Genomic DNA, 57,671 nt, shown 5'->3' with positions numbered 1-57,671 from the left:
GTGTTGCCTGTGGGGTCGAAGAGGCAGAGATCGATTTGGGAGGCGTGGCGGGAGTAGACGGAGAATGCCGTGCCGTTTTCCATGGTGATGGCGCCTTGAGGGGAAACGGTGGGAGTTGGCATGGGGTTTCCGTTCAATTGGTTTATGGGTAGGGCTTACCCCCCTCTGTCCTGCCGGACATCTCCCCCTCAAGCGGGGAGATTAGCTGGGCGCGCTGACGTCACTTCAATCTCGACGGTACAGGTGGCCGGACGGTTGCTGCGAGTCGATCTCCCCACCTGAGGGGGAGATGCCCGGCAGGGCAGAGGGGGGTAAGCCCCACCCGCTACCCTAACCGAAAACCGCAACCGTTACGTAATAACCGTCGGTGCGTCACGCCCCGTGTGCTTCTTGATCCCGGCAATTGCATCGGCTGCCGAAATCAGGTCGGCCAAGGCTTCCTGCGTCTCGATAGTGTGGCGCGATGCGTCTCCTTCGTAGCGCTCGACATAAAGGCGAAGCGTCGCGCCCGCCGTGCCGGTGCCGGACAGGCGGATGACGATACGGGAGCCGCCTTCGAAGAGGATGCGGATGCCCTGGTTCTTGCTGACGGACTGGTCGACTGGATCGTTATAAGCGAAGTCGTCGGCAGCTTTCACCTTCAGCGCGCCGTAGGTGGTGCCAGGCAGGGTGGCGAGTTTTTCGCGCAGGATCGAGACCAGCGTGTTGGCCGCATCGCTATCGACCTCTTCGTAGTCGTGGCGGGAATAATAGTTGCGGCCATATTCGGCCCAGTGCCTGGTGACGATATCCTTGACGCTTTCCTTGCGGGCAGCGACGATGTTCAGCCAGAACAGCACGGCCCAGAGACCGTCCTTTTCGCGGACGTGGTTGGAGCCGGTGCCGAAGCTTTCTTCGCCACACACCGTGACCTTGCCGGCGTCGAGAAGGTTGCCGAAGAACTTCCAACCCGTTGGTGTCTCATACATGCCGATGCCGAGCTTTTCGGCCACGCGGTCAGCGGCGGCACTTGTCGGCATGGAGCGTGCAATGCCGGAAATACCAGCGGCATAGCCGGGCGCTAGCGTGGCGTTTGCAGCGATGATGGCAAGGCTATCGGACGGCGTCACGAACATGCCCTTGCCGACCACCATGTTGCGGTCGCCATCGCCATCCGAGGCCGCGCCGAAATCCGGGCCATCGGCGCTCATCACATCGTCATACATGTCTTTGGCGTGGACCAGGTTCGGATCGGGATGGTGGCCGCCGAAATCGGGAAGTGGTACGGAATTGCGCACCGAACCCGAGGGGGCACCGAGGCGCTTTTCGATGATCTCGACAGCGTAGGGGCCGGTGACGGCGCTCATGCTGTCGACCACGACCCTGAAGCCACCGGCGATGAGGTTGCGGATAGCGGAAAAATCGAACAGCTCTTCCATCAGGGTTGCGTAATCGGCGACTGGATCGATGACCTCGACGGTCATGCCGTCAACATCGGAGGTGCCGATCGTGTCGAGGTCGATATCGGCCGCGTCGGAGATGCGATAGGTCTCGATGGCCTTGGTGCGGTCGAAAATGGCATCGGTGATCTTTTCAGGGGCCGGGCCGCCATTGCCGATATTGTACTTGATGCCGAAGTCTTCGTTGGGGCCGCCGGGATTGTGGCTGGCCGACAAAACGATGCCGCCGAACGCCTTGTACTTGCGGATGATGTTGGATGCCGCAGGTGTGGAAAGAATGCCGCCCTGACCGACCAGAACCTTGCCGAAACCGGCCGCCGCTGCCATCTTGACCGTCTTCTGGATGACGTCGCGATTGTAATACCGGCCATCGCCGCCGATCACCAGCGTCTGGCCCGCAAAGCCTTCCAGGCTGTCGAAGATCGACTGGATGAAGTTCTCGGCGTAATGTTCCTGCGCAAAAACGGGCACTTTCTTGCGAAGGCCCGATGTGCCGGGTTTCTGGTCCTGAAATGGTTTTGTCTGGACGGTGGTGATCGTCATCTATTGGCCTTTCGAAATAAGGTGGGCGTAAAGCTCGGCATACAGGCCTGCGCTTTTTTCCCAGGAAACGTCCGATTTCATGCCCTGCTTCTGCATTTGCGTCCACAATTTCGGTTCGCGATAAAAGCGCACGGTGCGGCGAATGGCGTGCCGCAAACCGTCGGCGGTGATGGAGGAGAACTGCACGCCGGTCGCCACCTTGGCAGCGATGGCGGCGTGGTTGGCATCGATGACGGTGTCGTTCAGTCCGCCATTGCGTGCCACGACCGGAATGCAGCCATAGCGCAGGGCGTAAAGCTGGGTCAGGCCGCAGGGCTCGAAACGCGAGGGGATAATGATGGCATCGCAGCCCGCCTGCATGAGGTGAGACAGCGGCTCGTTATAACCGATGGCGACGCCGACGCGGCCCGGATGACGCGAGGCGGCTGCCAAGAGTGCACCCTCCAGCGAGATTTCGCCCGCACCCAGAACGACCAGACGACCGCCCATGGCGACGATATCATCAACGACTTCGCTGACAAGATCGACACCCTTTTGCCAGGTCAGCCGCGAGATGACGCAAAACAGCGGCCCGCTGTCCTGATCGATGCGGAAATGGCTGGCGACGGCAAGCTTGTTCAACGCTCTCAGCTTGAGATTGGCGGAGGAATAATTGTGGTTGATCAGGTGGTCGCTTGCCGGGTCCCAGACGTCGGCATCGATGCCGTTGACGATGCCGTGCATGACATGGGCGCGACTGCGAATGACGCCTTCCAGCCCCATGCCGAATTCCGGCGTGAGGATTTCTTCGGCGTAAGACGGGCTGACAGTGGTAATGGCCGTTGCGGTCTGCACGCCACCCTTCAGGAAGCTGATGTCGTTGTAATATTCGATGCTTTCGGTGTTGAAGGCATGCGGGGGCAAGCCCAGTTGGCTGAAGATATTGGCGCCGAACTGTCCTTGGAACGCGATATTGTGGATGGTCAGAATGCTCGGAATTTCAGGCGTTTCGCCATAACGCATATAGACCGGCGCCATGGCGGACTGCCAGTCATGGGCATGCATCAGGTCCGGTTTCCAGCCCGGAAGCTTGCCAGCGGCAATTTCCGCTGCGGCCAGCGACAGCGCTGCAAAGCGCTTCCAGTTATCGGGGAAATCCTTGCCGGTGGAATCCAGGTAGGGACCGGCGGGGCGATCATAATAGGCGGGCGCATCGAGGATCAGAAGGTCGAGGCCTTCGTGATATGCTTCCAGAATGTCGGCATGTTCGCCCAGCAGTTCCATTTCGGCGATTTTCACCGCGTCGGTGGTCACCGCCTTGACCGCGGGGTAACCGGGAATGAGCGTGCGCGTGTTAACGCCGAACGTCTTGAGTGTTATGGGAAGCGCGCCAGCAACATCGGCGAGCCCCCCTGTCTTGATGAGTGGATAGACTTCGGACGCAACCGAAAGAACATTCATGAGGTCTATAAATCCAGCTTGTCGATCATCGATTGGGTTATCAGGCAGATGCCGCTTTCGGTGCGGCGGAAACGTTTGCCGTCCAGTTCCGGGTCTTCTCCCACGACCAGTCCTTCGGGAATGACCACACCATGGTCGATCACCACGTTGCTGAGTTGAGCGTGACGACCGATCTTCACACTCGGAAGAACGACGGCATTCTCAAGGCGCGAATAGGAATTGGCCCTGACACCGGTGAACAACAGGCTGCGATTGAGCGACGAGCCGGAAATGATGCAGTCACCTGCAACCACCGACGAGGTGGCCGAGCCGCGGCGCTTGTCATCGTCATGGACGAATTTGGCAGGCGGCAGAATTTCCGCATAGGTCCAGATCGGCCACGACTTGTCGTAGATATCGAGGTCGGGCACGATGTCTGTGAGGTCGATGTTGGCCTGCCAATAGGCGTCGATCGTGCCGACGTCACGCCAGTAGGGGCCATTTTCGAAATCGGAGCGGACGCAGGACGCTGCAAAGCGATGCGCAACCGCTTTGCCGTGACGCACGAGGTGGGGAATGATGTCCTTGCCGAAATCGCGGCTGGAATTGGGGTCGGCGGCATCGCGGCGCAGGCACTCCATCAGGAACTTGGTGTGGAAGACGTAGATACCCATGGAGGCAAGCGCCATATCCGGATTGCCGGGAATGCCCGGAGGATCGGCAGGCTTTTCGATGAAATCGATGATTTCATCCTTTTCGTTGACATGCATGACGCCGAAACCGACGGCTTCCATGCGCGGCACTTCGAGGCAGCCGATGGTGACGTCAGCACCGGAATCCACATGCTGTTGCAGCATGTATTCGTAGTCCATCTTGTAGATATGATCGCCCGCCAGGATGACCATGTATTCGGGTCCGTGGGACTCGATGATGTCGATGTTCTGGTAAACCGCGTCAGCGGTGCCCTCATACCATTGCGTTTCGGATACGCGCTGGGAGGCCGGCAGAATATCGAAGCTTTCGTTACGCTCCGGGCGGAAGAAGTCCCAGCCGCGCTGAAGGTGGCGGATGAGCGAGTGAGCCTTGTACTGTGTGGCGACGCCGATGCGGCGAATGCCCGAATTCAACGCATTTGAGAGCGCGAAATCGATAATGCGGGCCTTGCCACCGAAATAGACGGCTGGCTTGGCGCGTCGATCCGTCAATTCCTTCAAGCGGCTGCCACGGCCGCCCGCAAGCACATATGCCATCGCATCACGTGCCAGCGGCTGAACTCTCTTCTCACTCATAGCATTCCTCCCGAAAAATGTCGTCTGTTCCCATAATATCAAAGCGCCGATTGTGTGTTCAGCGCCCCTTTTTATTCAAGCTCCAGCATGATGACGGCGAGCGGCGGCAGTGTCAGTGTCGCGCCGACCTGGCCGCCTGCATCCACAGCCTGCACGCGTCCGCCATTGCCCTTGCCTGTGCCGCCATAGATTTCGGCATCGGTGTTGAGCACTTCGCGCCAGCGCCCGGCTGTCGGTAACGGCACGTAGAAATTCTCCCGGTAGACAGGCGTCAGGTTGGAAATGACCGCGACCGGCTTTTCACCCGGTGCGAGGCGCAGCCATGCCAGAACCGAATTTTCGTGGTCATCGGCAATCAGCCACTGGAAACCTTCCGGCTCGCAGTCACGTGCATGCAGTGCTCCTTTGGAGCGGTACATGAAATTCAGGTCGCGCACGAGGCGGCGCATGCCTTCATGCATATGATATTGCAGCAGGTTCCAGTCGAGCGAGGTCTTTTCGTTCCACTCGCTCCACTGCGCGAATTCCTGCCCCATGAACAAGAGCTTCTTGCCAGGGTAACCCCACATGAACGCATAGTAGGCGCGCAGATTGGCGAATTTCTGCCAGTCGTCGCCCGGCATCTTGGCAATCATCGAGCCCTTGCCGTGCACCACTTCATCGTGTGAAATCGGCAGCACGAAGTTTTCGCTGAAAGCGTAGAGCAGGCCAAAGCTGAGTTCCTGATGGTGGAACTTGCGGTGCACGGGCTCGCGCTGGAAATAGCTCAGCGTGTCGTGCATGAAGCCCATATTCCACTTGAAACCGAAGCCTAGTCCGCCTTCATGGACCGGCTGTGACACCTTTGGCCACGAGGTGGATTCTTCGGCGATCGTCATGACACCAGGGTGGTTGCCATAGATCAACGTGTTCATCTGCTGGAGAAAACGTACGGATTCCAGGTTTTCGCGCCCACCATATTCGTTGGGCACCCACTCGCCTTCCTTGCGGGAATAATCGAGGTAGAGCATGGAGGCGACGGCGTCGACGCGCAGGCCATCGAGATGGAATTTCTCGGCCCAATAGAGCGCGTTGTTGATGAGGTAGGACATGACCTCGACACGACCGAAATTGTAGATCGCGGTGTTCCAGTCGGGGTGGAAGCCCTGACGCGGATCGGCATGTTCGTAAAGGGCCGACCCGTCGAACCATTTCAGGCCGTGCTCATCAACCGGGAAGTGGGCGGGAACCCAATCCAGGAGAATGCCGATGCCGACCTTGTGGGCGCCGTTGACGAAACGGGCAAAGCCTTCCGGCTCGCCGAACCGGGCGGTCGGCGCATAAAGGCCTGTTGTCTGGTAGCCCCAGGACGGATCATAGGGATGTTCGGAAATCGGCATGAACTCGATATGGGTGAAGCCCATGTCGGCGCAGTAGGGAATGAGGCGTGCTGCCAGTTCATCCCATGTCAGAAACGCGCCGTTTTCGCCATATTGCCAGGATGAGGCGTGAACCTCGTAGATAGTGATGGGCTGGCGGCGCTGGTCGATGCTGGCCCAATGCTTGCGATGCGCGTCGTCATCCCATTCCTGCACGAGTTCGGGTGTGGTTATGGAGGCATTTTTCGGGCGCAATTCGGCGCGGCGGGCATAGGGGTCTGCTTTCAGGGGCAATAATTCGCCATGTGGGCCGATGATTTCGAACTTGTAGCTGCAACCGGCATAAACATCCGGGGCGAAGATTTCCCAGATGCCGGTGTCCTTGCGAAAGCGCATGACGTGGCGGCGGCCATCCCAATTGTTGAAATCACCCACCACCGACACGCGTCGGGCGTTGGGTGCCCAGACGGCAAAATGGAAGCCTTCCACGCCTTCGAGTTTTAGCGGATGTGCGCCCATCTTGTCGAAAAGGCGAAGATGCGAGCCCTCACGCACGAGATAATCGTCCATCGGCCCAAGTACGGGACCGAAGCTATAGGGGTCGGTCACCGCCCATTCCGCGTCGTCGCGCAACGCGCGGTAACGGATCGGCTGACGTTTAGACAGTGTGATGGGGCCTTCGAAGAAACCATCGGCATCGGTGCGGATCAAGTCGCCAGCAACGGTGCCATCGAGTGCCATGACCGTCACCTCTTCCGCGCCGGGAATGAAGCAGCGGGCCACAAAGCCGTCCGGCGTCTGGTGGACGCCTAAGACGGCAAAGGGGTTGGAATGCAAACCGCTCTTGATTGCCTCGATCTCAGCCTTAGCGATGGTGCCAGTCTTTTTCTCTTCGGCAGAATTGAGCGGTTTTTTCATCAGGCTCTCCAGATTTCGGACGCATATTGCCGGATCGTCCTGTCGGACGAGAACCAACCCATGCGCGCCGTATTGCGTACGGTTTTTTCGTACCAGCTTGCCGGTTCGCTCCAGATGGCATCGACGTCACGCTGTGCCTGTGCGTAAGCGTCGAAGTCTGCAGCGACCATGAACCAGTCATTGTTGTAGATGCCGTCCATCAGCCCGGCGAAGCGCGATGGGTCATCTGGCGAAAACACGCCTGATGCGATGGAGGACAGAGCTTGCGACAGCTCGGCGGAATTTTCGATGATGGCGCGCGGATTGTGCCCTTCGGAACGCGCCTCGGAGACTTCCTGCGCCGTCTTGCCGAAAATCATGATGTTTTCAGCGCCGACATGCTCCAGCATTTCGACGTTGGCACCGTCCAGCGTGCCGATGGTGAGCGCGCCATTCAGACCGAACTTCATGTTGCCGGTGCCTGACGCCTCCATGCCAGCCGTGGAAATCTGTTCGGACAGATCTGCCGCCGGAACCATGATTTCCGCAAGGGATACGTTGTAATTTGGAATGAAGACCACTTTCAGAAGACCGCGAACTGCAGGATCGTTGTTGATGACACGCGCGATATCATTGGCGAGCTTTATGATCAGCTTGGCGTTGTGATAACTCGGCGCTGCTTTGCCAGCAAAAAACTTAACGCGTGGCACCCAATCCAGTTCCGGGCGCGAGCGAATTTGATCGTAAAGGGCAACGGCCTCGATCAGGTTCAACAGCTGGCGTTTATATTCATGAATACGTTTGATCTGGATGTCGAACATGGCGGAGGGATCGACGCGGATGCCCATGCGCTGCGCCACCAGATTGGCAAGGCGAACCTTGTTCTGGCGTTTGATTTCGGCAAACTTTTCCCGGAAGCCCGCATCGTCTGCAAAGCGATCAAGCGCCACCAGCTTTTCTGCGTCATCGAGGAATTCATCGCCGATGGATTCACGAATGAGGCCTGTGAGGCCGGGGTTGCACTGCATCAGCCAGCGGCGAGGGGTGATGCCGTTGGTCTTGTTGTTGATGCGGTCCGGATAGAGCATGTGAAGGTCGGAAAACACCGTTTCCTTCATCAGTTCCGTGTGCAGCGCCGACACGCCATTGATGGAATGCGAGCCGATAAAGGCGAGGTTGCCCATGCGCACGCGGCGTTCGCCGCCTTCTTCGATGAGCGAGATGGAGCGGATCTGCTGGTCGACCAGCTTCTTTTCCTTGCGGGCAAAGACGAGTGTCTGCGCGTTGATCGCGTAGATGATCTGCATATGGCGCGGCAACAGACGCTCCAGCAATGGTACCGGCCAGCTTTCCAGAGCCTCGGGCAGAAGCGTGTGGTTGGTATAGGAGAACGTGCCGCGCGTGAGCGTCCACGCTTCATCGAATGTCAGGCCGTGGACATCGCACAGAAGGCGCATCATTTCGGCAATGGAAATGGCTGGATGCGTATCGTTGAGCTGGACGGACACCTTGTCCGGCAGGTTGGTGAAATCAGGATACTGCTGCAAATGGCGGCGCAGAATGTCTTGGAGCGAAGCGGACGAGAAGAAATATTCCTGTCGCAGGCGCAGTTCCTGGCCGGCAGGGTTGGCGTCGGCAGGGTAAAGCACGCGGGTCAGGGCTTCCGCCTTGTTGCTTTCGCGCAGCGCGCCGATGTGGTCGCCCGCGTTGAAGGCGTCGAGGAGGATCGGGTCGATGGGCTGGGCCGACCATAGACGCAGCGTGTTGACGCGGGTGCCGCGCCAGCCGACCACAGGTGTGTCGAAGGCAGTGGCAATCATGCGCTCGGATGGTTTCCAGACGAACCGCTCCGGGTCTTCGTAACCGCCAACGGTTTCGACCGAGCCACCAAAGCCGATTTCGTAGGAGCTTTCGCGACGCTCGAATTCCCAAGGATTGCCGTGGGCAAGCCACGTCTCTGGCAGTTCCACCTGCCAGCCATCGGCCATCTGCTGACGGAAAAGGCCGTGAACGTAGCGGATACCATAGCCGTATGCCGGGATATCGACGGTTGCCATGGATTCCATGAAGCAGGCGGCGAGGCGGCCAAGACCGCCATTGCCCAGCGCTGCATCCGGCTCCAGACCAGCGATGACATCGTAATCGACGCCGAGCGACGTCAGCGCCTCCTTGATCTCGCCCATCAGGCCGAGATTGGAGATGGCGTCGCGCATCAGACGGCCGATGAGGAATTCCAGAGACAGATAATAAACGCGTTTGGAATCGGTCGCATAAGCCTTGCGGGTGGATTCCATCCATTTGTCGATGACGCGGTCCCGAATGACCAGAATGGTGGCGGTGAGCCAGTCATGCGGCTTTGCGACCTTGACGTCCTTGCCGATGCGGTAGGTCAGTCGTTCGATGATTTCAGAGGCGAGAACGTCCGGCTCCGAGCTGCGCGGCGCGGGGCGAGGAAGATCGTTTGTTTCGAGTTTATTGATCATTGGTCGGTCAGCACCTTGGTGGGAGGATAGTGTCTGATTCTGTCGATCGGCGTGGCTGTCATCCCGGCAATTTATGCACCGATACGGGGTTGTGGCAACAGCCGTCTTGTCGAAAATATGAATGACTTTAGAGTGTTACGACAAGCGTGTGCTTGTTGTATGAAAATAATGAAAAAACCACGCAAACCGGTGTGGTCTGCATGGTCTGTAAAACGGCGGTTATGGATTTCAGTTTGTCAGACGGCTGACATCGCCAGATGCTTTCCGGGCGATATCGCCAAAGGCCTCGACGATTTCTTCCATATTCTCCGGCGCGTAATAGTTGTCGGCGCTGGTGGCGCAGGCCTGAAGAAGCGACTTGCCTCTGGCGGGCGCCATGAAGGCGACCGTGAAAATGTTGATATCGTCGGCTTTCGCTTTTGCGCATGTGCTGCGAACCGCAGCATCTACCGGCGCGTTCCAGTCGCTGCTCGATCCCGTCATTTCGCCGTCCGTCATCAGGACGATGTAGCGTTTGAAGGACAGATTGCCCTTCTTTTTATGCTCGTCGCGTTCTTTGGTATTGGTGCTTTTCAATGCGTCGAAAGCGGTGGTGAGCGCTGCATCCGCATTGGTTCCGCCCTGCGGGACGAGCGGGATGGCCTGCACATAGGTGTTGGCCTTCTTCGTTCCCCAGTCGAGGTCCTGCCCGGCAAAGCTCTTGTCGTTATAGGCGATTGCACCGGTGCGAACAAAGGTCGATTCAGGCGATCCGGAGGCCCTGTAAGTCGTGTCTGAGGTGTTGAGGGTCGTCACGAGATAGCTGACAGCGGTTTTCAGTGAGGTGCTTTTCGCCACGTAGCACGGGCTCGTTGCCTTCAGTGCTGAAGAGTTGTTGCTCCAGTTTTGGGCCGTGAAATTCTGGCACGAACTCTTGCTTTTATCGAGCGTATCGGTCTTGAAAGACATCGAGCCGGAACGGTCCAGCACCAGATACATCGACATGGGGGAGCCGTTGTTGAAGCTGCTCTCCGACGTGCTGGTGGCGCTGAGTGTCATGGAGTTCGCGCCGATCAGGCCGAGCAGCGGGTTGAGCGGCATCTGGTAGGTGACGGTTGTGGCGATGCGGAAACCGTTTCCCTTGGCGGTCTTAAATCGGGTTGCCACCGAGCCGATGTTCTCATCGAGCGCCTTCTGTTCGACTTGGCTTAGTTCCTGCGCGAAATCGGCGGCACCGATGAAACGTTTGACTTCCGCCTTGAGCTGCTCATCGCTCTCCGCACCCTCCGATTCCCGGAATTTGGTGGCGGCGGCCAGAGTTCCCGAATCGGCGACATTCTGCAAATCCGATTTGGTTTGCATGACCTTGGTCAACTCTAGCCCGGCGCCTGCAACCCCCATCAACAGCGGCAATGCCACCGCTGTCATCATGGCGAAGTTGCCCTGCCTGTCGCTCAGCAGCGCCCGCATCCGTGTTTTCATTCCGGCACCGTTGAACATCATGTCCGCCTGTTCGATCGTGAGATGAAATCACATCTACTGCGGGGCGATGGAGATTTTCCTAACGCAATCTGAACAAATTGAACGAGTGTTCAAAACGGGACGGATTTCTGTCGTGAAACGAGGCTGTGCGCCATCCCGATACGAGGCCGGTCACGTTGCGGGACAATCAGGCCTTGACGGGGATGACGTCCACGGCCTGTGTGGTCTGCTGGTTGCCGTAGCTTTTCAAGACACCGATGACAGGAGCGATATCGGCATAGTCGCGTCCGTAACCCACGACGATATGGTCGTTGCCCGCGACGATGTCGTTGGTGGGGTCCAGTTCGATATAGCCCGTCGCCTCACCGCACCAGACGCGTACCCAGGCATGCATGGCGTCGGCGCCCTCCAGCCGTTCCTTGCCCGCAGGCGGAATGGTGCGCAGAAAGCCGCTGACATAGCCTGCGGGAATGCCCAGGCTGCGCAGCGCCGAGATCATGATATGCGAGAAATCCTGGCAGACGCCCCGCTTCAGCTTGAAGGCTTCGGCTGGTGTCGTATCGACGGTGGTCGCCTCGCCATCATATTTGAAGTCCTTATAGATGCGTTTGCACAGCGCCAGCGCAATTTCACGGATCGTCATGCCGGGCTTTATCGTCTCGCGTGCGTAAGCCGCAATGGCGGCGTTTTCACCGATGCGGGGGCTGAGACCTGCGAGGTGGTGTGGCGATTGCGGATCGAGCGACCAGACGGTGGCGAGATCGCGCGGGAGTTTTGAAAGCTCGGGCGAAAAATCAGCCGTCAGTGAGGTGCTTTCCACCGAAACGCGGGCTTGCATGCGGATATCCAGCTTGTCATGCGACGCCCGCAGAAAGACCGAGGTCGCGGTTTGCTGGAAGAAATCGTTGAAAACCGTGCGCTCTTCGGGTGCGGGGGAGACGCTCAGCGATCCCGCGATCAGCCTCTGCCTGCCGGGAATTGACAGCGGCATCACGCGGATGATGTGGCGCGCGCCTGACGCCAGCGTATCGTAGATATAGCCCATGTGCAGCGTCAGATCGTAGAGCATGGGTTATCCGAGATATGTCTGGGCAAGAAGGTCCGAGAGATGTTCGAGATCCTGCTCCAACTGCACGAAGACGGCCGGCGACAGATTTTCCGGGGTCATGACCGCAAGGCCTGAGTGGACCCGCATCACCTCGCGGTAGAAAGGCGACATCTGACCGTTGACGAAGGCGTTAGGCAGTTGCTCCACCTCGGTGCGGATTTCGTTGAGCTGGAAGAGAATAGAGCGCGGGTTGAGCGGGTCGAGGCCGAGCAGGTCCATCACCGTCAGCGCGGCCGTATTCACATTGTAGCGGCGGCGATGGGTCATGACGCTGTCGCCGATTTCGAGCAGCATGTCGTAGGAACCATCCGGTGCATCTGGGCCGCTCATGTGGCCGAGCAGGCGTGTCAGATGCAGTCCGCGTTCCAGATATCGACCGATGGAGAGGAAGCGCCAGCCGGTGAAACGGTACATGTTTTCGTGCACCAGCCCGGCAAAGCCCGCCAGTTTGCGCAACAGAACCGTCATGGCATGGGTGGCGTCGTCGCCTGCTGCGACCTTGCTCTGGAAGCGGCGGGCAGTTTTGGCCAGATCGTTCAGCGCCAGCCATCCATCCGGGGAAAAGCGGTCTCTGATGTTGCTGGCGGAATAGATCGCGCTGTTGAGGTTGGCGATCAGGCTTGCCGGAACGGATTCCTCCACGTCGATATCGACGGTTTCGAGATAGGCGGTGACGTGGGCCAGAAGCGGCTGCTTGGGATCGGCGGATTCGGCAAAGCGGGCGTGCCAGGCACGCAAAATCCGAAGGGCACCTTCGGAGCGCTCGATATAACGACCCAGCCAGAACAGATTGTCTGCAGCACGGCTTGGCAGGCTGCCGGGCATGTTGCGGATGAAGTTTTCTTCTGCAGGCAAAAGCGTTGTGCGCTCCACCGGCTTGTCGGAGACGATCCAGACATCGGCGGCACTGCCGCCTGCCTGCATGGCGATGGCGGCCGTGTCATTGCTGCGACCGATGCGGGCAAAGCCACCGGGCATGACCTGCCAGCCGTCCTGCGTACGGGCTGCAAAAACGCGCAGACTCATGGGGCGCGGGACCAGCTTGCCGTCGACATAAGCGGGTGTCGTAGAGAGTGTGACGACTTCCTGTCCGACCAGCTTGTGGCCATCGCTTGCCAGCCAGTCGCCAATGGAATCCTTGGCGGTCTCCCGCAGCGACGAGCCGAGAACCGACTGGCCGTTATCATCGAAGAAGGGCAGGCGCGAGTAGGCTGGACCGATGACCATGCGCTCGATATTGCGCGCGACGTGTTCACGCTCCGCCGGCTGCCCGCACCACCATGTGGCGATGGACGGCATGGCCAGATCCTCGCCCAGGAGATGGCGGCAGATGGCGGGCAGGAAGGCGAGAAGCGCGCGGGTTTCCAGAATGCCGGTTCCCAGCGCGTTGACCATGCTCAGCGAACCAGCACGGAGCGCCTGGACCATTCCGGGGGTGCCGATATGGGAGTTCTGGTCCAGTTCCAGCGGGTCGGTATAGGACGCATCCAGCCGCCGCCACAAAACGCCGATCGGTTTGAGACCCGCCACGGTGCGGACCATGACGCGGTTGTTGACCACGGTCAGGTCTTCGCCTTCCAGCAGCATGAAGCCGAGATAGCGAGCGATATAGGCGTGTTCGAAATAGGTTTCGCTGGCAGGTCCGGGCGTCAGAACTGCGATGCGGTCATCCGGATGCTGGCGGTGCGATTGCAACGTATCGCGAAAGGCGCCGAAAAAGGAGGCGAGGCGGTGAACGTGGGATTCGGCGTAGATATCGGAGAAGGCGCGCGTGGTGGCAACGCGGTTTTCCAGCGCAAAACCTGCGCCGGATGGCGCCTGCGTGCGGTCCGCCAGCACCCACCAGTTGCCGTCTGGCCCACGTCCGATTTCGAACGAACAGAAATGCAGATAGTGGCCATCGGCCGGTTTGACGCCAGCCAGTGGGCGCAGATATTCGGGGTTGGAGGCAAGCAAGGACGGTGGGACATAGCCTTGCTGGACCAGACGGTTTTCGCCGTAGAAATCCGCAACGATCGTTTCCAGCAAATTGGCGCGCTGAACGAGCCCTCGGGAGACCGCCTCCCACTCCTGCTCGTCGATCAGAACGGGAATGTGGGAAATCGGCCAGTTGCGCTCTGTATTTCCCTGCGCGCTGTAATCGCGATAGAAGACGCCGGCATCTCGTAGATAGCGGTCGGTACGGGCGAAGCGCTCATGTAGCTCGCGCTCCTCCATGTGGCCGAGCGCACTGACGAAGTGCCGCCAGACCGGGCGAATATTGCCATGGATATCCAGCATCTCATCGGCAATTCCGGGCATGGAGCGATATCCCAGCATGGATGCCATGCCGGTTTTGCCGCTCGTCCGTTTCATCGCCGGTGCCTTTGCCAAGTCACACTCCCTGTGGGCGTCTCAAATCAAGCGTCAACGGAAACTCCGGCGAAGCCGCTTCCGGCAACAGAGGGTAATTTCCAGCCGTATGCCCCCACGGTTCGAAACGGGCCAGCCTGCGGGCTTCCGCTTCGTTTCCATTGATCGGGAACGTCTCATAGGTGCGACCGCCCGGATGGGCAACATGATAGATGCAGCCCCCGATCGATCGGTTCGACCATGTATCATATATATCGAAGGTTAGCGGTGTGTTGACCGGAAGCGCCGGATGCAGACCCTGCGATGGCTGCCACGCCTTGAAGCGTACACCCGCGACCGAAACACCGGATGTTTCCGTCTGTTTCATCGGTACGGCGCGACCGTTGCAGGCGACTGTGTAACGGGCCGGATTGGATGTTTCCAGCCGCACCTGCAAACGCTCGACCGAGCTGTCAACATAACGCACGGTGCCGCCAATGGCACCCTGTTCGCCCATCACATGCCATGGCTCCAGCGCCTGTCGCAGCTCCAGTTTCGAACCCTCATACTCCACTTCGCCAAAGAAGGGGAAGCGGAACTCCAGCTGGGCGGCGAACCATTCCGGTTTCACGTCGAAGCCGTTGTCCTTCAGGTCTGCGAGAACATCGAGGAAATCCGCCCAGATGTAATGCGGCAGCATGAAGCGGTCGGCCAGCGCCGTGCCCCAGCGCACGAAACGACCACCGGACGGGTTCTTCCAGAAGCGGGCGATGATGGCGCGCACCAGCAATTGCTGGGCGAGCGACATGCGGGCATTCGGCGGCATTTCGAAGCCACGGAATTCCACGAGGCCGAGGCGACCGGTCGGGCCATCCGGTGAAAACAGCTTGTCGATACAGATTTCCGAGCGATGGGTGTTGCCGGTGACATCGGTCAGCAGATTGCGGAACAGGCGGTCCACCAGCCATGGCAGGGGAGGCGCACCTTCGCCGGGCATCGGCACCTGCGCCATGGCGATTTCCAGCTCATACATGCTGTCATGACGGGCTTCATCAATGCGTGGTGCCTGACTTGTCGGGCCGATGAACAGGCCGGAAAACAGGTAGGAGAGCGACGGGTGCCGCTGCCAGTGCAGCACGAGGCTTTTCAACAGATCGGGACGGCGCAGGAACGGGCTGTCATTGGGGTTGGCCCCGCCCACCACCACATGGTTGCCACCGCCGGTGCCGGTGTGGCGACCGTCGATCATGAATTTATCCGCACCCAGTCGGGTCTGGCGGGCATCTTCATAAACGGCGGTGGTGATATCGACGCAATCTTTCCAGCTGGCAGCCGGGTGGATGTTGACCTCGATGACGCCGGGATCCGGCGCGACGCGGATGACGTTCATGCGCTCGTCATGCGGCGGGGTGTAGCCCTCGATATGGACAGGCAGGCCAAGATCGGTCGCGGCTTTTTCGGCAGCAGCCACGAGATCGAGATAGTCCTCGATGCGCTCAACAGGCGGCATGAAAACGCAGAGACGTCCATCGCGCGCTTCCACCGACAGGGCGGTGCGAACTTCGCCATTGATATCGCTGATCGATTGCTCGATGCGCTCCTGTGTCGCCCCTTCCGAGGCCTGAAAAGATGCTTCCGGCAGGACGCGTTCTGTCGGTGCCACGGCATCCGGCAAGGGACCGCGCGGAACCGATGGATCGGCCGGGTGGATATAGGGGAATTGCGATGGCGGAACGTGGGGCAGGGTGCCGAGCGGAATGCGGTATCCGACCGGGCTATCTCCCGGCACGAGGAAGATGCGGCCGCGCCTCGTCTTCCATTTCTCGCTCATCCAGCGCTTGTCGGAGGTGGCCTTCGCATTCCACGCCTGCACCGGCAGGATGTAACCCGTCGGTGTCGTCAGGCCACGCTCGAAGACTCGGGCGATGCGGTTACGCTCTTCCGGGTCTTTCAGCTTGGAGTTCGACGGATCGACATTGTCGGGCAGGTTGCCTTCCTTGATCAGCCATTCCGCCGGATCTTCATAGGCTGGCAGCACCAGTTCGGGGGCAATACCGATGTTGTTGGCGATGTTCGTCAGGAGTTTCTCGGCATCTTCCGACGTCACGCCGGTATCGGCACCCTCGCGCGCCACCAGATCGGGATTATGCCAGACCGATTGACCGTCCTTGCGCCAATAGAGCGAAAACGTCCAGCGGGGCAGGCTTTCGCCGGGGTACCACTTGCCCTGACCGTAATGCAGGAAGCCGTTGGGGGCGAAGCGTTCGCGCAATTTGCGGATCAGCACATCGGCCTTTTCACGTTTGGTCGGACCGACGGCATCGGTGTTCCATTCGCCGGATTCGAAATCGTCGATGGAGACGAAGGTCGGCTCGCCGCCCATGGTGAGGCGCACGTCCTGTTCGTTCAGAACTTTGTCCACCTGTTCGCCGAGCGCATTCAGGCGGTCCCAGCTTTCGTCCGAAAACGGCTTGGTGATACGCGGATGCTCGGCCACGCGTGTGACCTTCATGTCGAAGGCGAATTCGGTGTTGGCCTCACCGTAATAGCCGCCGGAAATGGGCGCGGCATTGCTGAAATGCGGTGTTGCGGCCAGCGGGACATGGCTTTCACCGGTCAGAAGGCCAGATGTCGGGTCAAGCCCCACCCAACCAGCACCCGGCAGATAAACCTCTGCCCAGGCATGCAGGTCGGTGAAGTCCACCTCTGTTCCCGAGGGACCATCCAGCGCCTTCAAGTCCGGCGTCAACTGAATGAGGTAGCCCGAGACGAAGCGGGCAGCAAAGCCGAGGTGGCGCAGAATCTGCACCAGCAGCCAGCTGGTGTCGCGGCATGAGCCCTTTGCAGTGCCCAGCGTTTCCTCTGGCGTCTGCACGCCGGTTTCCATGCGGATGACATAGCCGATTTCGCTTTGCAGGCGGGCGTTGAGGCCAACGACCATATCGACCGTCGGCTGTCCCTGCGTCCAGTCGAGCGTTTTCAGATAGTCGGTCAGAAGCGGACCTGAAGGTTCCGGCGTCTGGTAGATCGACAGGTCGGCTTGCAGCGTCTCGGGATATTCGAAAGGCCAGTAGGTGGCGCTTTCCTCCACGAAAAAGTCGAAGGGATTGTAGACCGTCATATCGGCGACGAGATCGACCTCAATGCGGAATTCGGTCACCGGGTCTGGAAAGACGTAGCGCGCCAGAAAATTGCCGTAAGGATCCTGTTGAAGATTGACGAAGTGGTTGGCGGGCGTGACTTTCAACGAATGGCTGATGACATGGGTGCGGGAATGCGGCGCAGGTTTCAATCTGATGATTTGCGGTCCAAGGCGAATTGGACTGTCATATTTGTAATGCGTCAGATGATAGATGCTTGCTTTGATTGACATTCTGGCCCTTGCCCGGTTTTTCCGGTTTACGCGCGGATCATGCCGCCCCTCTTTGATTGCTGCGACTTTGTGCAATGCACGCAAAGAAAGCAAGGAACATTTCCAGCCCGTTGCGCATTGCAGCGCCACGGTCTCCATCCGGGTTTCCCGTTGCACATGGACAAGCATGCACGCCATGCTATTGCTGTCACGATACGCACTTATGGTCGATGCCTGCAGGAGCCTCAGAATTCAAAATTTCACGGAAACGGCAAGGTACTGATGGCGCAAGGTAATCTGTCCACCGAGACGGTCGGCCATCCCACGTTCGATCTGACATTCAAAGCGCAACTGGGGATGATGGGCAGCGCGTTCTGGACATCCAAGGTGCGGGGCAGGCTCATTCTTCTGATGTGCGCGCTGCTGACCATCATCCTCGTCACGGCTTACGGTCAGGTCAAGCTGAACGAGTGGAACGCACCGTTCTACAACGCGCTCGAACGGCGCGACCTCAACGCATTCCTGCACCAGTTGGAAGTGTTCGCGATGATTGCGGGGACATTGCTCCTGCTCAACGTCTTCCAGACATGGCTGAACCAGATGACGGCGCTCAACATGCGCGAAGGCCTGGCCAAGGACATGGTCGACCAATGGTTCAGGCCCGGCCGTGCCGCACGGCTTGCGGGGTTCGGTGCCATCGCCATCAACCCCGATCAACGCCTGCACGACGATGTGCGCAACCTGGCCGAAAGCAGCACGGCGCTTGCCATCGGTCTCGTCAATGCGACGATCCTGCTGGTCAGCTTCATCGGCGTTCTCTGGGGCCTGTCGGCGGGTTTTGCCATCGAGATCAGTGGCAAGATGGTTGAAATACCAGGCTATATGGTCTGGGCGGCGCTCATCTATGCGGGCTCGGCCTCGCTGCTCAGCAACCTCGTCGGCCACCGTCTGGTACCGTTGAATTCGGAGCGCTATTCGAAAGAGGCGGAACTGCGCTTTTCGCTGATGCGGGCCAGTGAAAACGTCACCGCGATCACGCTGGCGCGCGGAGAGAAGAACGAGCGCCACCGCATCGGTGAAGACATCAACGCCGTGCTGGTTGTCATCAGGGGCCTTGCCATGGCGCTGACCCATCTGACATGGGTCTCGTCCGGTTATGGATGGCTTGCCATCGTTGCCCCCATTCTCATTGCCGCGCCCGTCTATTTTACGGGAAATCTGAGCTTCGGCGGATTGATGATGGCGGTGGGTGCGTTCAACCAGGTCAATGTGGCGTTGCGCTGGTACATCGATAATTTCGGTCCCATTGCCGCGTGGAAGGCCAACTTGCAGCGCGTCTCGGTGTTCCGCAATGCGCTGATCCAGATGGATAGTATCGAGCGGCACGGCAATACCATCGAGATCGAAACCACCACCTCGGGACCGATCCGCTGGACGTCCGTCGAAATCTGCCCGGAGGCGGGCGGGCAGGACCTGTCCCGTATTTTCCGGCTACGGGAAGCGCCCGTGGAGATCAATATCGGTGACCGGCTGATGGTCAACGGCGATCAGGGCGTCAACCGGCGTCTGTTCTTTGCAGCCGTTGCGGGGCTATGGCCGTGGGGCCAGGGCAAGATCACGATGCCACCGCGCGAGGAGATGCTGTTCATCGCCCAGCACGGCTATCTGCCGGCAACCCCTTTGCGCGAAATCCTGTGCTATCCCCGCAGCCCGCAGAAATTCCAGGAACAGGATTTTCTGGATGCAATGGAAAAGTGCGGCCTTGGCCACATCATCCCGCGCATGGACGAAAATATCCGCTGGGACAAGAAGCTCGATTCCGATGAGCAAGCCTGCGTCCGCGTGGCCAATGCGTTGGTGCTGAAGCCCCGCTGGCTGTTCATCGACGATCTCCTGGAAGGGCTTGAAACGGAAACGGTCGAAAGGCTGGCATCGGTGCTGGCGGGGATGACGGACACGGCTATCGTCTATATCGGCCGCTCGGAAACCATTTTGCAGGTGCTGTCGCCACGCGTGGTTCACCTCGATCTGGTAAAGGTTTGATGCTTACAGCTTTGCCAGCGGTGGGCTGAAATTCAGCGACGTCGTGTCGATGATGTGTACTGTCGGTGACGCGACGCGCATGATCCGCATCGGCGCGAGCGTCATCAACAAAACCAGCGCAACGACAGCCAGAACGACGACCCGGTCGTCGCGCTTTTGTCTGACGGTATTGCCACTCCAATCATATGCCATAGCGGTCCTCGCGTATATTAGTATGAAAGAATTCAACGCAAGAGTGCCGTATTATGGTTAATAGATTGTTACCAGTCGGGTTAATTCCATGCTGACAAGGCGTTGGGAGAATGTGGAGCGCAGACTTCGGGTCATCGATGACAATTACCGCGTGTAAATCTGTGCATCGGTGGAAGCTTGAAGCTGACGAGGCGTCGTGCGCCTACATGCCTGACAGAAGCGCCAGCGCCTGTTCGTGAACGGCTTTACTGCCGGCGGCAATGATGCGGCCCGCGGCTTCCGGTCTGCCGCCGTCCCAATTTGTGATGACGCCACCCGCCTGCTCGATGATGGGAATGAGCGCGCCGACATCATAGGGTTTCAAACCGGATTCGATGACGAGATCGACATGGCCGCCAGCCAGCAGGGCATAGGCGTAGCAATCAACACCGTAACGGAACAGGCGAACCTTCTCCTCGACGGTGCCATATCGTGCGGCTTCCTCAGGCGTGAAAATATGCGGGGAGGTGGTGAAAAGGATCGCGTCCGATAGCGTTTCGCACTTGCGGGTCTTGATCTGCGTGTCACCACCGGGGCCGAAATACCAGGCCTTCTGCCCATCGGCAAAATAACGCTCGCCGGTAAAGGGTTGATCCATGACACCCATGACGGCGCGACCGGAGGATTGAAAGCCGATCAGCGTTCCCCAGACGGGAAGGCCCGAAATGAAGGCGCGGGTGCCATCGATGGGGTCTATCACCCAGACATGCTCGCGGTCCGTTCCGACATTGCCGTGCTCTTCGCCCAGGATGCCATGGTCTGGAAAGTGTTGCGTGATCAACGCGCGAATGGCGGTTTCAGCGGCCTGATCGCCCTCTGTTACCGGATCGTAGCCACCATCCTGCTTGTTGGCGACGGCGGTGCCGGTGCGAAAGCGGGGCAGCGTTTCCGCCTTGGCGGCATCGGCAAGACGGAAGAAGAAATCGCGATTTGGCAGCATCAGAACCTCACTATTGCGAACGTCATCAGGTCATAGCGTGCTTCTAGCGGTCGCGTCTACTCATGTGCAACTGTTCAAAAAGCGAGCACGTTTTTTGTCAGCTGGTGCGAATTGTGAGCAATCTGTATTAATTTGAATAATATATGGGCAAAAATAAATATGATTGACAATTAAGCACTTTGGCCATAACTTTTGGTCACAGTCTTTGACTGTAAATACCCTCCTTGGGTGTTTCCTCCCTAGACTTGACCGCGCCAAGGCGCGGTTTTTTTTGTTCGCCTGTCAGTGCGAGCCAAGGGATCCGTGGTTGTCCGTGATTGGGGCCGCTATTCGGCGGCAAATGCCATGTCGATCGCATATTCCGTAACGAACATGGAAAGCTGGCGCATGAAGGCTTCGAGTGCCGCTTGCAGGGCTGCGAACTCCCGCGTTTTCAGCAGCGTCTTTTCATCCACGTAAAGTGCGCGGCTGACCTCTATTTGCAAGGCATGCAGTGAACGGACGGGGCGGCCGTAATGTTCGGTGATGAAGCCGCCAGCATAGGGCTTGTTGCAGACGGCGGTGAAGCCCAGTTCTTCGAGAAAGTGCAGGGCCGCGCGGGAAATTTCACCCGATGCGCTGGTGCCGAAGCGGTCGCCGATAATGACATCAGGACGGATGTTGGAACCCGCAAGTCTGATATTGCCCGGCATGGAGTGGCAATCGACCAGCACGGCCATGCCGAAATTGGCGTGGGTGCGCGACACCAGCTTGCGAAGACAGGCATGGTAGGGCTTGTAGATTCCCTCGATGCGGGCAAGGCCTTCGTCCACCGGCAGGCGGTGGGTGTAGATGTCCATGTTTTCGGCGACGATGCGCGGCACGGTGCCCAGCCCGCCGGCGACCCGCATAGAGCCGATATTGGCATAGGACGGCAGGGCGCCTTCGAACATGCGTGGATCGAGCTCGTAGGGCTCGCGGTTCACATCCAGATAGGCGCGCGGAAAGTTGGCCTTGAGCAGCGGTGCGCCCATATCGACGGCGCCGGAAAACAGCTCATCGACGTAATGATCTTCCGAACGGCGGATCTCGTAGGAATTCAGTCTTGATGATTCGAGGAAGGAGACCGGGTAGCAGCGCCCACTGTGGGGGGAGTTGAAAACGAACGGAATGCTGTGAACGGCTGGTTCGTGCACCTCGAAGAGTTCGTACTCGCCCGTAACCCAGTCCATTCCGCCCCGTTTACCATGTCATAATTCTGCCAGAAGCTTCATGTTGCCAGTTAAGGCAGAGCAAGTCCATACTGTGCAACAGTCGCCCGAGTCATGATTCTACCGTTCACGTGATATTTACTGAAGATGCGGTATGATCGGGATAAGGTATTCCAATTAATCCAGAAGCTACGGTCATTTAAATGGTACAGAAAATTCTTCTCGCAGAAGATGACAACGATATGCGCCGCTTTCTCGTGAAGGCGTTGGAGAAAGCCGGATACAAGGTTTCCTCGTTCGATAACGGCGCAAGCGCCTATGACCGGCTTCGTGAAGAGCCCTTCTCTCTTCTCCTGACCGATATCGTCATGCCGGAAATGGACGGCATCGAGCTCGCCCGCCGTGCCACCGAACTAGACCCTGACCTCAAGGTCATGTTCATCACCGGCTTTGCCGCGGTCGCACTCAACGCTGATTCGAAAGCTCCGAAGGATGCGAAGGTGCTTTCCAAGCCTTTCCACCTGCGCGATCTCGTCGACGAAGTGAACAAACTCCTTGTGGCGTAAGGCCTCGCATAAAGCTTTCACAAAACGGAAAAAAAGCAGTTGACGCTTCATCCGGTTTCGTGATTTATGCGCCGCAACGGATGGGCGTATAGCTCAGCGGGAGAGCACTACGTTGACATCGTAGGGGTCACAGGTTCAATCCCTGTTACGCCCACCATCCTAATTCAAAAGTATCAAGGCCTTGCGAGACATCGCGAGGCCTTTGCTTTTTGGGTCAAGCTTTTGTGCATCGACCAATACGTCAGTTTCCCATTGTTATCTTCCACCGATATTGGTTGTCTGATGCACGGCTTTTCATCATCGCGCCGATGATCTATGCATTTAATGCATAGCGGACGTGAGAGCTTGTGTCTTATCGCGGGGCGAGTTGAGAGCTATATTCCAATCATCGAAACGACGTTGGAACCGAAGCAAGGTTGCTGGCGTCAAGAAGCCTCACGAAAGGGGATTATCATGAACGTAGCACGCTCTTTCAACAACTGGCGCAAATACCGTCAGACCGTTACCGAACTTGGCCGTATGAGCTCGCGTGAGCTTCAGGACCTCGGCATCAACCGCTCCGACATCCACACGGTCGCTCGCGCGTCTGTCGGTCGCTAACACCGCCTTTATTTCAGATTTGATGATGTCAAACGCCTGCGCCTGTCGCGGGCGTTTTTGCGTCTGGCTTATCCCGATCTTTTCGAGGCCATCAGCCATAGCAGGTAAGGGCCGCCGATCAGGGAGGCAAAAAGGCCAACCGGGATTTGGTATGGATATATGACGACCCGCGACAGCCAGTCGGCCGCCATCAATATGCCTGCGCCGATGAGGATGGCGGCAATGAGCTGGTGGTTCGGTTTCTGAAAGCCAATGAGCCGGGAAAGGTGGGGCGCGATAAGGCCTGCCAGGCTCAAGGGTCCCACGAGGAACGACGCGATCGCTGTCATCAGCGCGGCAAACATCGCAAGCACCAGCCGGGCAGAGATTGTCTGCACACCGAGGCTGCGGGATACAGCGGTGCCGAGCGGCAGGATGGTGAGCCAGCGGGTCATGAACAGCACCGGCACCGTCAGCACCACCAGCGAGGCGATCGCCGTCCAGGCTTCGAACGCACCTGCGCGGCTTGTCGATCCGGATAGCCACGTCAGAAGGGTGAAGCTGCGCATATCGCCCTGCGCCAATACGATGCTGATGATGGCCATGGAAAAGGCGCTGATGGCGATACCTGCCAAAAGCAGGCGTTCTGCAGAAAGACCCGAGCGTCCGGCGACGGCGATCATGACGAGGAAAGCTGTAAGAGCGCCCACGGCCATGCCTGCCATCATCACCATGGGTGAGGGGAAGCTGAAGAGGAAAAGCGTGAGCGTCAGGCCAACGCCGCCGCCTGTTGAAACGCCCAGTACTTCCGGACTGGCGATGGGGTTGCCGGTTATCCGTTGCATGATGAAACCGGCTGCGCCCAGCATGGCACCGGCACCGCCCGCTGCCACGATGCGCGGCAGCCGGAAGGGCAGGAGGTCGGTGAAGCTTTGCCCGAAGGCTGCGCCCCACCCCTGAGCGGATGGGCCCAAGGCGATGACGGCGATGAACAGGATGGTGATGGCTGTTGCCAGAGCAGCCAGTGCCATCATCGGTTTGCGCAGCGGTCGCAGCGCGTTGGCGGCACTGGCTGTCGCCATCGCGAAACCCTGCACACGGGGCAGCAGCAGCAACACAAGCGGGCCGCCCAGAAGCGCTGTTGCAGCACCGGTCGGGGCGAGATCGGAAAAACCCGGACCCAGCAATTGCGTCAGGCAATCGGTGAGAAACAGGATGGCCGCACCTGTGAGTGGTGCGACGGTCATAATCTGTGCAGTGGTGCGCGCGCCGCATAGGCGTGCGACGCTGGGGGCCGCCAGCCCCAGAAAGCCGATGATGCCGACGAGTGCCGTGACCGATGCCGAGAGCCAGACGGCCAGCAGCAGGACGGCAAACCGGGTGGCGTGGAGGGCCGCGCCGAGGCTTTTGGCGCTGGTATCATCAAGCGCGAGAAGATTGAGCGGGCGCATCAGCGCCCAGGCTGCGAGAAGGCCTGCGGTAAGCTTGGGCGCGAGCGAGATCACACCGCTCCAATCCTGCTGGTTCAGCGCGCCTGCGCCCCAGATGTGGATGGAGAGCGCATATTCGCCGCGTGCCAGAATGAGCGCGATGCTGAGAGAGGCGGCGATGAGGCTGACGATCATGCCCGAGATCGCTACCGTGACCGGCTCAAGCCCACGCCGCCAGCTCAGTGCAAGGACGATGGCAACGGCCCCGAAGCCGCCACTGAGCGCGATCAGTTCCCGCGACAATCCGTTCATGACAGGCACGACGCCGAGGCCGAGGGTAAGGGCCAACTGCGCGCCTGAAGCGATGCCCAGCGTCGATGCATCGGCGATGGGGTTGCGCAGCACCCGTTGAAGCAAAGCGCCCGACAGACCAAGAGCCGCACCGGCAAGAAGCGCGATGCTGGCACGCGGCAGGAGGCTGTCCCACAACAAGATCGTGTCGAGGGCGGCGGCGGAGGATGTGTCTGGTGGAACATGCGGGCGCGAGATCACCAGCAGCACGAAGGCGGCGATACAGGCAAGGCCAAGCATGATGGCAAAGATCGGTCCTGATGTGTGTGGTCTCTCCGGCACAATCAGACTAGCCGTTCTGGACATGGGACAATCCTTGCGCCAGCAGATCGGCAAAGCGGCTTGCGGCAGGTAAAGCGCCATAGGGGTTGACGGACCCGATGGTGAGCACGCGCTTCTTCCGCACGGCAGGCAGGGCGTTCCAGAAAGCGCTTTTGGTCAGCGTTTCCAAGGCGTCCTGCGGGTGCGGTGGTATCAGAATGATGGTGGCGTCCGGCATGGAGGCCAGCGTCTCGATGCCAACAGGTGCCGTTGCCGAATAGCTGGTGGCGCTTGTCCACGCATTGGTGAGGCCGACGCGTGTCAGAACCTCTCCGAACATGCTGTCTGCGCCAAAAACGCGAAAATGGCGCGCATCTCCCAGATTGATCAGCAAAACAGGTCTGCCGTCGCCGCTGGAAAATGTGGTTTTGTAACGTTCGAGCCTCGCTGCGAAATGATCGACCAACAGTTTTGCTGTCGGTAGCTGTAGCTTCTCGCCGATTTCCAGTGTTGCCTTTTGTGCAAGTTGATAGGGGCTTTTGCCGGGGACGTAGATGGCGTGGCTTTCCACGGGCGCTATTCGCTCGATCAGCGAATCCGCCCAGGCGTAGAAATTCGAGTTGAAGATGATATCGGGACGGGCCGCATACAGCGCTTCGATATTCGGTGTGCCGCGCAGGCCGATGTCTGATGTCTGCGGCGGCACGTCGGGCTTTACCGCCACCTGGGCGAATTGCCGAAGCTCGGTTGCAGCCACGACATGTGCCCCGATGGCCAGCAGCGTTTCCAGAAGTGCCCAGTCAAGCGTTGCAACGCGTGGGACCGCAGGCTGAGCGCCTGCGCGACTGGCAACGGCGAAGGTGGCAGCCGTTGCTGCAAGCAGGGTCCTGCGGGTCAGGCTTGGCATGTCCGGTGTCTCTCCTTGCCGGTATCGGATGGTTCGATATCCAGACACCGGGCTTCAATAAACTTGCATTCGTTTATCAACTTTGTGTATGGCGTCAATATCGATGGTTCGGCTCAACCGGCCCGTTCCGATCCTCAAACGAAGTCCGCGTGGATATGCCCTATGCCCGACGTGTCTAAAGCCAGAAAATCGCCTGTTCTGTCGTTGACGGAGGTGAGCTTTTCCATCGAGGGACGCACGCTTTTGCATCCTTTGACGCTTCAACTGGACGCGGGAAAATCCATTGCGCTGATCGGCCATAACGGTTCCGGCAAATCGACGCTTCTGAAACTGATCGGGCGACAGCAGAAACAAAGCGGTGGCAGCATCCATTTCGAGGGCAAGCCTCTCGATGATTGGAGCGCCCGGGATTTCGCCCGGCGGCTGGCCTATCTGCCGCAGAGAACACCGGCTGCGCCTGGCATGCTGGTCAAGGAATTGGTGGCACTTGGGCGGTACCCCTGGCACGGTGCGCTGGGGCGGTTCGGAGCGAATGATCAACAAAAGGTCGACGAGGCCATCGAGTTGACTGGAATAGCGCCCTTTGCCGAACGCATGGTCGATAGTCTTTCAGGCGGAGAGCGCCAGCGCGTTTGGCTTGCCATGCTGGTTGCGCAGGATGCATCATGCCTGTTGCTGGATGAGCCGATTTCCGCCCTCGATATCGGCCACCAGCTGGAGGTTTTATCCCTCACGCATGATCTGTGCCGCAAGAAGGGTATTACCATCATCACCGTGCTGCATGATGTCAATATGGCGGCGCGGTTCTGCGATGAGATCGTTGCCCTGCGGTCAGGACGGTTGATTGCCCACGGCACGCCGCAGGAGGTGATGACGGCAGATGAGCTTTTTCGAATCTATGATGTGCGCGTGGACGTTCTTCACCAGCCATCCAGCGGACGTCTGGTTGCGCTGGCGCAGTAAGTCTCTCTCTACTTCTGGCCGGCCCGGCGCATCGGCATGCGGTCGATGAGATCAAACAGCGCAACGCTGCCGACGACATCCTCGCTGCGAAGCTTGACGCCGCCATCCTTGCCGATCAACACAGCCTCGAAGGATTTTCCATCGGCGCCAGCTTCGCGGGTCAGCGCTTGCGCGTCGATACCTCCTGCATTTCCGAAGATCGGCGTCACCTTATCCTGCGTCACATGCAGCACGACCATGTCACGATCTGCCAGTTCTGCTTCTTGTGCGCGGATCGTGGTGATCTGCTTTTGGACTTTCGCGTCTTCCGTCTGGCCGAAGACCACCAGAACCCGGTTTTTCCATGTGAAATGCGCCAGGCTATCCATGCTCCACCCTTGTGTGTTCGATGCCAGCAGCAGGGCTGCGGCCAGAAAAAGCTTTCTCACGGTTTCAACCCTCACTGTGAGCAGGGTGAACGCAAAACGCATGCCCTCGGTTCTCACACGGTTTGGTGTTCCCCGTTAGGAAAGCTCGGCGGCGGAGGGAGAAAGGCTGCTCTGGTCGGTCGCCACCGTCATCATATTGCCGCGCCATGAGACGGAGGAGCCCAGAAGGCTTTTGGTCCAGACGGCGGGCAGGAAAATGTCGCGGATCATCATCGCCGGGACGCTTCGCCATGAGGTGTGCCAGCCTGCGCGTTTGGCGAGGTAGAGTTCCGGCAGGTAAAAGCTGGCGATGACAGCGACTGCGCCCGCGAGAACCAGGGCCGTACCGGCTCCAGCGGCGATGAGTGCCACAATGACCAGCAGTAGCGGCGGGACCGCGCCGACGAAAATTTCAGGCGCGAAGAACAGCGGGAACGTGACGCGCCGCAGCCTGCCCCAGCGCGTCTGGCGCGACCATATCTCGCCAAGGCTGCGTTGCCCGAGCGGCTGCTCGAACGGAGATGGCACGAGGTGAACATTCAGCCCTGCTGCCCGCACGAGCTTGGTGGCCGCTGCATCCTCGGCAATTTCGGCCCCCAGCGCCTCGATACCACCACGCGCATCGAGAAACGGCTTGTTCCACAGCATGGTCTTGCCCTGAGCGAAACCATTGCCCAAGGCTTCCGCCGAGTATTGATAACGGGCCTGGAACGTGTTGAGAAAGCAGCATTCGACCTCGGCCCAGATGTCTTGCGGGCGCGAGCCGATGGGCGGGGAGCAGACCAAGCCGGTATCGTTGCGCCAGGCCGCCATCAACGTCGTGATGTAGTCTGATGGTATCAACACATTGGAGTCGGCCAGCACCACCCAGTCATGGGCCGCTGCCCGCCAGCCCTTGACGCAATTGTTCAGCTTGGGATTGGCGCTGATCCTGTCATCGCCGATCAGCACTCTCGCGCTGATATGCGGAAAGGCTGCCAAGTGTGATTGGACCTCTTTGATGACGGGATCGTTCCTGTCCGCCACACAGAAGATGATTTCGTAGTTCGGCCATTCCAGAGCGAAGGCGCGGGAAATCGTCAGCTGCGTGAAATTCTCGATGCCGCGCAGGGGAATGACGAGGGAAACAGGCGGTTTCGATGTCGCAATTCGATTGGGGGGCGGCGTTCGTTTCAACCGGACTGCCGCAATCGTGATGCTTAAAAGATGCACGAAGAGCAGGATGAGCGCGCCAACGCCAAGGGCAATGTCCATGCGAGATCAACCTCCGCGCTTCGGTTCACGAGCGAGAACCGGCTTTGTGTTGATACAGCAATTATAACGCGTTCATGACAGGCGCGTGTCAAGCGCCCGGCCTTTACCCATCATACAAGCTTGTCAAACCGCGTGCGCAAGCGGCGGAGCAAACATGGCGGGAACAGCCAGAGCCTCGAAGCTCGGTTTGGCCAGCAGATATCCCTGGATGAGGCTGACGCCGAGGTCTCTCAGTACCGACATCTCCCCGTAGGTTTCCACGCCTTCGCACAGCGGCGTGATGTTGAGTTCAAACAGCATGTTCAGGGTGTGCTTGACGATGGTGCGCCTGAAAATGTCGGTATCGATGCCGCGAATGATGTCCATATCCAGCTTGACGATATCGGGCTGAAAATGGGTGAGCAGGCCCAAGCCAGAATGCCCTGCACCGAAATCGTCGATGGCCGTCTTGAAACCCATGTCCCGGTAGGTCCGCAGAATATCGAGAACATGCTTCGTATCGAGCTTTTCGTTTTCGGTAAATTCGAAGATGATGCGGTTGAGCGGAAACCCCGTCTTCATTGCCGTCTGCAAGGTCAGGCGGATACAGGCGCGCGGCTCATAGACGGCATTCGGCATGAAATTGATCGACAGTTTCGCGTCGTCTTCGGGATCGTAAAGCTTTGCTGCAAGCTCGATGGCCTTGACGCGGCACTGCTGGTCGAACGCGTAGCGGTTGTCATCACTGACGCGACTTAAAACAGAGCCTGCACCTTCGCCAGTCGGTCCGCGCACCAGCGCCTCGTGGGCGAAGACCTTGCCTGTGGTGATATCGACAATCGGCTGGAAAGCCATGGAAAATGGTACGTCAAATGCTGCGCCGTCGCGGCAACCATTGCACTGTGTGGGCATTGGCAAGCTCTCTCTTTCCGATATTTTCGACACATTAGAGGATAAGGGATTAAGCTTTTGTTGCCGCCGTGCTGTCAGTCACAACTTCTGCGCTATAACCATGGTCTTCGTGTCTCCACCGCTCGCTTTTCGCATCGAGAGACGGCATGATGACCGCACATGATTTGCCCCACTCAGCCGAGACACGATATGAACGACGCTCCCCAGCAGCCACCCAGGATCAACCGCGGCAGTCTTCAGGAACTGATTGGCGGTTTGAGCGACGGCATCATCCTTGTGGAGCCGAACGGCGACATCGCCTGGGCCAACGGATCGGCGCTCGAGATGCACCGGGTCGACAGAATCGAAGATCTGGGTGCCGACGCCAGGGAATATCGGCGACGGTTCACGCTGCGCTATCGCAACAACCACCTGCTGGACGAGGGGCAATACCCGCTCGAACGCCTGCTGGCGGGTGAAACGATCGACGATGTGACGGTGGAAATATCGCCTGCGGACGATCTCGATCTGGTGTGGGTGCACACCGTGCGTAGCATGATCATTTCCGATGGCACGGACAAGCCGGATGTTCTGGCGCTGATCCTGCGCGACGAGACGCCGCGTTTCGAGGCTGAAGAACGGTTCGAGCGCTCTTTCAACGCCAATCCCGCGCCGGGTCTCATCTGCCGGCTGGATGACCACCGTTTCATCCGCGTCAATGAAGGCTTTCTGGAAATGACGGGATTTTCCAAGGAGGACGTGGTCGGCAAGACGGTCGAGGCCATCGGTCTGTTTTCGAACTGCGACACGGGTGAGGATGCCTTGACCAAGCTGAACGACGGCCGGGTGATCCGCCACCGCGAAGCGCTGGTGCCGCTGCCCGATGGTGGTGACCGGCTGGTGATCGTGGCCGGAGAACCGATCTCCGTGGTCGAGGAGCCGTGCATGCTCTTCACCTTCGCTGATCTCGATGCCAGACGAAAAGCCCAGAACGCCCTGCGCCAGAGCGAGGAGCGCTTTTCCAAATCCTTCAAGCTTTCGCCCGCACCCGCTGCCGTTTCGCGGCTGGACGATTTCGTGTTTACGGAGGTCAACGACGCGTTTCTGCAGGTCTCCGGTTATGGTGTGACCGAGATCACCGGGCGCACGGCAAGCGACCTTCGCCTTTGGGAGGATGTTGCCGCACGCCGTGCGCTGGAGGAAAAGCTGCGCGACAATATCTTCGTTCGCAACGAAGCGATGCGCATGCGCCAGAAGGACGGCGGCATGGCCGACTGCCTCGTTTCCGCCGAGCGGGTGGAAATCAATGACGAGCAATGCGTCATCTGGGCCCTTCAGGACGTGACCGAGCGCAGGCGCAGCGAAGCGCAGCTTGTCGAAGCCATCGAAAGCGTCATGGCCGATACGTCCTGGTTCAGCCGGTCCATCGTTGACCGTCTGGCGACGCTCAAGCATCAGTCGACGGCGGCACCCACCGCGCAATTGATGGAGCTGAGCGACCGCGAGCGTGAAATTCTGGGCCTGATCTGCAACGGCCAGAGCGATGCCGAAATGAGCGACACGCTGCATCTGTCCAAGAACACGATCCGCAATCACATTGCCTCGCTTTACGGCAAGATCGGCGTCAACCGTCGGGCGGCGGCGGTAATCTGGGCACGCGAACGGGGTTTTACCGGCGTGAGCGACAGCAAAACCGGGACAGGCGCCAAGGCCAAAGCCAAAAAATAACCAAAAAACGGGCGAGATTTCGTAAAAAAGGTCATTTTCTACCAATTCCAATAGTATTTCCCGCTCTACAAAACCTTGTCGGGCGGCTGTATCTCCTATGGCATGACGTTGGCTCCCACACGGGCTCCCCACCGACGTCAGACCGTTAAAAACACAGTTTTAGGAAGGATACATCATGGATAAGAACCGTATCGAAGGTGCCGCCAAGGAACTGAAGGGCACGATCAAGGAAGCTGCCGGCAAACTGACCGGCAACAAAAAGCTGGAAGCCGAAGGCCGGGGCGAGAAGATCGCGGGCGAAGTGCAGAGCACCGTGGGCAAGGGTGTGGACGCCGTAAAGGGCGTTTTCAAGTAAACGTCGATCCAGAAATCGGGCTCGCCAGCATTGGCGGGCCAGACCAAAGGAGGCAAGCCCGCCATGTTTTTCCCCGTCTTCTCCCCGTCATCAGACGCATCTTCCGGCCAGTGTGCAACCAGTGCCGCGATTAAATCGTTATTGGCCTACGCACATGGTCTTGAAGACTGCCAGATCGACGTCGAGGTGTCCTCGGGTATCGTCACGCTCACCGGCAAAGCAACTTGCGTCGCTGCCGTGGACAAGGCGATCGGGATTGCCGCCGACATTTCGTCCATGCCGGTCTTCAGCGACATCGATGTGCGCGAGACACGCCTGACCCCACCCAAGCAGTCTGCTCGTGGCCCCAAGAGGGTTCAACGGACATCCGGCACAATTCTTCAGATGAAAAGAGACATCACATGAAAAAGACACTCATCCTCGCGCTTGCAGGCGCAATGGCCATGACTTCAGCCGCATCCGCCGCGGGCACCCAGCACTCCAGAAAGCCTGTTGAAAAGGTTGTCAGCCAGCCCAAGGAGCGTCTGGGCACGCTGTCTTGCGAAGTGGCAGGCGGCATCGGCCTTCTGGTCGGTTCCAGCCGTGCGGTCGATTGCCAGTTCAAGCAGCGCGTTGGCAAGGTGGAACGCTACACCGGCACCATCGGCAAGCTCGGTCTTGACGTCGGCGTCACCGGCAAGTCCTACATCAGCTGGGTGGTCGTCAACACCGAACCAACAACCGTAGGTCAGGGTAGCCTGGCAGGCACCTATGTCGGCGCATCCGCCCGCGCTTCGCTGGGCATCGGCCTCGGTGCCAACGCGCTGGTCGGCGGTAACGCCAAGAACTTCGGCCTCCAGCCACTCAGCGCAGAATCCGGCATGGGCGTCAACGTCGCCGCGGGTGTTTCGCGCCTGCAGCTGCGCGCCGTTCGCTAAGACTTGATATCAATGATCGACGCCCCCTTTTCCCGATAGAAGAGGGGGCGTCTTTTTGTGCGTGTGGAGGATCATATCGCTGCAACGCCTCCTCCTCCTCTTGGCGTATTGGAGCAGAGCCGCCTGTCCGGCGACAAGAAATTGGCTGATGCGCCCGCTCTGCCGGGGCTGGAAAGCGCGCCACGCGGACGCCGCGCCAGTGCCAACCGCGCCTGGGACCTGTTGATGATGAACGCCCGTGCGCAGGCCGAAAACTATGTGCGGCTGCTGCCCGCAGCGCACGGGCCGCCACCCTTCGTGCTGGTCTGCGATGTCGGCCACTGCATTGAAATCTATGGCAATTTTCGCCGTGATGGCAAAGCCTACGACCAGTTCCCGGACCGCCGTTCCTTCCGCATCTACCTGGAGGATCTGCGTGACGAGACGGTGCGGGCGCGGCTGAAAGCCATCTGGACCAACCCGGTTTCGCTTGATCCTTCGCTGCATGCGGCAAAGGTCACGCGCGATATCGCCACCCGCATTGCCAAGGTCAGCCAGGCGCTGGAAAAATCCGGCTATGCGGCGGAAGAAGTGGCGATGTTCCTCATGCGCATGCTTTTCACCATGTTTGCCGAGGACGTGCAGCTTCTGCCGAAGGATTGCTTCAAGGACCTGTTGAAGGACTGCGCGCAAAAGCCGGAGATTTTCCCCGGCATGATGGAGGACCTGTGGAAGGCGATGGATGAGGGCGGCTTTACCGCGACCATCCGCCAGAAGGTGAAGAAGTTCAACGGCGAGTTCTTCAAGAACCGCAAGGCGCTGAAGCTCGCCAAGGAAGAAATCGGCGAGCTGGTGGCAGCCGCCAACCACGACTGGAAAGACGTGGAACCCGCCATTTTCGGTACGTTTCTGGAACAGGCGCTGGACCCCACGGACCGGCGCAAGCTGGGCGCGCATTACACGCCGCGCGCCTATGTGGAACGGCTGGTCATCGCCACCGTCATCGACCCCTTGCGCGCTGAATGGGACAATGCCCGCTCCACCGCCGACCGGCAGAAGGCCGAGGGCAAGGCGGATGCGGCCATCAAAACCGTGCAGGCCTTTCACGATACGCTGTGCGAAACCCGCGTGCTGGACCCGGCCTGCGGCACGGGAAACTTCCTGTATGTCTCGCTGGAACTGATGAAACGTCTGGAAGGCGAGGTGCTGGAAGCACTGGTCAACCTTGGTGGACAGGAAGGGCTGGCGCTGGAAACCCACACGGTCGATCCGCACCAGTTTTTAGGCATCGAGGTCAACCCGCGCGCCGCCGCCATTGCCGAGCTGGTGCTGTGGATCGGCCATCTGCAATGGCACTTCCGCAACCGCGGCGTTGCGCCGTCAGAACCCATTCTGAAAGCCTTCAGGAATATCCAGAACATGGATGCGGTGCTGAAATGGGATGGTTACCCCATGCCCAAGGTGGTGGATGGCAGGGAAGCCTACCCCAACCCGCGCCGCCCGGACTGGCCCAAGGCGGATTACATCGTTGGCAACCCGCCGTTTGTGGGCGGCAAGGATATCCGCGCGCGCATGGGCAGCGCCTATGCCGAGGCGCTGTGGAAAGCGCACAAGCACATGAATGAAAGCGCCGATTTCGTCATGTACTGGTGGGATCGTTCGGCGGAAATTCTGCTGAAACCCAAAAGCACGCTCAAACGCTTCGGTTTCGTCACCACCAATTCCATCAGCCAGGTTTTTCAGCGCCGGGTGATGGAGGCGCATCTCAATGCCAAGAAGCCGCTCTCGCTGACCATGACCATTCCCGACCACCCCTGGACCAAGGTCACCCGCGACAGCGCCGCCGTGCGCATTGCCATGACGGTGGCGCAGGCGGGCAAGTTTGAAGGACGGTTGCTGGAGGTGACATCGGAAGAGGCGGTCGAGACGGACAGCCCGGTGATCCTGTTTGCGGAGAAGCAGGGGAAGATCAACTCGGATTTGACGGTTGGGGTGGATGTGGCCTCTGCTGTGCCAATGAAAGCGAATGAAGGCTTGTCATCAAAAGGTATGATGCTAGTCGGACTCGGATTTCTATTAACTGCGAGTGAAGCAGTTGCCTTGGGGTTGGGCGCCGTAAAGGGATTAGAAAATGTAATAAAAGACTACAGGAACGGTAGAGATATTACTTCTCGCCCAAGGAACTTGAAAGTAATTGATTTGGATGGATTCGATCTTGAAGAAGTAAGATCAGAATTTCCACGCATTTACCAACACCTCTTGGTTACGGTGAAGCCAGAGCGCGATAAGAACCCGGAGGTTTCGCGACGACTAAACTGGTGGCTTTTTGGAAGAAGAAATACCGAAACGCGTGGATTTTTGGCTAGTGAGACCAAATATATCGCCACGGTTGAGACAATGAAGCACCGTATTTTCCAGTTTCTTGATACATCTGTTGTGCCTGATAACAAGTTGGTTGCCATCGGCCTCAGTGACGATTTTTCGCTTGGTGTACTTTCATCTGGATCTCATGTGATTTGGGCGATCCGCACTGGCAGCTGGTTAGGTGTCGGCAACGATTCCGTTTATGTCAAATCCCGCTGCTTCGACTCCTTCCCGTTCCCCGACGCGACTGACACCCAGAAAGCCACCATCGGTGCCATCGCCGAGGAACTCGATGCCCACCGCAAGCGGGTTCTGGACGAGCATCCGCATCTAACGCTGACAGGGCTTTACAATGTGCTGGAGCGGCTGAAGGCGGGGGCGAGGCCAGATGAGCTGAATGAGAAGGAGCGGCGCATTTTTGATGATGGGCTGGTGCTGATCATCAAGGAGTTGCACGAGCGGCTGGATGCTGCGGTGGCGGATGCCTATGGCTGGCCGGTGGATCTGGCGGAAGAAGAGGTGCTGGCGCGGCTGGTGGCCCTGAACAAGGAGCGCGCCAAGGAAGAAAAGCGCGGTCTGGTGCGCTGGCTGCGGCCGGATTACCAGATCCCGCGCTTCGGTTCCGACAAGGAAAAGGCCGAGCAGATCGATGCCGATTTCGGTGAGGCGGCGGTGGCGAAAGCCGGGCCGAAGCCGAGTTTCCCGACCGACGAGCGCGACCAGACGCCTGCCGTTCTGCACCAGCTTATGGACGCCGAAGGCCCTATCGATGCGGCTGATATCGCCAGCAGCTTCAAGCAGGGTCGCAAGTGCCTTGGTGCCGTTCAAGCCGTGCTGAACGCGCTATCGCGCATGGGGCTGGTCTCGACAGTGGATGGCAAACGCTTTGCATGGCGGCGGGTGGCTTAGTCCGTTTCCCTTGCCCAAGGAAACGCGCTGAAGCCTCAGTTCTCGATTTTCTCGACCACCAGTGTTCGCCCATGGGCGGATGCGATGCGCACGCGAGTGCCTGCGGGCAGGTCGTCGCCCTGAACCGGCCACCAGGTATCATCCAGCCGGATGCGGCCACGCGCCTCGGCAATGGGTTCCTGCAAGGTTGCGGTTCGGCCGATGAGGCTGGCTTCGCGCTGGTTGAGGAAGGGCTCATCGGTCTTGGCGTAATCGCGGCCGTAATAGCGGCGACCCAGAATGGCAAAGGCAACTGAGAGCACCGCAAACAGCAGCAGCTGGACGTGCCAGCTCCATAGTGCCGTATCCCACAGCGCCAGCGAAATCGCGCCGATGACGAGGGCGGCGGCTCCGATCCAGATGAGGAACACACCGGGGGCAACGAGCTCTGCGGCCAGCAGGATGGCGGCCAGTATCCACCAGCTCCACGGCCCCAGATCGGTGACGAGCCTTGCGATCATCTCATCTCTCCGAGGACGGGCCGAACGGATTGTTGGGGATGGTCACGTTGATGGTCTGGCCTGTCGGGCGGCTGGAGGACGGCGGAACGGAGCTGCGCTGTCTTGCCGGGGCCGGTGTTTCCGGCGATGCGGCAGCGTCACTGTTCTTGCCGAACACTTCCTTGGCGATAGCACCGATGCCGCCGAGCGAGCCGATCAGCGACGACGCTTCCATCGGCATCAGCACGATCTTGGAGTTCTTGGCGGTGCCGATGGCGGCCATGGCCTCGGTGTATTTCTGGGCGATGAAGTAGTTGATGGCGTGGATGTCACCGGCAGCGATGGCCTCCGACACCATGCGGGTGGCGTTGGCTTCGGCTTCGGCCAGACGTTCGCGCGCCTCGGCATCGCGGAAGGCGGCTTCGCGCTGGCCCTCGGCCTCGAGAATGGCGGATTGCTTGGCACCTTCGGCCCGCAGGATCTGTGCGTTTCGCGAACCTTCGGCTTCCAGCACCTGCGCGCGCTTTTCACGCTCGGCCTTCATCTGGCGGGCCATGGAATCCACCAGATCCTTTGGTGGCGCGATGTCCTTGATCTCGATGCGAGTGACCTTGATGCCCCATGGGCCAACGGCTTCATCAACCACGCGCAACAGGCGGTCGTTGATGGCATCGCGGTTGGACAGGAGTTCGTCGAGATCCATCGAGCCCATGACCGAGCGGATGTTGGTCATGGTCAGGTTCTGGATCGCGAATTGCAGATTGGTGATCTGGTAGGCGGCCTGTGCCGCGTTCAACACTTGATAGAAGGCAACGGCATCTGCCGAAACGCTGGCATTGTCCTTGGTGATGACTTCCTGGGTGGGAATATCCAGCACCTGTTCCATCACATTCAGCTTTGCGCCGACGCGCTCGATATAGGGCGTGAGGATGTTGAGGCCGGGTTCCATGGTGCGCGTGTAGCGCCCGAAGCGTTCCACCGTGTAGCGATACCCCTGCGGAACCGTCTTGATGCCGGCAAACAGCGTCAGAATGACGAGCCCCACGACAACGATCACGACAATATCGAAACCACCCAGATCAAACATCCCCATCTCCCTCATATGCTGGCAGGCGTTGTGTCGGCTGCGGTTACACCCAGCCCTGCAACTCCCTGCGTACAACTTTCTCGAGAACCCGCATACCCTCAGAACTGTCGTTCAGGCAAGGGATATGGGAAAATTTCTCGCCGCCGTTGTGGTGAAAAATCTCGCCTGCTTCGCCTGCAATTTCCTCAAGCGTCTCCAGACAGTCCGACACGAAGCCGGGATTCATCACCGCGATGCGCTTGACGCCTTCCTTGGCCAACCGCTCCACCGTCTTGTCGGTGTAGGGCTGCAACCATTCTTCCGGTCCGAAACGGGACTGGAAGGTGATCATGAAACGATCCTTGTCCAGACCCAGCTTTTCGCGCAGAAGACGACCGGTTTTCATGCACTGGCAATGATAGGGATCGCCCTTCTTGAAGTAGGATTGCGGAATGCCGTGGAAGGAGGCGATGATCTTTTCCGGCTCCCAATCCAGCGTTGCCAGATGGGTTTTGACCGAGTTGGCGAGCGCATCGATATAGGTGTCGTCGTCATGATAGGGCGGCACGGTGCGCAATGCAGGCTGCCAGCGCTGCTTCATCAGATATTCGAAGGCCTTGTCGTTGACGGTCGCTGTGGTTGCCGCCGCAAACTGCGGATAGAGCGGAAACAGCAGTATTTTTTCACACCCTTGCGCCTTTAGCGCGTCCATGCGTTCAGCAATGCTTGGTTTGCCATAGCGCATGCCCCAATCGACGACGACATTGGGCAGGTCGGTCAGCATTTTGGCCAGCGCCTCGCCCTGGTTGCGGGTGTAGGTGCGCAGATAGCTTTCGTTGAGATCGTGGTTCCAGATTTCCTCATAGGCCTTACCCACCTTTTGCGGGCGCTTGTTCAGCACGATGCCATAGAGAATAGGGTACCAGAACAGCCGCGACCATTCGATGACGCGCTTGTCGCTCAGGAATTCCGCCAGATACCGGCGCATGGATTTGTAATCCGTGCCATCGGGTGTGCCGAGATTGACGAGGAGAACGCCAACCTTGCCGAAGGCGACCTTCGGGTGGTCTGGCGGGAAATGTGCTGTTTGAAGCGTGGAATTGTCTGCGATCATGAAATCGTCCTGAAATCTCTAAGGGGTGCGACGCTCTACGTCCGCGCATGTGTCATGGATCAACTTGTAGAACATTGATCCGCCAATCTGAATTTATTTTTGATAGAACCTGCGCGGCATTTCAACGCGTTGTGATGGCTGAGTGACATATAGATATAAGATGTAGCCATCTGAGAGTTGAATAGTGATGCGGCAGACGTCGGTGTGCGTGGCTCACCCCCCTCTGTCCTGCCGGACATCTCCCCCACAGGTGGGGAGATCGATATGCGGCAACGCCGCAGCCATCTTTAGCGTCTGTAGTTTTAGCGAAGGTCTCTCGCCTTGCCGATCTCCCTCCTTGTGGGGGAGATGTCCGGCAGGACAGAGGGGGTGAGCCACGCACACTGACCTCTGCTGCAAGCGGCAGTTAAGTTTAGGCGATCAAAAATGAAGTCTTCTATCGAAGCCAGTCCACGGGAGCTGGCTTCGATAGAGTGATATCGAACAATCACTGTGCAGGAACGTTTAGCTCCTCGCCAACTTCAATGTGGTTTGGACGCTTCAGCGCGTTGGCTTCCGCAATCTTCTTCCACTCGAGACCATTGCCGTATTTTTCAGCGGCGATTTTCCACAGCGAGTCACCGCGTGCGACTGTATATTTCGCAGCCGATGATGCCATTGTGGTGGTGGCTGCCGGGGCGGCTGGTGTTGTCGCCGCTGGTGCCTGCGCCGGTGTTGCCGGGGCGGGAGTGGCTGGCTTTGCGGCTTCCTTCGGAGGCGCTACGTAATCGGTTGGCGTTACGTCCGTGACGCGACCATCGGTGTAGGGCTTGTAAGGGCTGTGCGAACCGATATAGGCCGCGACGGCATCTTCAAGGCTTGGTCCGAAGTCGTAGGGGTTGATGGCCTTGGTGGCAAAGGTCTTGAAGCCATCGCCGCCCGTGCGGGTATAGTTGTTGGTCACCACGCCATAGGTCTTTTCCGGGTCGAGCTTGACGAACGCGTCGCCTTCCTTGACCTCGACGGAGACGATGCGGCTGCCCGCTGGCTTGGAGCGGTCGAAGGCGTATTTCAGGCCAGCCGTCTGAACGAAGCGGCCTGCGCCTTCCTCGATCTGGCTTGCGCCGTTTTCAAGGGCTGCGACGAGATCGACGCCCTTGATCTGGAAGGTGGCGATGGAGTTCTGGAACGGCAGAACCGTCAGCACTTCGCCCATGGTCACAGGACCGGCATCGATGGAGGCGCGCAAACCGCCGCCATTCTGGATGGCGATGGTGATGCCCTGATCCTTCACGCGGTCGAGCAGCGCATCCGACACCAGGTTGCCCATGGTGCATTCCTTGACACGGCAGACTTCACGCGCGCCTTCAATCGGGGCTTCGCTGGTGCCGATTTCCTTCTGCTTCATCTCTTCCAGCGGTGCGGCCAGTTCGGCCACGCGCTTGGTAAAGGCTTCGTCCGGGGTGACCGATGCGTCGAGCAGCTTGGGTGCGCCGCTGGTGGATTTGACCACACCGCTATCGTCGAATGTGACCGAGAGGTCGCCGAGATATTTGGAATAGGCATAGGCTGTCACGATCGGCACGTCGACGCCGGAAGGATCCTTGACGAGTGTTGGGTATGGGCCTGCGGCCTTCGGATCTGTGCTGGACAGCAGCGTATGGCTGTGACCGCCGACGATGACATCGATACCATCGACCGAGCGGGCGATTTCCTGATCCTTGACATAACCGACATGGGAGAGAACAACGATCTTGTTGACGCCCTGATCCTGGATTTCCTTGACGGCACCCTTGAGATATTCGATCTCGTCTTCAAACGTCACCTTGTCGCCGGGCGACGAGGTTTCGTTGGTGTCCTTGGCCAGCACGGAAACGACGGCGACCTTCTGTCCGCCCATCTCCTTGATGATATAGCCCTTGAACTTGTCCTTCAGCTCGGAGCCGTCGGCGATCTTGGTATTGCCGGAGATGATGGGGAATTTCAATGCGTTGATGAACTTCAGCAGTTCGGCGGGGCCGTCATCGAACTCGTGGTTGCCGATGGCCATGGCATCGAAGCCGATGCCGTTCATGAACTCGGCCACGGGGCCGCTTTTATACTGGGTGTAGAACAGCGAGCCCTGGAACTGATCACCGGCATCGAGCACGAGAATATTGGCGTTGGCGCCGAGTTCTGCGCGGCGGGCGTCGATGGCGCTTTTCACACGGGCGATGCCGCCGAAGCATTCCTTCTTGTCAGCCTCTGCCGTGGAGCAGGTGGAGTCGAACTTGTTGATCGCTTCGATGCGCGAATGCAGATCGTTGATGTGAAGAATATTGAGTTGGTAATCGGCCAGAGCCGCACCGGCGGAAAGCGCAACGACCGAGGCGGTCATCAGGCCAAATCTCAAAATCCTGTTCATCGTTCTGTCTCTCCTGTTTTAAGCGAAAAGCTGAAGGGCTCGTCCCGGCCATCATAGCTAATGTGGAAGTGTGTCAGTCTTTCAACGATGATGTTTTCATCTCGCAGCATCTGCCGCAAGTAGAATTATGACAGGATTGCGCAAATAAAAACGCGCGCTGCACGCGCGCGTTGAAAGAAACGCCCTAGAGCGCTTCCTTGTTAAATGGAAACGTTCTGCCGGAGCAGGTTTTCGACAGGGCAAAGGCGATTGGCGAAGGGCATACCCGAAGGTACGTCCGAGCCAGTCGCCTTTGATCCTGGCGGAAAAATGCCCGGCCCTTCGGGTTGGTTGAAACGGGCCACCTGCTTGCCCGGACAGCTTGGCCGTATGCTACGGCTACGGCACGCGCCGCCCGGACAATCAGTTGATCCCGTTTGAACCAACAGAACCGTTGCCATTTAGCAAGGAAGCGCTCTAGAGAGACTTGAAGTCGGGGTCAGCCCTGACGCGTCAGCGTGAACTGGCTGTTGCTGTCCGTCGTGCAGTTGAGCTGCGAACGGGAGATGAGAGCGCAATTGACGCGCGACTGTGTATTGCGCACCAGCGAGGTCATGTTGATCTCGTAAAGCGTTGGCGACAGGGTCACATAGGTGCCCGATGCCAGAAGCGTGTTGCTGTCCGTCGAACGGGTAGAGAAAGCGCCCGCCTGGAACGTGGATACGATGCCGTTCTTGTCGACCCAGCGGCCGTCGACCGCCGGACCCTGCGACATGGCAGACGGCATGGGGCGTGGGGACTGCGTGGAAGGAACGCATGCGGAGGCGGCAATTGCGGCCAGAACCAAGGCTGCGCCTGTCTTGAAATTCATCTCTTTCGTCTCCTGCGATTCTTCCGATCTCTTTGAAAGACCATGGATGGAAGTTTAATCTAATGCAAGCGAACGACGACCTCTATGCACGGGTTCCCAGCATGCCTGACAAAAGCAGAGGCGTTGCAAACCGGCACCAGTGGTCGCCAAGTGTTTAGCCGCGCACCAGAATATTTCGGAACTGCCACGGGTCGCTGGTGTCGATATCGTCGGGAAACAGACCCGGTCTGCCATCGATCGGCGTCCACTCGGTGTAATGGCCTTCGACCGGGCCGAGGTAACGCTTCTGGATGCCAAGGCAGCGGCGATAATCGATCTCGTCGGCCTCAACGATCCCTTCCTTCGGGTTTTCCAGCGCCCAGACCATGCCTGACAGAACGGCCGAGGAAACCTGAAGGCCGGTGGCGTTCTGGTTGGGGGCAAGTTGACGTGCCTCTTCCAGTGTCAGCCGCGAGCCGTACCAATAGGCATTCTTTTCGTGGCCGTAGAGGAAGACCCCCAGTTCGTCCGCACCATCGGCCAGTTCGTCTTCGGTCAGAACATGCTGAACCGGCTGGGCCGTGCCGCCATTGCCGAACATCTCGTACAGCGACACCACTGCATCATTGCAGGGGTGATAGGCGTAGTGGCAGGTGGGGCGAAAATCGACATGGCCGCGCTTGTCGCGCACGGTGAAGTAGTCGGAAATCGAAATCGCTTCATTGTGGGTGACCAGCAGGCCATATTGGGGGCCGAGCGTCGGGCACCATGTGCGCACGCGGGTGGTCGCGCCGGGCTGATCGAGGAAGATGGCGGCCTTGCTTCCCTTTTTCTGCTTTTTGGCGTTTTTCGGCATCCACTTCTCGTGGCTGCCCCAGCCGAGTTCGGCTGGTTGCATACCTTCGGCGATGAAGCCTTCGACGGACCATGTGTTCCAGAAGGTGTTGAAGGGTTTCGGATCCTTTGCGCGTTGCGTATCGCGTTCGGCAATGTGGACGCCCTTGACGCCGAGCGTCTGCATCAGCAGCGCCCAGCCTTCGCGGTCATCGGCTGCGGGCTCTTCGAATTCAAGGCCGGTGTCGTTTGCCAGATTGACCAGTGCCTGTTTGACGAACCACGACACCATGCCGGGGTTGGCACCGCAAGTGGAAACGGCAGTCGTGCCACCGGGGCGCCTGGCTTTTTCCTTCAACATGGTTTCGCGCAGCGCATAATTGGTGCGCGCTGAATTGTCGGCGTCGGTATCGAAGTAGAAGCCCGGCCACGGCTCGACCACCGTGTCGATGTAGAGCATGCCGTATTTGCGGCACAGCTTCATCAGGTCAACGGAGGAGGCATCGACGGACAGGTTGACGCAAAAGCCCTGGCCTTCGACGTTCTTGATCAGCGGCTTCAGCACATCTTTGTAATTGTCTTTGCTGAGGTGCGATCGGATGTGGCGGATGTTGCGGCTTTGCAGATATTCGGCAATGTCTTCTCTCGGATCGATGACGACGAGGCGCGACATGTCGAATTTGAAATGCCGTTCGATCAACGGAAGCGTACCACGCCCGATCGAGCCGAAACCGATCATGATGATGGGACCGGTTATTTCGCCGTAGATCGGGTATTCAACGTCCGTCATTCTGTCATTTCCTGTTTGAAGACAAGGCTTAAGCTAGATGATTAGTCCCCAACAATAAAGGGTAGCCGGATGACGGGCGTATGAAGCTTGGCGAAAAGGTAAACCGATATCTGTGCCCAGCTTGTAAAATCATCCATACAGCTTAGGGCTACGCTTTTCGATTGCAGGCTGTATAATAATCGTTGGGAAACCCGTCACGACCTTTAGGAGAGCGATATCGTGAGGCAAGAGACTGCCAGCCTGGATGGTCTTATCGAGCGGGTCATTGCCTTGCAGGATATGACGCCCGTCTTCATCGCGCTTTTCGACACCGACGACAGGCTGCGTCACGCCAACCGTGCCTTCCGGGAAGCCTTCAATCTGGCCAGCGATGCATTCCCACCATGGGCCGATATCCTGCGCGATAATTATCATGACCGAAAAGGCCTGATCATCACCACCGCAGATTTCGAGGCGTGGTTACTGTCAGCGCAATCGCGTCGGGGCAAGCTGCCGTTTCGGGGACTGGAGCTGGACCTGCATGACGGCCGCTGGATCTGGATGACTGAAACGGTTCAGGACGATGGTTGGATGCTGTGCGTGGGCAGCGACATTACCGCGCTGCGGCAAAACCAGCGCAGCCTGCGCCAGGATCGTGACATCGCCATGCGGGCCGCGCAGACGGATGAACTGACCGGAACCGCCAATCGCCGCTTCGTCTTCGCCAAGCTCGATGTCCAGATGGAAAAGGTCCAGAACGGGACGGAATGCCCGTTCGGGCTTTGTGTCATGGACATCGATTTCTTCAAGGTCATCAATGACCGCTTCGGTCATCAGGGCGGCGACACCGTGCTGCGGGACTTCGTCAAGATCGCTCACTCCACCATCCGTCGGTCCGATTGTTTCGGGCGTGTGGGCGGCGAGGAGTTCATGCTGATCATGCCGCGCACCAGCCTGCCGGATTGTATCGGTATCGTGGAGCGACTGCTGGACAAGGTCGCGACATCCTGTCCATTTCCCGGCGCTGCCGATTTTTCCTACAGCTGCTCGGCGGGGCTTTCGCTTTACCGGGCCGGAGAAACGGGTGCCGATCTCTATCAACGCGTGGATCGTGCGCTGTATGCGGCAAAGCAAAAGGGCCGTGCCCGGGTGGAGTGGGTTCTGGAGTAACGCGTCGATTGCGTCAAACCAATTCCGCTGCCACCAATCCATGTAGCGAATTGCCGACGAACAGCTTTCGTCCGTTCAGATCCTGCGGCCTCAACGCCTGTCCGCGTGCCCTGCGCTCACGGATGAGGTCGGCGCGAAGGACGCCGGGTAGAATGCCACTGTCGAGCGGTGGGGTCAGCAACTGGCCCTCGGCAGCTTCAACGAAGATGCTGGTGGTCGATCCCTCGCAGATTTCGCCGCGTTCGTTGAGCAGCAGGACCTCGTCGGCCTCACTGGTCGAGAATTCGGCCCGTGCGGCGTCATAGGGTTCGCGGCGCGAGGATTTGTGGCGGTAGAAGGTATCGCTGGAATCCAGCCGTGTCTTTTCCGCAATCTTCACGCGCCAGACGGCATTGACAGGCAGTGGCACGAAGGGCTCAGCGGCGATGTCGAGCTCGCCTTTGTAGGTCATGACCACGCGCACGGTCATCGGTTCCCTGCCGCCGACGACTGCGTTCAGCGCTTTGACCGTATCGACGGGTGCACGAAAACCCAGCGCGTCGGCCGAGCGCAGCAGACGACGCGTGTGCTGCTCCAGTCGCTGGAAACCGGTGGCAGGCTCCCAGCGCAGCGTTTCCCGCAAGGTCAGGTCGGCCGGTTTGCGTTTCATGATTGTCGTCCGTCATGCTGTTTACGTAAGGTAAGGTATATGAACCGGCGAAGCTTGCCCGAAATGGGAGCGTCGCCGGATTTCTCCTAATCTCAGTCCAGTGCCTCCAGCTCATCGATCAGGCCCTCGATCATCGACAGGCCCTTGTTCCAGAAGGATGGGTCGGTCGCATCGAGACCGAAGGGCTTCAGCAGCTCGGAATGATGTTTGGTGCCGCCAGCCTTCAGAAGCTCGAAGTATTTGTCCTGAAAGCCGCTGTCGGCATTCTGGTAGACGGCGTAGAGCGAGTTGACGAGGCAATCGCCGAAGGCATAGGCGTAGACATAAAACGGCGAATGGATGAAGTGGGGAACGTACGTCCACCAGTTCTCATAGCCTTCCGAAATCTTGATGGCCGGCCCGAGGCTTGTCCGCTGGACGGAAAGCCACAGCTCGCCAATCTGGTCTGCCGTGAGTTCGCCGTCCTTGCGGGCGGTGTGCACCTTGCGCTCGAATTCGTAAAAAGCGATCTGGCGCACGACCGTGTTGATCATGTCTTCGACCTTGCGGGCCAGCAGCGCCTTGCGTTCGCGTTTGTCTCTCGTGCCATCCAGCAGTTTGCGGAAGGTCAGCATTTCTCCGAAGACGGACGCCGTTTCGGCAAGGGTCAGTGGTGTGGCGCACATCAGCGCACCCTGTCCGCCCGCCAGCACCTGGTGGACACCATGGCCCAGTTCGTGGGCAAGCGTCATCACGTCGCGCGGCTTTCCGAGGTAATTGACCAGCACGTAAGGATGCGCCGAAGGCACGGTGGGGTGGGCGAAGGCACCCGGTGCCTTGCCGGGGCGGGCAGGGGCATCGATCCATTCTTCATCGAAGAAGCGGCGGGCGATATCGGCCATCTCAGGTGCGAAATCGCCATAGGCCGAGAGCACCATGTCCTTTGCGTCGTCCCACGGTATGACGGCGTTGGACGTATCGGGCAGGGGCGCGTTGCGGTCCCAGTAGTTCATCTGGTCCATGCCCAGCCACTTGGCCTTCATCTTGTAATAGCGATGCGACAGGCGCGGATAGGCTTGCGTCACTGCCTTTGCCAGCGCATCGACCACCTCTCGCTCGACGCGGTTGGCCAGATGGCGGCTGTCGGCAATGTCTTCGAACTTGCGCCAGCGGTCGGAGATTTCCTTATCCTTGGCGAGCGTGTTGGTGATCAGCGTGAAGACGCGCAGATTGTCCTTGAAGGTGGCGCTCAGCGCTTGCGCTGCCTTTTTGCGGGTTTCCGTGTCCGGTTCCTGCAAAAGATTGAGCGTTTCTTCCAGTGCGAGGCTCTTGCCGTCGACGTCGAAGCGCAACTCGGACATGGTTTCATCGAACAGGCGGTTGAAGGCGGCGGCACTGGTCATCGACTTTTCAAGAAACAGCTGTTCCAGCCTGTCATCCAACTGGTGCGGCTTGTCCTTGCGAAGGTCAACGAGCCAGGGCTTGTAATGGCTGGTCAGCGGATCGTTGGCGATGGCCGCGTCGATTGTCGCATCTTCGATGCGGTTGAGTTCCAGCGCGAAAAACAACAGGTTCGACGACATCTCGGTCAGCTTCGACTGTGCGTCGCCGTAAATCTTGCCGTTTGCTGGATTGGAGGTGTCGGAAAAATAGGTAAGGCCTGCGAAGGAGCCAATGCGACCAAGAAGATCGTCCAGCGCTTCATAGTCCTTCAGCGCGGCGCCAAGACCCTGATCGCCCGAGAGCGTGGCTGCTGCTTCCAGTTTGCCCTTCCACTTGGCTTCGAACGCCTTCGCATCTTTTGCCGCTTTTTCCAGCGCGCCCTTGTATTCGGACGATTCAGCGGACGGGTAGAGATCGGACAGCTTCCATGTGGGGAGGTCACCGAGGGCTGCGGTGCCCGCTTCCGCGGGAGAAAAGGCGGGCAGGGAGATCGATGTCTTCAAGGTCATGTCGGGCGTTCCTCTTTATCTCTTCGCCAAAGCATATGGGGGCTCTGTTTCCCGTGGCAATGCATAAAATGCAAGCAAATCTCAAAACTGGATGTTCAAGCCTTCCGTGCCACATTCGGTTCAAAGGGTCTGCATGAAGCAGGTCCATAAACCGGAAACCGGAGCCTGACATGACAGCGCAAGTACTCGTTATCGATGACGATCCTGTTCAGCGCCGCCTTTTGAGACAAGCGGTGGAGCGTTATGGACACCATCCAATCCTTGCCGAAAACGGCCGGGTCGGGCTGGAGCTGTTGAAACAACACAGCGGCGATATCAGCGTCATCGTTCTTGATCTGATGATGCCGGAGATGGACGGTCTGTCTTTCCTGAAAGCGGTCGGTGAACTGGGAACGGATGTGCCTGTCATCGTGCAGACCGGACAGGGCGGCATCGATACGGTGGTGCAGGCCATGCGCGCCGGGGCTTTCGATTTCGTGGTCAAGCCCGTCTCGCCTGAGCGTATCGGCTCTGCGATCGCCAACGCACTCAAGCTCGACCAGCGCGAAGCAAAGGCCCGCACGGGCAAGCGCTCGCGCAACCACACCGTCAATTTCAACGATATCGCTTCCGCAAGCCCTGCCATGCTGCGCGTGATCGAACTGGCGCAGCGTGCGGCGCAATCCAATATTCCTGTCGTGCTGGAGGGCGAATCCGGTGTCGGCAAGGAAATGATCGCCCGCGCTGTCCAATCAGGCAGCGACCGGGCGGGCAAACCCTTCATCACCGTCAATTGCGGGGCCATTCCGCACAATCTGGTGGAAAGCATTCTCTTCGGCCATGAGAAGGGCGCCTTTACCGGTGCCACCGAAAAGCACATGGGCAAGTTCATGGAAGCCGATGGCGGCACGCTGTTTCTGGATGAGATCGGCGATCTGCCGCTGGAGGTGCAGGTGAAGCTGCTGCGCGCCGTGCAGCAAGGCGAAATCGAGACCGTTGGCTCTGCCAAGGTTCAGAAGGTCAATGTGCGGCTGATTTCGGCTACGAACAAGGATCTGATCGAAGAGGTGAAGGAAGGCCGCTTCCGTGAGGACCTTTATTACCGCCTCAACGTCTTCCCCATCACCATCCCAGCTCTGCGTCGTCGCAAGGAAGACATTCCCTATCTGGCGCGTGTGTTTGCCGAGCGCTTCTCCATCGAGCAGAAACTGCCGCATTCTCTGGGTGTCAGCGCCGGTGCACTGGCCTTGCTGACGGCCTACGACTGGCCGGGCAATATCCGCCAGCTGGAAAATGCCGTGTTCCGCGCTGTCGTTTTAGCCCAGGGCGACGAATTGACGGAAGCGGATTTCCCGCAGATCGCGCTTCAGGTGCCCGAATTTGCGGGTGACGTTGTCGACCACGACACGCCGCACCGCCCGACAGAGCGCTCGCTGCTTGTGGCACCTGCCGTGGAAAACAGAAGCAGTGCCGCCGACATCATGTCGGTGATGGAAGCCATGGCGACGGATGATGAGCGGTCGGCTTCTGTATTCCCCGGCGGTAGCCTGATTGCCTCGACGGATGACAGCGGCGACGTTCGCAAGATCGCCGATATCGAAGAGGAGCTGATTCGGTTTGCGTTGCGGTTCTATCGTGGTCAGATGAGCCAGGTTGCGCGCAAACTCGGCATCGGACGCTCTACGCTCTACCGAAAGTTGAAGGATTATGGCATTGATCCTGATGATCCGCTGCGTGATGCCGCTTGATGCGGCAGACTAGGCCCTGAAGGAGCAATTGCAGTTTTTGTTAACCCCTGAGCAAGGATATTCGCTTACGGTCTGTAAACCTCTTGTTAGTGGAGCGTTCACTATATAGAGGAAGGTTGCACGTGTGTGGCAAATTTGCCATTGTGTCACCGTAATTCAGGTTCATTAGGACAACGTGACGAATTGTCTGCCAGGCGGGGATCAAATTGCCTTATCTGTATCGGAATAGCGCGACGACCGCCAAGGTCGCGCGCGGCTTGATCAAAGATATATGCGCAAAGCTGTCGGCGCGCGTTGTGACCTGCGCGTGCTTGCTGATGGCCGGTCTGCCCGCTCTTGGTGTTTCGGCGACGGAAGCTGCTGCCGAAACCCGCAGTCTGAAGCTCTATTATATCCACACAAAAGAAAAAGCCGTCATCACATTCAAGCGAAACGGCAAGTACGATCAGAAGGGTCTGCAGGAGCTGAACCGCTTTTTGCGTGACTGGCGTCGCAATCAGCCGACCAAGATGGATCCGCGTCTGTTCGATCTGGTGTGGGAAGTCTATCGCCGTTCCGGTGCCAATGAATACATCAACGTCGTCTCCGCTTTCCGCTCGCCAGAAACAAACGGCATGCTGCGCTCGCGCACCAAAGGTGTCGCTAAGAGCAGCCAGCACACGCTTGGCAAAGCGATGGATTTCTACATTCCCGGCGTGAAGCTGGGTCGCCTTCGCGAAATCGCCATGCAGATGCAGATTGGTGGCGTTGGCTTTTATCCGACTTCCGGCTCTCCCTTCGTCCATCTTGATGTCGGCAACGTACGTGCATGGCCCCGCATGAGCCGCCAGGAACTGGTGCGTATTTTCCCCAAGGGCAACACCATTCACCTTCCATCCGACGGCAAGCCCCTGCCGGGTTACGACCAGGCGCTGGCCGATTATCGCAAACGTGTGAGCTCCTCTTCGATCCAGGTTGCCAGCACGGCTGGCGATGGCCCTGCTTCTTCCTCATCGGGTGGCAAGCGCAAGACCTTGCTCGCCGCCCTGTTTGGTGGCGGTGATGAGGACGAAGATTCCGAAGGCATTGCAACGCCTGCACCGACCACGCGGTCGGCGGCACCTGCGGTTGCTCCTGTAGCGCAGGACGCTGAAGAAGAAGTGGCACCGCCAACGGCAGTGGCCGTTGCCTCTGCTGAGCCGCTACCCGGTGGCGTCAATGCACCGTTGCCGACAGCCCGCCCAACTTTCCGCAATCAGGAAGGCGCGACAGGGCTTGCGACAGCGCTTTACTCTCCAGCGCGTAACGCCGCGCAGGACGCACTTCAGGCGGCGACGACACCGACCCCTATGGCTGCCCCTGCAGAACAGCAGTTTGCCGATCTCGCGCAATATTCCATTCCTGTGCCGACCCTGCTCGGGCCTCGCCGCATGAAGGGTGACGCCGATGGCACAGTCATGGCGGCGCTGGGCTCTGAAAGCATGCCGGGCGATGCGCTTGCAGCTCATGTTCCGGTTCCTGCCAACCGTCCCGCTGTCGCGGAAGCCTTGCTTGCCAACGCCAATTCCGAGACGGATGGCCAGGAAGACGAAGCGGAGCAATCATCGCTTTCGCCTGTCGTCGTTGCAGCTCTCGAGCAGAGCGGACAGGATGCTCGCTCGGCCATGATCGCAACGGCGATGCCGAGCGCTGCACAGTTTCCGGCTTCCGTCACAAGCACCAAGCCTGCCGAAAAGCCTGTCCAGACGGCGAAAGCTGCGCCTGCTGCGACGTCGCAGGACTATGGCGACGAGTTCGATGTAAAGCCAAAGGCCAATACTGGCGGTCTGACTGCTGGCCTTCCTACAAAGGGCGGTCGTCCGAGCAAGAAGGACGCTGCCGTCGCCGAGGAGGCGATGGTGAGTGGTGGTCGTTTGACCCAGGAAGCCATTTCGGACTGGGCTCTGAGCCAGGACAAGGGCGTCACCGGTCGCTCTGTGAAGGCGCCACGCGTCGTCAAGAATCGCATGCTCAGCCACGATATGTCGGCCTCTGCGGCCACGGCCAGCTTCCGTCCCGGTGCAGCAGCGATCGATTCCAGCCGCTTCAGCACTCCGGTGAAGATGCCGTAAGGCAGCTGTCGTAACATTTGATTATCGAAATGCCGCCTGGTGATCTCCTTGGAGATGACCGGGCGGTTTTCGTTTTGGCTGTTTTGGGCCGCTTGCTTGCAACTCCCTTCAAATTTCATTAGAGATCGGCAATAGACCTGCCGATAGGTCGTGTTTATCGCAATGTCGGGGCAAGATTCGTTGCGTAGAAGATTATCATCTGACCAGTAATCGATGGTGTCGCACGCTCATGACCATAATAGCCAACCTTGCTCCCAAGCAGATTGCCCAACTGTCTACATCCACGATTGCTGGGCTTAGCAGTGCCGATCTTGGTCAACTCAATTCTGCGCAAATCAAAGCCTTTACATCAACCCAGGTCGGTGCGCTGACGACCACGGTCGTGGCGTCACTTTCCACGCAGGCCGTGAGTGCGTTAGCGCCCAAATCGATCACCGGGCTGAGCCTGTCGCAGGTCGCCGCCCTCGGAACGACGCAGGTGTCCGGCTTATCGACTGCGCAGATCAATGCGCTCTATGCCAGCCAACTCGATGGGTTTTCCGCACCGCTGATCGAAGCACTCAACACCGCGCAGGTCTCGGCGCTGACCAGTCAGCAGGTCAGTGTCTTGTCCGCCGACGACCTCAACAGCTTCACCTCGGAAGAGATCGCGTCCTTGAAGAAGGCCTCCATTCCCGGGATAAAGACATCGGCGCTTGCTGGTCTTGCAACCGACAAGATCACCGCGCTGACCACTGTACAAGTGGCGGCACTGACGTCGTCGCAAATGAAAGCGCTGACCTCCGAGCAACTCACAGCGCTAACGGCGGAGCAGTTTTCGGCATTGACCGCAACGCAGATTGCCGGTTTATCCACGGCGGTGATGAGCACGCTGAACAGCGATAAGCTCGCTGCTCTCAGCACCAAGCAGATTTCCGCCTTAACCACCGGCCAGTTCGAAGCATTGAGTTCAACCAGTCTTGTTGCGTTGAACGAAGGCCAAGTCTCCGGCCTGGGTTCACAGCAGGTTTCGACGCTGTCTTCCGCCGAGCTCAACAGCTTTACGGCCGCAGAGATCGCGTCGATCAAGAAGGCATCCATTGCCGGTTTGTCGACGGTGGCGCTTGCGGGTCTGACTACCGACAGGATTGCAGCCCTGACGGTAACGCAGGTGGCGGCCTTGTCATCGACGCAGATGAAGGCGCTCACATCCACGCAGCTCTCGGCGTTGACAGCGGACCAGTTCTCCGCACTGACCACCAAACAGATTGCAGGGCTTTCCAGCGACGTGCTCGCCAATCTCAGCAGCGCACGGCTCGGCGGGCTCTCCACAAAGCAGATCACCGCGTTGACCACGGCTCAGTTCGAGGCATTGAACTCCACCAGCCTTGCCGGGCTCGATGCGCAGCAGGTTGTCGGGCTGAACGCGAAACAGGTGGCAACCCTGTCTGCGGATGAGCTCAACAGTTTCACGGGGGAGGAAATTGCGGCCATCAAGAAGGCAGCGATTGCCGGATTGACCCCCGTTGCATTGGCTGGACTGTCTACCGACAAGATACCATCGCTGACAACGGCGCAACTCTCCAGCCTCTCCGCCGAGCAGATGCAGGCGCTCACGTCGGCACAGCTATCGGCGCTGACGCAGGACCAGATGAGCGCGCTATCGGCCAAACAGATCGGCGGCCTGTCGACGGCCGTCATTGCCAGTCTGGATGACGATGTTTTCGCGGCTTTCAATACAAAGCAGATCGCAGCCCTAACGGCTGCACAGTTCGAGGCATTGAGAAGCTCGAGCATCGAAGCTCTTCAAGAAACCCAGGTTGCAGGGCTGAATTCCAAGCAGGTCGCAACCCTGTCGGCCGCAGAGCTGAACAGTTTCAGCGCCGAAGAAATCGCGTCGATCAAAAAAGTCGCCATTGTCGGGCTGACGACCTCGGCGATTGCAGGCCTTTCGACGGATCTCATTCAGGCCTTGACGACGGGTCAGATCGCCGCGCTGTCCACCACCCAGATGAAAGCGCTGACATCCGATCAGTTGGCGGCACTGACACCCGAGCAGTTTGCGGGTCTGACGCCACGTCAGATTTCCGGATTTTCGACAGCTGCCATCAGCCAGCTGGGTGGCGACAAGTTGGCGGCCATGGGTTCCAAACAGATCGCAGCGCTGACGACAGCACAGTTTGCCGCTTTGAGTTCGCAAAGTATCGAAGCGCTCACGGATGTGCAGGTTGCGGCGTTGAATGCCCAGCAGGTTGCAACATTGGATGCGAGCGAGCTGAACAGTTTCGAATCGTCCGAGATTGCATCGATCAAGAAATCCGCGCTCGCCGGACTGTCGGTTGCTGCCTTGGGCGGGATGGAGGAGGATAAGATCGAATCGTTTACGACGACGCAAATTCAGGCCATGAGCGCCGCGCAGGTCAACATCGTGATTGCCGCCTACAAGGATAATTGAGGGCTAAATCCCTGATACGAAAAAGGCGCGGTCGAAACACCGCGCCTTTTTCTTTTGAATTCATTCTGCTTTTCAGATCAGACGCCGCTCTGGCCGTCGGAACCGATATAGGCGATGCGCACCATGTTGGTGGCGCCCGGTGTTCCCAGGGGAACGCCTGCCGAAATGATGATACGGTTGCCGGGCTGGCCGAAGCCTTCATCGACGACGATGCGGCAGGCGCGGTTGACCATATCGTCCTGGTCGCTGGCATCGCCGGTGACGACGCAGTGCAGGCCCCAGACAACAGACAGGCGGCGAGCCGTCTGGATGATGGGCGACAGGGCGATGATCGGAACCTGTGGACGCTCACGTGCAGCACGCAGTCCCGTTGTGCCAGATGATGTGTAGGTGACGATGGCAGACAGGCCGAGCGTTTCGGCAATCTGTCGGGCTGCCAGCGAAATGGCGTCTGCGCCTGTCGCTTCCGGCTGCGGGCGCTGCGCATAGATGATGTTGGAGTAGTAAGGATCCTGCTCCACGGTGCTGGCGATGGATGCCATGGTGGAGACTGCTTCGACCGGGTAGTCGCCCGAAGCCGATTCGGCAGACAGCATGATCGCGTCGGCACCTTCGAAGACGGCGGTTGCCACGTCGGAGACTTCGGCGCGTGTCGGAACGGCCGCCGAAATCATGGATTCCAGCATCTGTGTTGCAACGACAACCGGCTTACCTGCCTTGCGACAAGCGCGTGTCAGTTGCTTCTGGATGCCGGGAACGGCTTCCAACGGCATCTCGACGCCAAGGTCGCCACGGGCAACCATGAGGGCGTCAGACAAAGCGATGATTTCTTCGATGCGTTCGACAGCCTGCGGCTTTTCGATCTTGGACATCAGGCCGACGCGGTTACCGGCAATCTTGCGCACTTCGACGAGATCTTCAGGGCGTTGCACGAAGGAGAGCGCAACCCAATCGACTTCGTTTGTCTCGAGAACGGCATCGAGATCGACGCGGTCCTTGTCGGTCAGAACGCCAACGCCGAGCAGGGTGTCCGGCAGGCTGATCCCCTTGCGGTCGGAAATCTTGGTGCCGGAAACGACGGTCGTCACGATGCTCTTGCCATCGCATTTTTCAGCGCGCAGGTGCAGCTTGCCATCGTCGATCAACAGGCGGTCGCCTGGCTTCACGGCTTCGAGAATTTCGGGATGCGGCAGGAACACGCGGTTCTTGTCGCCGGGGGCTTCATTGTTGTCGAGCGTAAACGTCTGGCCTGCCACGAGATCGACTTTGGTGTCAGCGAACTTGCCGACGCGCAGCTTTGGGCCTTGAAGGTCGGCCAGAATGCCGATGGGGCGGCCTACGCGGCTTTCGACCGAGCGAATGCGCTGGATCAGCGTGCGCATCACATCATGGCTGGCGTGACTCATATTGATGCGGAAGAGATCGGCACCGGCCAGATGGAGCTTCTCGATCATTGCTTCATCGGAGGATGCTGGGCCGAGAGTTGCAAGGATTTTGACTTTGCGATTACGCTTCATCAGTTCTGACTTTCCTGTGTACCTGGCGTGTCGGAAAGCTGGACCATCCAGCTTCCCTGTCTGCCCGTATCGTATTCCTTGAAACCCATTCGCTGGAAACTACGGGCGTAGCAATCGTCCACACCGGTGATCTTGAACTCGTTTTCCGCGACGCACATGTTCACGTCGCCCGTCCACCTGCCACCACGAGCAGCATCTTCGGCGTAGAGATAATAGTAACGCGACTGTAACTCGCCCTCGATCAGCGTGGCGCATGTGGAGGCGGGAACCTGCCACCAGCCTTCGCTGATCCAGCCATCCTGCGCTCGGTAGCCGATGGCCACGCCCACAAGGTTCTGTGTGCTGTTGCAAACACGGAAATCCGCCAATGCCGGCTCTGCGAGAAGAAGCGGTGTGGAGAAGAGGGTGGCAGCGCAGAAAAAGCGGATCGCGCGCCGGTGTTTTCGAAGCTTAGCGGAGAATGTCTGTGTCACGGCTTCCATCCGGATTCCATGGTTATAAAATGAGAACACTTCTTGGCGCGGACGCCCAAGAAAGTCAACGCAAGTTCAATCGATTGTATCTGTATGGAATATCTGCGGTCGTGCGGCGGGGCGTGTTCAGACCGTCTCAACTTGCGCGTGGCGCTGAGCCATGGCATCAAGCGTCTCTCCCTCATCATCGCCAGAAATCAAAGATGCCTGACTTCCAGCCATATGAAACCATAGAAGGCGATTATGACAAAGGCATGGTTCTCCTTGCCGATCACGCCACCAACCTTCTGCCGCCGGAATACGGTCGTCTGGGGCTTCCCGCAGAGGCGTTTCAACGCCATATCGCGTTCGACATTGGCATCGAGGGCCTGACACGTGATCTTGCGGCACGCCTCGGTGTGCCCGCAGTCATGAGCCGTTTTTCGCGTCTGTTGATCGATCCCAATCGCGGTGAGGACGACCCGACGCTGATCATGAAGATTTCCGATGGCGCGATCATTCCAGGCAATCACCCTATAACGCAAGATGAATGGGACGTGCGGCTGAATGCCTATCACCGCCCTTATCATCGTGCTGTGGGTTCTGTGCTCGAGAAGGTTGCCGACCAATCCGGAAAAGCACCGCTGGTGTTTTCACTGCATTCTTACACACCATTCTGGAAAGATGTGCCGCGCCCCTGGCATGCAGCCGTGCTTTGGGACACGGACCATCGCTCCGTCACGCCGCTGATTGCGCATTTGCGGGCACCCGGCGATGTTCTGGTGGGAGATAATGAGCCCTATGACGGCGCGCTGAAGGGTGACACGATGTATCGCCACTGTATGGTCAAGGGTATTCCTCATGCCCTTTTAGAGGTGCGGCAGGATTTGATCGCTGATGAGGCAGGAATTGCCGAGTGGGCCGCGCGGCTTGCTCCCATTTTTGCCGCAATGAATGATGATCTGACCTTGCACGACTACAAGCAGTTCGCATCGCGGACCGGGCCCTACTGACAGGAGAGTGCTGTGAGCGACGTTGACGATAGCAGAAACACCGAACTGGAAGCGGCGGCGTTTCGCAGGCTGCTCAAGCACTTGCGAGACCGCAGCGACGTTCAGAACATCGACCTGATGAACCTTGCCGGTTTTTGCCGCAACTGCCTGTCCAACTGGTACGCGGATGCGGCAAGGGACGCTGGTCAGGAGATCAGCAAGGATGCCGCCCGGGAGATCGTTTACGGTATGCCCTATGACGACTGGAAAAAGCTGCATCAGGGCGAAGCCAGCGATGCCCAGAAAGTCGCATTCGAGCAAAACAAGCCGCAGGAATAAAGTGCCAGGACCGGAAACGGCTTGACGTGGCGGCCTGAGACAGGCAGTTCACCAACCTGAAAAATTCGCTGCCACCGCAGCCCGGAGGCCTTCGCCTCGACCACTTTCGAATCACGCGGTTCTGCGCGCAGAGCCCCACGCAAAGGACGACACAATGGACGAAACAGCCACAACCGAAACCGTAGCCGCCGCCGAACTGCGCCAGTTCATTGAGCGCATCGAGCGTCTTGAAGAAGAAAAGGCTGCGATTTCCGGCGATATCAAGGACGTGATGGGGGAAGCCAAGGGTCGTGGTTACGACACAAAGGCCATCCGCACGATTATCCGTCTGCGCAAGAAGGATGCCAACGAGCGCATCGAGGAAGAAACGATTTTGCAGACCTACATGGCTGCACTGGGCATGGAATAATCAACGCTTTGGAAAACGGCGCTGTGCTCGTGGCCAGTGCCGTTTTCTATTCAGCGGGCGCGAAGAACGCGTCTATGGCGGCTAGCGCCTGGCTGCGGTAGACATCGCGCTCCAGGAAAAGCTCGTGCCGCGCGCCTGTGACCGGGATGAGTTGCGCCGCGCGGAAGTTGCGTGACAGCTCCTCCTGCCCGGCATAAGGCGAGATCGTGTCGCGCATGGGTGCCAGCAGCAGCGTCGGTACCGTGATCTTCGTCAGATGATCCTGCCGCGTCACCCAGGGCATGGTTTTCAGCACTTCGAAAAGCCAACGCGCGGTCGGTGCGCCGACGAAGAGTTCGGGATGCTCTATGGCGATGGAGGCGTTGCGGGCAAAGCGGACGGGATCAGACGTGAGCGGATTGTCCTCGAACGCGCGTTCGCGCTGGTCTTTGCCCAGTTGAACGCCACCCAGCCCGATCAGACTGAGGCTTGTGGCGACCAGCCTAATGAACCAGGCAGGCATGGATTGTCCGCTTAACGAAATAAAGGGCGCGCTGAGTGCCATGCGCTCGATGCGGTTTGAC

44 protein-coding genes, 1 tRNA gene and 2 pseudogenes (2 of these 47 running past the window's edge) are annotated in these 57,671 nt (G+C 58.8%); 18 read left to right on the top strand and 29 right to left on the bottom strand.

The genetic code is table 11. From position 1 onward, the window contains the following. The 10 genes from glgX to RMR21_RS12085 all read right to left on the bottom strand — a co-directional run. Positions 1-122 carry the start of a glycogen debranching protein GlgX gene (glgX, locus tag RMR21_RS12130; protein ID WP_498668252.1) on the bottom strand. Its footprint begins 1,834 nt before the window's first position, so 122 of the gene's 1,956 nt are visible here — the first part of the coding sequence; the start codon lies at positions 120-122; its stop codon lies beyond the left edge, outside the window. Between the two features lie 228 nt (positions 123-350). Continuing rightward, positions 351-1,982, bottom strand: coding sequence for an alpha-D-glucose phosphate-specific phosphoglucomutase (locus tag RMR21_RS12125; protein ID WP_498668251.1), 1,632 nt, complete (start codon positions 1,980-1,982; stop codon positions 351-353). Continuing rightward, positions 1,983-3,422, bottom strand: a complete 1,440-nt coding sequence (gene glgA / locus RMR21_RS12120; RefSeq protein WP_498668250.1) for a glycogen synthase GlgA — start codon at positions 3,420-3,422, stop codon at positions 1,983-1,985. It lies immediately after the preceding gene. A gap of 5 nt (positions 3,423-3,427) precedes the next feature. Next, the gene (gene glgC, locus RMR21_RS12115) at positions 3,428-4,690 is read right to left on the bottom strand and encodes a glucose-1-phosphate adenylyltransferase (RefSeq protein WP_498668249.1); all 1,263 of its coding nucleotides are present in this window, start codon (positions 4,688-4,690) and stop codon (positions 3,428-3,430) included. Between the two features lie 71 nt (positions 4,691-4,761). Further along, the gene (gene glgB, locus RMR21_RS12110; RefSeq protein WP_498668248.1) at positions 4,762-6,966 is read right to left on the bottom strand and encodes a 1,4-alpha-glucan branching protein GlgB; all 2,205 of its coding nucleotides are present in this window, start codon (positions 6,964-6,966) and stop codon (positions 4,762-4,764) included. Next, entirely contained in the window at positions 6,966-9,428 is a 2,463-nt protein-coding gene (locus RMR21_RS12105) for a glycogen/starch/alpha-glucan phosphorylase (RefSeq protein ID WP_498668247.1), read from the bottom strand. Before RMR21_RS12105 ends, glgB begins: the two co-directional genes overlap by 1 nt. 228 nt (positions 9,429-9,656) lie before the next feature. After that, positions 9,657-10,889: a vWA domain-containing protein gene (locus tag RMR21_RS12100; protein WP_498668246.1), complete on the bottom strand. Its 1,233-nt coding sequence runs from the start codon at positions 10,887-10,889 to the stop codon at positions 9,657-9,659. 187 nt (positions 10,890-11,076) lie between these two features. After that, a complete protein-coding gene (locus RMR21_RS12095) occupies positions 11,077-11,958 on the bottom strand; it encodes a transglutaminase family protein (protein WP_498668245.1) in 882 nt (293 codons plus the stop codon). A gap of 3 nt (positions 11,959-11,961) precedes the next feature. After that, on the bottom strand, positions 11,962-14,370 hold the full coding sequence (locus RMR21_RS12090) for a circularly permuted type 2 ATP-grasp protein (RefSeq protein ID WP_498668244.1): 2,409 nt from the start codon (positions 14,368-14,370) through the stop codon (positions 11,962-11,964). 1 nt (position 14,371) lies between these two features. Then, entirely contained in the window at positions 14,372-17,701 is a 3,330-nt protein-coding gene (locus RMR21_RS12085) for a transglutaminase family protein (protein ID WP_498668243.1), read from the bottom strand. A gap of 261 nt (positions 17,702-17,962) precedes the next feature. Here RMR21_RS12085 and RMR21_RS12080 point away from each other — a divergent pair, with 261 nt between their 5' ends. Then, positions 17,963-19,723: an ABC transporter ATP-binding protein/permease gene (locus RMR21_RS12080; RefSeq protein ID WP_498668242.1), complete on the top strand. Its 1,761-nt coding sequence runs from the start codon at positions 17,963-17,965 to the stop codon at positions 19,721-19,723. A gap of 3 nt (positions 19,724-19,726) precedes the next feature. On the opposite strand, the gene RMR21_RS12075 is transcribed toward RMR21_RS12080, so the two are convergent. From RMR21_RS12075 to RMR21_RS12065, 3 genes are all read right to left on the bottom strand, one after another. Then, positions 19,727-19,915: a hypothetical protein gene (locus RMR21_RS12075; RefSeq protein ID WP_498668241.1), complete on the bottom strand. Its 189-nt coding sequence runs from the start codon at positions 19,913-19,915 to the stop codon at positions 19,727-19,729. A gap of 202 nt (positions 19,916-20,117) precedes the next feature. After that, on the bottom strand, positions 20,118-20,894 hold the full coding sequence (gene hisN, locus RMR21_RS12070) for a histidinol-phosphatase (RefSeq protein ID WP_498668240.1): 777 nt from the start codon (positions 20,892-20,894) through the stop codon (positions 20,118-20,120). A 326-nt stretch (positions 20,895-21,220) separates the two neighbouring features. Next, on the bottom strand, positions 21,221-22,105 hold the full coding sequence (locus tag RMR21_RS12065; protein ID WP_498668239.1) for an N-formylglutamate amidohydrolase: 885 nt from the start codon (positions 22,103-22,105) through the stop codon (positions 21,221-21,223). A gap of 182 nt (positions 22,106-22,287) precedes the next feature. Here RMR21_RS12065 and cpdR point away from each other — a divergent pair, with 182 nt between their 5' ends. The 3 genes from cpdR to RMR21_RS12050 all read left to right on the top strand — a co-directional run bounded on the left by cpdR (position 22,288) and on the right by RMR21_RS12050 (position 23,250). Then, complete coding sequence (cpdR, locus tag RMR21_RS12060; RefSeq protein ID WP_027675545.1) at positions 22,288-22,650, top strand: cell cycle two-component system response regulator CpdR; 363 nt, start codon at positions 22,288-22,290, stop codon at positions 22,648-22,650. Positions 22,651-22,732: 82 nt separating this feature from the next. Beyond that, positions 22,733-22,807: transfer RNA gene (locus RMR21_RS12055), tRNA-Val, on the top strand. Positions 22,808-23,103: 296 nt separating this feature from the next. After that, the gene (locus RMR21_RS12050; RefSeq protein WP_498668238.1) at positions 23,104-23,250 is read left to right on the top strand and encodes a DUF1127 domain-containing protein; all 147 of its coding nucleotides are present in this window, start codon (positions 23,104-23,106) and stop codon (positions 23,248-23,250) included. A gap of 68 nt (positions 23,251-23,318) precedes the next feature. Here RMR21_RS12050 and fhuB read toward each other — a convergent pair whose 3' ends face one another. Together fhuB and RMR21_RS12040 are read right to left on the bottom strand one after the other, a co-directional pair. After that, positions 23,319-25,316: a Fe(3+)-hydroxamate ABC transporter permease FhuB gene (gene fhuB, locus RMR21_RS12045; RefSeq protein ID WP_498668237.1), complete on the bottom strand. Its 1,998-nt coding sequence runs from the start codon at positions 25,314-25,316 to the stop codon at positions 23,319-23,321. Next, the gene (locus tag RMR21_RS12040) at positions 25,300-26,178 is read right to left on the bottom strand and encodes an ABC transporter substrate-binding protein (RefSeq protein ID WP_498668236.1); all 879 of its coding nucleotides are present in this window, start codon (positions 26,176-26,178) and stop codon (positions 25,300-25,302) included. Before RMR21_RS12040 ends, fhuB begins: the two co-directional genes overlap by 17 nt. Before the next feature lie 162 nt (positions 26,179-26,340). Between RMR21_RS12040 and RMR21_RS12035 the strand changes: the two genes are divergently transcribed. Continuing rightward, the gene (locus RMR21_RS12035; protein WP_498668235.1) at positions 26,341-27,141 is read left to right on the top strand and encodes an ATP-binding cassette domain-containing protein; all 801 of its coding nucleotides are present in this window, start codon (positions 26,341-26,343) and stop codon (positions 27,139-27,141) included. 8 nt (positions 27,142-27,149) lie between these two features. On the opposite strand, the gene RMR21_RS12030 is transcribed toward RMR21_RS12035, so the two are convergent. From RMR21_RS12030 to RMR21_RS12020, 3 genes are all read right to left on the bottom strand, one after another. Continuing rightward, positions 27,150-27,569 (bottom strand): DUF4174 domain-containing protein, encoded by a 420-nt coding sequence (locus tag RMR21_RS12030; RefSeq protein ID WP_498668234.1) that lies wholly within the window; start codon positions 27,567-27,569, stop codon positions 27,150-27,152. Positions 27,570-27,644: 75 nt separating this feature from the next. Continuing rightward, positions 27,645-28,802, bottom strand: a complete 1,158-nt coding sequence (locus tag RMR21_RS12025) for a ceramide glucosyltransferase (protein ID WP_498668233.1) — start codon at positions 28,800-28,802, stop codon at positions 27,645-27,647. A 123-nt stretch (positions 28,803-28,925) separates the two neighbouring features. Next, positions 28,926-29,693, bottom strand: coding sequence for an EAL domain-containing protein (locus tag RMR21_RS12020; protein ID WP_498668232.1), 768 nt, complete (start codon positions 29,691-29,693; stop codon positions 28,926-28,928). Between the two features lie 189 nt (positions 29,694-29,882). Here RMR21_RS12020 and RMR21_RS12015 point away from each other — a divergent pair, with 189 nt between their 5' ends. The 5 genes from RMR21_RS12015 (at position 29,883) to RMR21_RS11995 (ending at position 35,924) form a co-directional block, all read left to right on the top strand. Further along, positions 29,883-31,400 (top strand): helix-turn-helix transcriptional regulator, encoded by a 1,518-nt coding sequence (locus RMR21_RS12015; protein WP_498668231.1) that lies wholly within the window; start codon positions 29,883-29,885, stop codon positions 31,398-31,400. A gap of 175 nt (positions 31,401-31,575) precedes the next feature. Next, complete coding sequence (locus tag RMR21_RS12010) at positions 31,576-31,755, top strand: CsbD family protein (RefSeq protein ID WP_498668230.1); 180 nt, start codon at positions 31,576-31,578, stop codon at positions 31,753-31,755. Positions 31,756-31,818: 63 nt separating this feature from the next. After that, positions 31,819-32,160 carry a BON domain-containing protein gene (locus tag RMR21_RS12005; protein WP_498668229.1) on the top strand — a complete coding sequence of 114 codons (342 nt, stop codon included), beginning with the start codon at positions 31,819-31,821 and terminating at the stop codon, positions 32,158-32,160. After that, positions 32,157-32,672: a DUF992 domain-containing protein gene (locus RMR21_RS12000; protein WP_498668228.1), complete on the top strand. Its 516-nt coding sequence runs from the start codon at positions 32,157-32,159 to the stop codon at positions 32,670-32,672. The genes RMR21_RS12005 and RMR21_RS12000 overlap by 4 nt, the downstream gene beginning before the upstream one ends. Positions 32,673-32,729: 57 nt before the next feature. Then, positions 32,730-35,924: a class I SAM-dependent DNA methyltransferase gene (locus tag RMR21_RS11995; RefSeq protein WP_498668227.1), complete on the top strand. Its 3,195-nt coding sequence runs from the start codon at positions 32,730-32,732 to the stop codon at positions 35,922-35,924. A gap of 35 nt (positions 35,925-35,959) precedes the next feature. Here RMR21_RS11995 and RMR21_RS11990 read toward each other — a convergent pair whose 3' ends face one another. The 6 genes from RMR21_RS11990 to RMR21_RS11965 form a co-directional block, all read right to left on the bottom strand. Continuing rightward, entirely contained in the window at positions 35,960-36,424 is a 465-nt protein-coding gene (locus tag RMR21_RS11990) for an NfeD family protein (protein ID WP_498668226.1), read from the bottom strand. A gap of 1 nt (position 36,425) precedes the next feature. Next, positions 36,426-37,490: an SPFH domain-containing protein gene (locus RMR21_RS11985; RefSeq protein ID WP_498668225.1), complete on the bottom strand. Its 1,065-nt coding sequence runs from the start codon at positions 37,488-37,490 to the stop codon at positions 36,426-36,428. Between the two features lie 43 nt (positions 37,491-37,533). Further along, positions 37,534-38,583 carry a ferrochelatase gene (gene hemH, locus RMR21_RS11980; protein WP_498668224.1) on the bottom strand — a complete coding sequence of 350 codons (1,050 nt, stop codon included), beginning with the start codon at positions 38,581-38,583 and terminating at the stop codon, positions 37,534-37,536. A gap of 487 nt (positions 38,584-39,070) precedes the next feature. Beyond that, complete coding sequence (locus tag RMR21_RS11975; RefSeq protein WP_498668223.1) at positions 39,071-40,966, bottom strand: 5'-nucleotidase C-terminal domain-containing protein; 1,896 nt, start codon at positions 40,964-40,966, stop codon at positions 39,071-39,073. Positions 40,967-41,444: 478 nt separating this feature from the next. Next, positions 41,445-41,816, bottom strand: a complete 372-nt coding sequence (gene omp10, locus RMR21_RS11970; RefSeq protein ID WP_498668222.1) for an outer membrane lipoprotein Omp10 — start codon at positions 41,814-41,816, stop codon at positions 41,445-41,447. Between the two features lie 154 nt (positions 41,817-41,970). Then, positions 41,971-43,419 (bottom strand): homospermidine synthase, encoded by a 1,449-nt coding sequence (locus tag RMR21_RS11965; protein ID WP_498668221.1) that lies wholly within the window; start codon positions 43,417-43,419, stop codon positions 41,971-41,973. A 240-nt stretch (positions 43,420-43,659) separates the two neighbouring features. Here RMR21_RS11965 and RMR21_RS11960 point away from each other — a divergent pair, with 240 nt between their 5' ends. Further along, on the top strand, positions 43,660-44,568 hold the full coding sequence (locus tag RMR21_RS11960; protein WP_498670154.1) for a GGDEF domain-containing protein: 909 nt from the start codon (positions 43,660-43,662) through the stop codon (positions 44,566-44,568). 13 nt (positions 44,569-44,581) lie between these two features. Here RMR21_RS11960 and RMR21_RS11955 read toward each other — a convergent pair whose 3' ends face one another. Both RMR21_RS11955 and RMR21_RS11950 read right to left on the bottom strand, forming a co-directional pair. Beyond that, positions 44,582-45,217 carry an aminotransferase class IV family protein gene (locus RMR21_RS11955; protein ID WP_498668220.1) on the bottom strand — a complete coding sequence of 212 codons (636 nt, stop codon included), beginning with the start codon at positions 45,215-45,217 and terminating at the stop codon, positions 44,582-44,584. A 92-nt stretch (positions 45,218-45,309) separates the two neighbouring features. Next, positions 45,310-47,148: a M3 family oligoendopeptidase gene (locus RMR21_RS11950; RefSeq protein WP_498668219.1), complete on the bottom strand. Its 1,839-nt coding sequence runs from the start codon at positions 47,146-47,148 to the stop codon at positions 45,310-45,312. 170 nt (positions 47,149-47,318) lie between these two features. Here RMR21_RS11950 and RMR21_RS11945 point away from each other — a divergent pair. From RMR21_RS11945 to RMR21_RS11930, 4 genes and pseudogenes are all read left to right on the top strand, one after another. Beyond that, a pseudogene (locus tag RMR21_RS11945) lies at positions 47,319-48,530 on the top strand (sigma-54-dependent transcriptional regulator); the annotation flags it as partial. Positions 48,531-48,677: 147 nt separating this feature from the next. After that, positions 48,678-48,875, top strand: a pseudogene (locus RMR21_RS11940) (helix-turn-helix domain-containing protein); the annotation flags it as partial. Between the two features lie 206 nt (positions 48,876-49,081). Further along, a complete protein-coding gene (locus RMR21_RS11935) occupies positions 49,082-50,965 on the top strand; it encodes a peptidoglycan L,D-endopeptidase MepK (protein WP_498668218.1) in 1,884 nt (627 codons plus the stop codon). A gap of 229 nt (positions 50,966-51,194) precedes the next feature. Then, on the top strand, positions 51,195-53,399 hold the full coding sequence (locus RMR21_RS11930; RefSeq protein WP_498668217.1) for an ice nucleation-like protein: 2,205 nt from the start codon (positions 51,195-51,197) through the stop codon (positions 53,397-53,399). Positions 53,400-53,476: 77 nt separating this feature from the next. Here the strand turns inward: RMR21_RS11930 and pyk are convergent, their stop codons facing one another. Both pyk and RMR21_RS11920 read right to left on the bottom strand, forming a co-directional pair. Then, the gene (pyk, locus tag RMR21_RS11925; protein ID WP_498668216.1) at positions 53,477-54,916 is read right to left on the bottom strand and encodes a pyruvate kinase; all 1,440 of its coding nucleotides are present in this window, start codon (positions 54,914-54,916) and stop codon (positions 53,477-53,479) included. Beyond that, on the bottom strand, positions 54,916-55,398 hold the full coding sequence (locus RMR21_RS11920; RefSeq protein WP_498668215.1) for a DUF1036 domain-containing protein: 483 nt from the start codon (positions 55,396-55,398) through the stop codon (positions 54,916-54,918). Before RMR21_RS11920 ends, pyk begins: the two co-directional genes overlap by 1 nt. 194 nt (positions 55,399-55,592) lie before the next feature. On the opposite strand from RMR21_RS11920, the gene RMR21_RS11915 reads away from it, so the two are divergent. The 3 genes from RMR21_RS11915 to RMR21_RS11905 all read left to right on the top strand — a co-directional run bounded on the left by RMR21_RS11915 (position 55,593) and on the right by RMR21_RS11905 (position 57,108). Next, the gene (locus RMR21_RS11915; protein ID WP_498668214.1) at positions 55,593-56,381 is read left to right on the top strand and encodes an N-formylglutamate amidohydrolase; all 789 of its coding nucleotides are present in this window, start codon (positions 55,593-55,595) and stop codon (positions 56,379-56,381) included. A 12-nt stretch (positions 56,382-56,393) separates the two neighbouring features. After that, positions 56,394-56,699 (top strand): DUF1244 domain-containing protein, encoded by a 306-nt coding sequence (locus RMR21_RS11910; protein WP_498668213.1) that lies wholly within the window; start codon positions 56,394-56,396, stop codon positions 56,697-56,699. Positions 56,700-56,853: 154 nt separating this feature from the next. Continuing rightward, a complete protein-coding gene (locus tag RMR21_RS11905; protein ID WP_042617583.1) occupies positions 56,854-57,108 on the top strand; it encodes a DUF2312 domain-containing protein in 255 nt (84 codons plus the stop codon). A 46-nt stretch (positions 57,109-57,154) separates the two neighbouring features. Here the strand turns inward: RMR21_RS11905 and RMR21_RS11900 are convergent, their stop codons facing one another. After that, positions 57,155-57,671 carry the 3' portion of an alpha/beta fold hydrolase gene (locus RMR21_RS11900; protein WP_498668212.1) on the bottom strand. It continues 425 nt past the right edge of the window, so 517 of the gene's 942 nt are visible here — the last part of the coding sequence; the start codon falls outside the window, past its right edge; its stop codon occupies positions 57,155-57,157.

Source organism: Agrobacterium sp. rho-8.1 (genome assembly GCF_033957725.1).
Lineage (GTDB): Bacteria > Pseudomonadota > Alphaproteobacteria > Rhizobiales > Rhizobiaceae > Agrobacterium.
This window is presented reverse-complemented; position numbering and strand designations above follow the sequence as displayed.

What these genes read in the sequence shown, in the direction of transcription:
- RMR21_RS12065 (WP_498668239.1), bottom strand. Translation starts at nt 22,105, where the DNA reads ATGGACTGGGTTACGGGCGAGTACGAACTCTTCGAGGTGCACGAACCA.
- RMR21_RS11985 (WP_498668225.1), bottom strand. Translation starts at nt 37,490, where the DNA reads ATGTTTGATCTGGGTGGTTTCGATATTGTCGTGATCGTTGTCGTGGGG.
- RMR21_RS11920 (WP_498668215.1), bottom strand. Translation starts at nt 55,398, where the DNA reads ATGGAAGCCGTGACACAGACATTCTCCGCTAAGCTTCGAAAACACCGG.
- RMR21_RS12100 (WP_498668246.1), bottom strand. Translation starts at nt 10,889, where the DNA reads ATGAAAACACGGATGCGGGCGCTGCTGAGCGACAGGCAGGGCAACTTC.
- RMR21_RS11975 (WP_498668223.1), bottom strand. Translation starts at nt 40,966, where the DNA reads ATGAACAGGATTTTGAGATTTGGCCTGATGACCGCCTCGGTCGTTGCG.
- RMR21_RS12005 (WP_498668229.1), top strand. Translation starts at nt 31,819, where the DNA reads ATGTTTTTCCCCGTCTTCTCCCCGTCATCAGACGCATCTTCCGGCCAG.
- RMR21_RS11990 (WP_498668226.1), bottom strand. Translation starts at nt 36,424, where the DNA reads ATGATCGCAAGGCTCGTCACCGATCTGGGGCCGTGGAGCTGGTGGATA.
- RMR21_RS12080 (WP_498668242.1), top strand. Translation starts at nt 17,963, where the DNA reads ATGGCGCAAGGTAATCTGTCCACCGAGACGGTCGGCCATCCCACGTTC.
- pyk (WP_498668216.1), bottom strand. Translation starts at nt 54,916, where the DNA reads ATGAAGCGTAATCGCAAAGTCAAAATCCTTGCAACTCTCGGCCCAGCA.
- glgB (WP_498668248.1), bottom strand. Translation starts at nt 6,966, where the DNA reads ATGAAAAAACCGCTCAATTCTGCCGAAGAGAAAAAGACTGGCACCATC.
- hisN (WP_498668240.1), bottom strand. Translation starts at nt 20,894, where the DNA reads ATGCTGCCAAATCGCGATTTCTTCTTCCGTCTTGCCGATGCCGCCAAG.
- RMR21_RS11965 (WP_498668221.1), bottom strand. Translation starts at nt 43,419, where the DNA reads ATGACGGACGTTGAATACCCGATCTACGGCGAAATAACCGGTCCCATC.
- RMR21_RS12085 (WP_498668243.1), bottom strand. Translation starts at nt 17,701, where the DNA reads ATGTCAATCAAAGCAAGCATCTATCATCTGACGCATTACAAATATGAC.
- omp10 (WP_498668222.1), bottom strand. Translation starts at nt 41,816, where the DNA reads ATGAATTTCAAGACAGGCGCAGCCTTGGTTCTGGCCGCAATTGCCGCC.
- RMR21_RS11950 (WP_498668219.1), bottom strand. Translation starts at nt 47,148, where the DNA reads ATGACCTTGAAGACATCGATCTCCCTGCCCGCCTTTTCTCCCGCGGAA.
- RMR21_RS12050 (WP_498668238.1), top strand. Translation starts at nt 23,104, where the DNA reads ATGAACGTAGCACGCTCTTTCAACAACTGGCGCAAATACCGTCAGACC.
- RMR21_RS12075 (WP_498668241.1), bottom strand. Translation starts at nt 19,915, where the DNA reads ATGGCATATGATTGGAGTGGCAATACCGTCAGACAAAAGCGCGACGAC.
- RMR21_RS12125 (WP_498668251.1), bottom strand. Translation starts at nt 1,982, where the DNA reads ATGACGATCACCACCGTCCAGACAAAACCATTTCAGGACCAGAAACCC.
- RMR21_RS11930 (WP_498668217.1), top strand. Translation starts at nt 51,195, where the DNA reads ATGACCATAATAGCCAACCTTGCTCCCAAGCAGATTGCCCAACTGTCT.
- RMR21_RS12035 (WP_498668235.1), top strand. Translation starts at nt 26,341, where the DNA reads ATGCCCGACGTGTCTAAAGCCAGAAAATCGCCTGTTCTGTCGTTGACG.
- fhuB (WP_498668237.1), bottom strand. Translation starts at nt 25,316, where the DNA reads ATGTCCAGAACGGCTAGTCTGATTGTGCCGGAGAGACCACACACATCA.
- RMR21_RS12040 (WP_498668236.1), bottom strand. Translation starts at nt 26,178, where the DNA reads ATGCCAAGCCTGACCCGCAGGACCCTGCTTGCAGCAACGGCTGCCACC.
- RMR21_RS12010 (WP_498668230.1), top strand. Translation starts at nt 31,576, where the DNA reads ATGGATAAGAACCGTATCGAAGGTGCCGCCAAGGAACTGAAGGGCACG.
- glgA (WP_498668250.1), bottom strand. Translation starts at nt 3,422, where the DNA reads ATGAATGTTCTTTCGGTTGCGTCCGAAGTCTATCCACTCATCAAGACA.
- RMR21_RS12105 (WP_498668247.1), bottom strand. Translation starts at nt 9,428, where the DNA reads ATGATCAATAAACTCGAAACAAACGATCTTCCTCGCCCCGCGCCGCGC.
- RMR21_RS11905 (WP_042617583.1), top strand. Translation starts at nt 56,854, where the DNA reads ATGGACGAAACAGCCACAACCGAAACCGTAGCCGCCGCCGAACTGCGC.
- RMR21_RS12095 (WP_498668245.1), bottom strand. Translation starts at nt 11,958, where the DNA reads ATGCTCTACGATCTGACGCTGCACATGGGCTATATCTACGATACGCTG.
- glgC (WP_498668249.1), bottom strand. Translation starts at nt 4,690, where the DNA reads ATGAGTGAGAAGAGAGTTCAGCCGCTGGCACGTGATGCGATGGCATAT.
- hemH (WP_498668224.1), bottom strand. Translation starts at nt 38,583, where the DNA reads ATGATCGCAGACAATTCCACGCTTCAAACAGCACATTTCCCGCCAGAC.
- cpdR (WP_027675545.1), top strand. Translation starts at nt 22,288, where the DNA reads ATGGTACAGAAAATTCTTCTCGCAGAAGATGACAACGATATGCGCCGC.
- RMR21_RS11915 (WP_498668214.1), top strand. Translation starts at nt 55,593, where the DNA reads ATGCCTGACTTCCAGCCATATGAAACCATAGAAGGCGATTATGACAAA.
- RMR21_RS12000 (WP_498668228.1), top strand. Translation starts at nt 32,157, where the DNA reads ATGAAAAAGACACTCATCCTCGCGCTTGCAGGCGCAATGGCCATGACT.
- RMR21_RS11955 (WP_498668220.1), bottom strand. Translation starts at nt 45,217, where the DNA reads ATGAAACGCAAACCGGCCGACCTGACCTTGCGGGAAACGCTGCGCTGG.
- RMR21_RS12015 (WP_498668231.1), top strand. Translation starts at nt 29,883, where the DNA reads ATGAACGACGCTCCCCAGCAGCCACCCAGGATCAACCGCGGCAGTCTT.
- RMR21_RS12025 (WP_498668233.1), bottom strand. Translation starts at nt 28,802, where the DNA reads ATGGACATTGCCCTTGGCGTTGGCGCGCTCATCCTGCTCTTCGTGCAT.
- RMR21_RS12020 (WP_498668232.1), bottom strand. Translation starts at nt 29,693, where the DNA reads ATGCCCACACAGTGCAATGGTTGCCGCGACGGCGCAGCATTTGACGTA.